Raw genomic sequence first — 50824 nt, forward strand, 5'->3', positions numbered from 1 at the left:
GTGGCCAGCAGCGGCACCACCTGCGGGTGGGCCAGCGCGACCTGGTAGGTCGCCTGCGCGATGCGGTGCAGCTCGGCGCGCCATTCGGGCCCCTCGGCGAAGGGACCCACGGCAGTGGCCGCCGCGTCACCGCCGCCGACGACGACGGTGGCGGGGGCGGCCAGGTACTCCTCCAGCTCAATGAAGAGGGCCTCGACCAGTCCGTCCAGGAGTGCGTCCTTGCTGGGGGCGTACCGGTACAGGGCCATGGCCTCCACGCCGAGCTCGGCTCCCACCCTGCGCATGCTCAGCGCCGAGAGCCCTTCGCGGTCGACCAGCTCAAGGGCAGTGGCCAGGACGCGCTCCCGGCTCAGCTGACCGTAACGGCCGCGATCCCCGGGCCGCCGCTCGTTCTCCGTCCGGCCCCGCCGGTTCTCCTTCCGCCTCTTCACGATGTCTGCCTCCAGTCGCCGGGGCGAGCCGCCTCGGCCTCTCCCTTGACCGTAGGCCCAAAAGGGATGAAAGTGTATGTATACGACGTAAATATATGGCGTCAGTTCATTTCATAAGGATACCGGCGCCCATTCGGTCCGGCCCGCCCCTTGGCCGGGCAGCGGAGGCCTCCCCTTCGCCCCACCGCGCTCAAGGAGAGAACTCATGCCCGCCCCTTCAACGGTTCTGGTCACCGGCGGTGCCGGATTCATCGGCAGCCACACCTGCGTCGAGCTCCTCGACCACGGCTACGAGGTCATCGTGGTCGACAACTACTCCACCAGCTCGCCCCTGGCTTGCCTGCGCATTCAACGAGTCGCCGGCCGCGCGCTGGGAGGCGTGTACGCGGTCGATCTGCGTGACCGGCGGGCGCTCTCGACCGTGTTCCACGAGCACCCTGTGGATGCCGTGGTGCACCTCGCCGGAAAGCGGTCCGTCGACGAGTCCGTGCGGGCACCCATCGAGTACTACGACGTGAACGTCGGCGCCACCACATCCCTGTTGAACGTCATGCAGGGCCACGGTGTGCACCAGTTGGTCTTCTGTTCGTCCTGCTCCATCTACGGCGAGGCCCACAACGGGCCGCACCCCGAGAGCGACCCGGCACGCCCGGCGAACCCTGCCGCGGCGTCGAAGTGGGTCTGCGAGCAGATGCTCGCCGACGTGTGCCGGATCCGCCCGGAGTTCACCGTGCTGGCGCTGCGCTATTTCAATCCGGTAGGCGCGCACCCCAGCGGCCTGCTCGGCGAGGACCCCCGCGGCGAGCCTGCCAATCTGATGTCCCGGCTGGCCCGGGTGGCAGCCGGGAGGCACGGGCGCCTCAGGATCTTCGGCGGCGATTACGACACCGCCGACGGCACCGGAGTCCGCGACTACATCCACGTCATGGACCTCGCCGAGGCCCACCGGAGCGCACTGGCCCATCTCGCCGACCGGACGGGGATGCGCGTCTTCAACCTCGGCAGCGGAACGGGCACCTCCGTCCTCGAGCTCCTGGACGCGTTCGGCGAGGCGTGTGGCAGGTCCGTCCCGTACGAGGTCGTGGACCGCCGCCCCGGCGACGTGACCGAACTCGTCGCCGACGCGAGCGCGGCGGCGCGGGAGTGGGGATGGCGTCCGACCAGGGATCTTGCCGCGATGTGCCGCGATGCGTGGCGCTTCCAGCAGTTCAATCCGTCCGGATACACGACCGGTACCCCTTGACTAAATGCCTGTAAGGGTAAATCGTATGTATACGACGTAAACGTACATAGCAGACATACAGCAACACACCGCGCCATCCATACCGATTCGATCCCGGAGAGATCATGACCACGAACCCGACTCAGTTCCCCGCCACCGCCCAGACCCAGCTCCCCGCCATCGCCCCGGCGCCGACGCCCGCCGCGCACCCCGCCCGGCGAGCCACCGACACCCACCCGATGCGACGCGCCGAGGACAGGCTGCCGCCGCGGGCGTCCGTGAGCCTGGTGGTTCCGGCGCGCAACGAGGCACGCAACATCCCCTGGGTCTTCGAGCAGATTCCGGACTGCGTGGACGAGGTCATCCTGGTCGACGGCGACTCCAGTGACGCCACGGTCTCCATGGCGACCCTCTGCCTGCCCACGGTCCGCAGCGTCGAGCAGAGCGGCCCGGGCAAGGGAAACGCCCTGCGCACCGGATTCCTCGCGGCGACCGGCGACTACGTGGTGATGATGGATGCCGACGGCAGCATGTCGCCCGGCGAGATCCCGCACTACCTGCACTTCCTCGAGAACGGCTACGACTTCGTCAAGGGCTCCCGGTTCGTCGCGGGCGGCGGCTCCCTGGACATCACCCGCTTCAGGCGACTGGGCAACCAGGTGCTGCTGGCAGCGGTCAACAAGCTCTACGACGCCTCGCTGACCGACCTGTGCTACGGGTTCTGCGCCTTCCGGCGCAGCTTCCTGGACCAGCTGGACCTGCACGCCGCCGGCTTCGAGATCGAGGCCGAGATGATCGTGCACGCGCTGCGTTGCGGACTGCGGATCGCCGAGGTCCCGAGCCTCGAACTGCCCCGCCGCAGTGGTCGTTCCAACCTGCACGCCATCTCCGACGGCCGCCGGGTGCTGCGCACCCTGCTCTCCGAGCGACCCGGCGCACAGTCCGCGCCGGCAGGACGGAGCACATAATGAGCGCCACCGGCCGACTCTTCCTCGCTCCCCACGCCACAGTCTCCGTCCCCGTGGCCCCGCCCTATTCCCCGGTCAGGGTCGTCGACATCGATCTGGCCGAGCCGGGAGAGTTCCATCCGCCCGGCAGCCGTGAGCAGATCCGTCCCGAGGGCAGGGTTCTGGCCCTGGTACGGCTGCACGGCCACCCGCTGGGGATGGTCTCCGCGACCGGCACCAGCCCCGCCGAACTGTGGCGGTCCCTGGCCAATGCGGCCCACCGGGAGCTCACCACCGCCGTCGCCGGGCACTTGGCAGCCGACCGGCCGAGCACTCCGCCCGAGGTCTCCTCCCGGCCGTGGCACGAACCGGCCGTCCTCCCCTGCCAGGCCGCCGGGCTGCGCGTCCTCGACGAGGCCCCCTTCATCAGCGTCATCGTCGCCACCCACGACCGGCCCCAGTTGCTGCGACAGTGCCTCGACTCGCTCCTGCTGATGGAGTACCCGCGGTTCGAGGTGATCGTGGTGGACAACGCCCCGACGGACGCGTCCGCCGAGCACCTGGTCAAGGAGGCCTACGGCCAACGGGTCCGCTACGTCCGGGAGCCCGTGGCCGGTCTCGCCCGCGCACACAACCGGGGGCTGGCCCTGGCGCACGGCAGGATCGCCGCGTTCACGGACGACGACACGCTCGTCGACGCCCGCTGGCTGACCGAGCTTGCCGCAGCCTTCGCCCGGGACCGCCGGATCGGCTGTGTCACCGGCCTCATCGTGCCCGCCGAACTGAGGACCGGAGCCCAGGCCGCGCTGGAGCGGCACGGTGGATTCGCCAAGGGCTACACCCCTCGCACCTGGTCGCTGCAGGACCCGCCGGCCGACCCGCTGTTCCCGTTCACTGCCGGACGCTTCGGCTCCGGGACCAACATGGCCTTCCGTGCGGACATGCTTCGCGCCCTCGGCGGCTTCGACCCGGCCACCGGCACCGGTACCCCGGCGCACGGCGGCGACGACCTGCTCGCCTTCTTCCGGGTCCTGGTCGGCGGCCGCACCCTCGCCTATCAGCCGGGCGCGATCGTCTGGCATCGCCACCGCCGTACCGAGAACGCCCTGAAGGCACAGGCCTTCGGGTACGGCGCCGGACTCGGGGCCTATCTGACCGGAGCGCTCGCCCACGAGCCCCGGATGGTGCCCGCCCTGCTGCGCAGGCTCCCCGGCGGCATCCGGTACGCGACGACCAGGGCACGCGGCCGGACGGAACCGGGCGACGGATGGTCCCGGCAGCTCGCCCTCCTGGAGATGCGAGGCCTGCTGTACGGGCCGCTGGGCTATCTGCGCAGCCGCTGGCTCGGGCGCGCGGCCGCGACGGCGGCGACGGAGACTGAGAAGTAGCCGTGTACGCATCACGTGCCCTCAGGGCATCCGAGCCGGCGGGAACGGCGACCACGCCCCCCGCCACCGCCGGGAGGCCGTCATGAGCACCTCACCGAGCCTGTCTGTCGTCATCTGCGCCTACACCCTCGACCGGTGGGAGGACATCCGCGCCGCGATCGGCTCGGTTCGTGCCCAGGAGCGCGCGGCGGACGAGATCGTGCTGGTGATCGACCACTGCGAGGAACTCTACGAGCAGGCCACGGCCTCGCTGCCCGGCGTCCGGGTGGTGCCCAACCGCGAGCGCAAGGGCCTCTCCGGTGCACGTAACACCGGGGTGGCGGCGGCCCTGGGCGACGTGGTGGCCTTCCTCGACGACGACGCGGCCGCCGATCCGGACTGGACCGACCGCATGCTGGAACGCTACGAGGACCCCCGGGTCGTGGGCGTCGGCGGCCTCGTCCGGCCGTGGTGGGTCACACGCCGACCGCAGTGGTTCCCGCCGGAATTCGACTGGGTGGTCGGCTGCTCGTACCGGGGCCTGCCCGTGCGGACCGCCCCGGTGAGGAACTTCATCGGCGCCAACATGTCCTTCCGCAGGGCCGAGGTGGTCTCGGCCGGCGGCTTCCGCACCGACCTCGGACGGGTCGGAACCCGGCCCCTGGGCTGCGAGGAGACGGAGCTGTGTCTGCGGATCGCGGCTCGCCGTCCCGACGCCGTGCTGCTGTACGAGCCTGGTGCCGCGGTACGTCACCGGGTCCCCGGGACGCGTACCACCTGGGCGTACTTCAGGTCACGCTGCTATGCGGAAGGGCTCTCCAAGGCACTGGTCGCCCGGCACAGTGGCAGCAGGGCAGCCCTGTCCAGCGAGCGCACCTATCTGAGATCGACCGTCCCCCGGGCCTTCGCCCGGGCCCTGCGGCCGGGCCGTCCCGACGCCCTGCGCACCCTCGCGGCGCTGTCCGCGGGTGTCTGCGCCACCGTCGCCGGCTATGCCGTCGGCCGGATCCACTCCCTGTCGTCCGGCTCCGCTGCGCACCGCCCGCCGCCGCCCCTGGGCGGATCGAGCACCGACGGCGCACCGGCTCCTGTCGGCAGGAGCCGTCCGTGAACCCCGTTCCTGTCTTCCTCTACCACTCGGTGGCTCTCGACCCGCCGTCGTGGATCGCGCCGCTCACGGTGAGCCCCCGTACCCTCGCCGGACATCTCGACCTGATCGCCGACAGCGGCCTCGACGTGATCCCGCTGCGGCGGCTCGTAGCGGCATTGCACGGCGGCCCCCCGCTGCCGGCCCGGTCCGCCGTGCTGACCTTCGACGACGGATACATCGACTTCTACTCGACGGTGGCTCCGCTGCTCGCCGATCGGGGACTGCCCGCCACCCTGTACATCACCACGGGCGCGCTGCACGCGCCGGGCCGGCCGGCCGACGGCAGTCTGTTCCCGCCCGCGCCGATGCTGAGCTGGGGCCAGGTCGAGGAACTGGACGAGCTCGGCATCGAGATCGGCGGTCACACCAGGACGCATCCGCAGCTCGACACGCTGCCCGGGCCCCGGCTGAGGGACGAGGTGGTCGGCTGCAAGCGCCAACTGGAGGATGCCCTCGGTCATCCGGTCACCGCGTTCGCGTATCCGCACGGTTACTCGAGCCCCGCGGTGTGCCGCCTGGTGCAGGAGGCCGGCTGGACATCGGCCGCCGCCGTCCGCAATGCCTTCAGCTCGTACAGGGACGACCCACTGAGGATCGCCCGGCTGATGGTGCACGCCGACACCGGCCGGGAACGTTTCAGGCGGTGGACCGAAGGGTCCGAGGCCCGAGTGGCGCCGTTCCCCGAGGGACTCCGGACCAGGGGATGGCGCGCGTACCGCCGCCTCCGGGCAGGGCTGAACCGGCCGTTCCAGGCGCTCCCGGCAGCCTGACGGGGCCTGCCGGGCCCCGCTCCGGCGCTCAGTGCTGCCAGACGCGCACCCAGTCCACGTGCATCTGCGCCGAAACGACCGAGGGGGGCGGCGGTTTGGGAACCCCGACGGCGAGATTGACCAGCACCTCCATGGGGACGTGCGGGATCCGGTCCGCAGCGGTCACCCGGAATCTCTTGACACCGTCCACGTACCAGGTCAACTCGTCGCGCTCCCAGAGGAGTCCGAACACGTGGTAGCCGTCGGGGAAGTCGACCGGCCCGTAGGTTCCCCGCTCCCGCTGCTCGCCCGCCCGGTTCAGCCAGTGCACATACATGTTGGTCTCGTCGGTGTTTCCGAGGAACTCCATGATGTCCAGCTCGGGAGGCGTCCGCCGGGACGCGGGCATCATCCAGAAGGCCGGGAACATGCCCGCCTCCGAGGGGATCCGGATCGCCGCTGCGAAGTAGCCGTAGGTAAAGGTCCGCCGGGGACGGCCCTCCCAGTGGTCACGCCCGGTGGAGATCATGCCGGATCTCCACGGGTAGGTCTTGCCGTCGCTCCCCCGGGTGTTGCGGCGCTCGGCGCTGAGGGTCAGTGCGCCTTGGCCCACCGACACCTGGCTCGGGAGATACCACTCCAACTCGTCGTTCCCGCTGTTGGTGCACCCGCCCTTGTTCCAGTCGTAGCAGGTGACCCAGCGATCGGTGTTGAGTTTCGAGCCGTTGAATTCGTCATGGAAGACCAGCCGCCACGAGCCCGCGGCAGGCGGGCGCGGGGGCGTGCTGTCACTGCCGCAGGCCGTGGACAGCATCAGCAGGCCCGCAGCCACCGCCCGCCAGGCCCTGTGTGCCGCCACGGGTTTCACCGGATTCCGGCCGCGACCGCGGCGGCAGTCCGCCGGGCGGCGAACCCGGTACCGCAGACGAAGCGCAGGACCGGCCCGAAGGTGGGTGCCGCGGCCAGTCCGGTGAAGTAGAGGCCGGGCACCGAGGACTCGAAGCCGGCCGACAGCCGTGGTGCACCGCCGAACGTTCGTACCGCCTGACGAAGTGTGGGCTCCAGGAACCCGAGCCGGTCCACGTCCACCCGGTAACCCGTGGCCATCAGGAGATGGTCGGCGCGCAGCAGCTCGATTCCGCCGCCCGGGTCCGCCAACTCCAGGCGCACCGTCCCGTCCTCGGGCACCGCGGAGTGCACCGTGCGCCCGCACAGCACCGGGAAGCGGCCGTCCACGCGCTCCCGCAACCACCACGCACCGGACGGCCCCAGCACGGTGTGCAGCAGTCGGATCCGCACCGATGTCGGCAGGTGGCGGTAGGCGGCGGCGCCACGGCTGACGGCCAGCAGCGACCAGCCGGGGCCGAGCGCGGAGCCGGGTTTGCGCAGCCGGACGGACCGGGAACGGGCGGCGGGCCGGTCCGTTTGCGGAGGGTCACCGAAGACGACGGCCGGGGCACGGGCGACCACGGTGGGGCGGGCACCCGCCTCGTACAGCAGTGCGGCGCTCTCCAGCGCCGACTGCCCCGCACCCAGCACGGCCACCCGCTGTCCCGCGAAGCCGGTCAGATCCCGGTGCTCGCAGGTGTGGGAGGTCAGGCCCGCCGCGGTGAGACGGCGCAGCTGAAGCGGTTCATGGGCGAACGGGACCAGTCCCGTGGAAACCACCACGGCTGAGGCAAGGAACTCCTCCCCGGAGTCCAAAGTGATGCCGAACCCGCCGTCGACGGCCTGCACACCGTGCACCATCGACCGCTCCAGTTCGGGCACGCGGCGCTCCTGGAACCATCGCCCGTAGCCGATGAATTCCTCGATCGGGACCGGATACAGGTCGCCCACCGGCTCCCTGCCCTGGGCAGCACGGAAATCTGCGAGCCCGTACCCGGGCTCCGGCGCGGAAATCGACGATGCCGCCGGTACGGACTTGAGATACATGCCCTTGGGCATATGGGTGTGCCAGCCCTCCATCGGCTCGCCGAAAATTCTCCGGGGCACTCGTGCCGCGCTCAGCCGGGCGGCGGTGGCCAGCCCGTACGGGCCGGCGCCGATGACGACGACCGGAGCCCGCTCCCGGGGAGCCCCGGTCGCTTCCGTGGCCGCCCGGTGGTGCCGGGCGGCCGAGCGGGAATTCGAGGGCATTCCTGTACCTCTCGTTCGCGGAAGGTTCACTCGTTCGGCTCAGCGGCTCCCGCGGTGGACCGTCGGCGCGCGGACCGCAGCACGCCGTGTCGCGGCATCAGTGCCAGGACAGAGGTGAGGACTGCGAGCGCCAGCAGAGCCCGCGTGAACGTGAACGTGTGGCTGAGGAAGAACGCCTCCGCCACAAGCACCGCCAGCGACAGGCTGAGCACCACGCTCAGCACGGCGGGCTCCAGGACCGCGGCCCAGCCGGGGCCTCGGCGCGCCGCCGATCGCAGCGGCCATACAGCCGCCAGTCCCGGGCAGACAATCAGGAAGACGGCCGTGACGACCACCCGCAACGGATTCCCCGCCGGCAGTGCGGTGGCCGCGAGGGCCAGCCAGCCGGACGCGGCGATCCCCCAACGCAGTGCTGTCATCGGCGGATCGTCTCCCTCGGAGCCACGTACCGGTAAACCACCGCGTCATCGTTGTGGTAGACGCGAACGAAGCCCGGCGCCCTCGACAGCGCCGACTCCACTCGTTTCACGGTGTCGGCGGGCAGGTCCCCGGTGAGATAGACGTCCTTCGTCTGCGCCTGGCTGAGGATGATGTACGCGGGCTGCCTCGCGGTGGCCCCGTAGACGAACCCCGTCACGCCGTCCAGCGGGTCTTGTACCAGCCTCCGTTCGTCCGCAATGTCCTGCTGGGCCAGGAGCACCCGTTCGTGCTGGTCGTAGTGCATGAAGAGGCCGGGCACGGCGGAGGTGAGCGTCACGATCTTCGAACCCTCCGGAGCGTGGGACGTCACATAGCGGGCGGCGGCGACCTCTTGGAGCGTGAACTGGTTCACCGCCTCCTTGCCGTAGTAGCCGAAGACCAGGCCGCCGAGCATGGCCAGCAGAATCGGGTAGACGGTGAGCATCCGACGCCGCGGCTGAGTACCCCGGTGGAGCAGAAGGGCGGCGATCATGAACGCGGAGGCGGGCAGCGCGAACAGGTAGGCCCGGAAGATCATCTCCCCGCCGTACGGGTTCGCGAGCAGGACCGGCACGGGGGCGAGCACGAGGAGTGGGAGGCCGGTGCGGCGTGTCCACGGGCGGCGTACGAAGGCGATCACAGCCAGCAGGAAGACGGCACCGGACAGGCCACGGTCGACCCAGGACAGCAGGATCTGCCCCGGAGCGGCGGAGCCCCAGGTGGCCAGGGACGAGGCGATGTTGGCGTCGGGCTGGGAGAGGGCGTCCACGATGCTGCCGAAGTGTGTGGAGATGTACGGCCGTGCCACGGTGGCGTCCCAGGCGGCCGTGAACACGACCGCCCCCGCCAGGACCGGCAGCACCACCCGCCGGTTGCGGCGTGGCAGCGACAGCAGCACCAGCGCGCTGATCAGCATCAGCGGGGTGAGCGGGTGTGAGGACACGAGGGCGGCCACGATCACCAGCACCAGGAGCAGCAGTCCCGGTGGCCAGGCTCCCCGTCGGCGTCGGCTCGGACGAGGGAGCGCGGAGGACGGCAGCTGCCGCAGGATCAGGGCGATCACCGTCGCGAACAGCAGGAAGTCGAAGGCCTGCGGCGCGAAGTAGTCCTGCCCCACCCAGGAACAGGAGTAGAAGATCCAGGCCGCACCCCAGATGAGCCTGCGGTCACGGGCGACCGCCCGGTACATGAGCAGCAGCGGACCGAGCAGCAGGGCGTTGACGAACGCCGGGGCCCAGGCCGCGTAACCGATGGCGGACTCAAGACCGGTGGCTCGCAGGAACAGCGCGTTGAGCTGGAAGAAGCCCGGCCACTCGTTGTAGATGTCGAGTGTGCCGGCGTTCGGCACATCGCCGCCGTGCCGCAGCATCGCGTCGATGACCGCCACATGCTTCCAGGCCCAGGAATAGCGCAGGGTCGGATAGAGCAGGGTGGGGGTGGCATGGATGACCGCGATCAGCCCCAGGACGTAGGCCGCGTACCAGCTGTTGCCGGTCCGCCGGTCGCCGAGCGCGAGACAGAAACCCAGGGTGAGCAGGGCCAGTGCGACCCAGAAGAGTACCGGCAGCACCTGCAGCAGGCCGAGGTCGCGCATCCGGTCGAGGTCGACATGGCGCAGCGACAGCAGCCACAGGGCGAGCGCGATCGGCAGCACCGCCCGGATCACCCAGCGGCGGGTGGCGGCTCGCCGTGCACGGGATTCGCCGGTCGTGGAGGTGCTGGCCGGCGCCTCTTCGCCTTCCTTGGGCGGCGTGGAGGCGCCCGTCAGCGTCGGGTGCGTGGGGTGCGTCGGGTGCTCGCTCATCGGGACGCCTCCTCGAGGACGGGCGCGACGGTTTCGGTCACCCACCAGCGGCTCCGCCCGAACTGCGGCGACTTCCGCACATTGCCCGCCACATGCCACAGCCACGTCAGCAGCGGCAGTACCGCCGGGTCGCCGCCGCCGTCAGGATCCACGCCGGCGGCCCTGAGCAGTGCGCGGTCAGCGGCCGGCAGCCCACCGGCACGGACGGCATCGGCAACGAGCCTTCCCAGCGGGCGGCCGCTGCGCGCCGCCCGGACCGCCAGTACGAACATGCAGGCGTCGATCTCCGACGGGCCGTCCATCCGCGCGTTGCCCCAGTCGTACACCCCGGTGACCCGGGCGCGCTCCTCGCTCAGCAGCACATTGCCCGGGTGGAAGTCCCCATGCGTCCAGGCCTGTGTCATGACGCCTTTGGCAAGGCCCTCGTGCAGGCGCCGGCGCAGCGCCTCAAGTCCCGCCGCTCCCGCACCCGCCCGACACCATCCGATCTCCGTGGAAAGGATCTCCAGCTGCGGTTCGGCCCATTCGCCGGACCGTTCGGCGGCCGGCTGCACAACTCCGGTCGCACGCCGCAGTTCCGCCAGAAATGAGAGGGCAGCGGTGACCGTTCGGTGCAGATCCTGCGGCCGGCCCCGGACCAGGCGCTCGGCGGGTACGCCCGCGAGCCTCCCCTGGGCGAGCATCCGGCCGGGCCCGACGGGCAGATAGCCGACGGCCTGTGGCAGCAGCTGCCGCCAGGGGTCGAGCCGGTCGTCCGCGGCCAGCTCCCGCAGAACGTCCCATTCACGGGCGAGGGCGGCGGCCGCCCGTTCGTTCCTGGGGTGCTTGACCACGACGGTCAGGCTTCCCCGCCGCAACCCGAACACCAGCAGATTGGTCTGGGGCCAGGTGGGGCGTCGGACCACAGTGACCTCGCGGGGATGCATCCCGCGCACCAGGCGTTGCGCCCGCAGACGGTCGGTCAATGTGCCGAGAACACGCGGAGTGCGCAGTGGTAGGAGCCCGAGCAGGGGATCCCACAGCGCACGGGCGCTCCGGTGACGCGGAGTATTCGGAGAATGCACGGAGTCCGCGAACTGCTCGGCCGGAGGTCCCGGCACCGTCCCAGGCGCTGTCGTGAAGGTCGGGACACGGTTCACGATCAAACCTCCGGGGGTGGCTGCCCACAGGCGCGACCCGTGCCGCGCACAACCTGCCTATCCGATAGGGCCAGTTGGCGGTGCTCCTCTCCACAGCCCGGTGGTGCACCGGCCGCTCGGCTGCCGACGGCCGGTCTTCGGACAGATCTCACTCACCATAAGGCCAGTCATCCACAATAAGCGACATATGGCATTAATTCTGACATCATCCCTGATGAGGGCCATGCCGGTCAGCGGTAACGGTCCGTCACAAGAACAGCGATGTGCAGATCCACGTCCTGCGAAGTGAGAGGTCACGAGTGATGGGCGCGAGGCCCTTCCCGGCCAGCGGACCGGGGCGTACGCGGTGCGGGGCTGTCGCGCCTGCGGCCGTCGCGACGACGCGGCCATCCGAAACACCCTGCATCAACGAACTCGCCGGCTCCACACAGGACGACGCCGGATGAACGCCGGACCACCCCTCGACCGTGCGATGCCCGCTCTCCTCACCAAGATCGGCAGATATCCCCTGCACCACGGCGGCGTCGGCGTGGTGCGCACCATCGGGCGGCTGGGTGTCCCGGTCCACGCCGTCGTCGAGGACAGGTTCACTCCGGTGGCGCTCTCACGCCATGTCACCCGCAGGTTCGTCTGGCCGACGACCGGCCTGGAGGAACCGCGGCTGCTGGTCGAGGCCTTGTTGTCGATCGGCCGGGCGATCGGCTCGCGCTGCATGCCCGTACCGACCGACGACGAAGCAGCCATCCTGCTGGCCGAGCACTCCGACCAACTGGCGGAGTGCTTTCTGCTCCCGGCGGTGCCCTCCGGTCTGCCGCGGCGGCTGGCCGACAAGGCGAGCCTGCACAGGATGTGCGAGGAGCTCGGCGTGCCCTCCCCGCTCACCCGGGCGCCGGCAGACCGCGACGAACTGGTGGTGGCAGGCCGTGAGCTGGGCTTTCCGCTGGTGCTCAAGAACCTCGAAGCCTGGAGCAGGCTGCGCCACCCGGCAGTGAGCGGCACCACCGTGATCCGCGACGAGCGGGAGCTACTGGCCCGGTATCCGACAGGCGCGCTGCCCCCGGTCCTGATGCAGGAGTACATCCCGAGAGAGCACGCGGAGGACTGGATCACCCACCTCTACTGCGGTGCAGGCGGCACACCGCGCGTCGTCTTCACCGGTCTGAAGCTGCGCTCATGGCCGCCGTACGCGGGGGTGACCACCAGGGCGGTCGCGCTGCGCAATTCCTGTCTGGCGGAGCTGGCCGCGGGGCTGTGCCGCCGGATCAGCTACAGCGGGCCGGCCGACCTCGACTGGCGCTACGACCGTCGCGACGGGCGTTACAAGCTGGTGGATTTCAACCCGCGCGCCGGTGCGCAGTTCCGGCTGTTCCAGAACGCCGACGGAATCGACGTGGTACGGGCGATGCACCTGGACCTGACGGGCCGTGACGTGCCGGACAGCCCGCAGGACGAAAACCGGGATTTCGTCGCCGGCCAACTCGATCTGCCGTCGGCGGCGGTCTGGCTGCGGGATGAGCACAGGCTGCCGCCCGGTCTGCTTTCGCGGCGGCGTACGGAACGGGCCTGGCTCTGCCGGGACGATCCGTTGCCCGCCGCGGCCGACGCGATCCGGTTCGCAGGCGTTGTGGCCCACCGCCTCGGCCACTCCCTGCACGCCCGGGGCGATGGACACCCAGCGGCGCCCCTCACCTGAAGCGGATGCCAGGCACGGCCCGGATCCGGCGCGCCCTGGCGCGAGCGCAGTGGGTCGCGGGAGTTGCCGTCTGCTCGACCGCAGTGAGCCGTCCGATCGCCATCGACTCTGCAACGACATACTGTGACAAATGATCCTTTGTGAGCCAATCGGACGGAGGGTCCGTGGAAGATGCCTTCCCTCGCGCTGATGTGTGGGGGTCCCGGCTGCGCGGCCTCCTCCCCCTTCGTCCCCGGGGCCTGCTCACCCGGCCCGCCGACCTGCTGACGGCCCGCCATCTGGCGAACCAGCTGCGCGCTGACCGCGCCGGCTTCCGCGACCTGCACCGGCTGCAGAGGACGGTCTCCGATCTTCTGGTGTTCGAGCTGGAGGACGAGAATCGGCCGCTGGTGGTCAAGCATCCCCGCAGCAGTCGAGCTGCCGCGTCACTCGCCCGGGGGTGCGATGCCGTGCGGGATCTGACTTTCGACGACCGTCTGGACGAGTGGCGGCGGCTGCTGCCTCCGGTGGAAGTGTGCCGGCTCGGCGGGCGGCTTCCCCTGGTGGCGGAAGGCCGGCTGCCGGGTGTCGAAGGCGACGAGCTGCTGCGGCGCTCTCCGCACCTCACTCGGCAAGTAACGGCCTCCGCGCTCCGGGCGGTCCGCGAGCTGCACCGGGCGACCGGCAGGCTGGAGTGCGTCACGTCCCGCATCGGGCACTGGGTCGACCCCCAGCTGGCCATCCTGGCCGACGAGATCCCGTGGTGCCGCCGGGGCCGCGGCGCAGCCGCCACGGAAGCACTGAGGGAGCGCCTCCGCAGCGGTCTGACCGGGCACACCTTGACGGTTGCGTGGACCCATGGGGACTTCCACCCGGGAAACATCCTGTTGAACGGGGAGCACGGGACGCTCACAGGGGTGATCGACTGGGCGAACGCCCGTCCGGAGGGCCCTTGCGCCATCGATGCCTACACCTTCGTCCTGACCCTCCGGCACCAGCGCGGCGGACGGGAGTTGGGGCAGATCGTGGCTGATGTCGTGCGGCGCGGCTCCCTGCTGCCCGAGGACCGCCGCCTCCTCGCCGAAGCAGATGTTCCGCCCACGGACGAAGGTCCCGAGGAAGACGTGCTGCCACTGCTGACCTGGCTGTGGCATGTGGCGGGAAACGCGGAGAAGTCGGCGCGCTACGGACGCAGCCATCATTGGGTCGCGGGCAATGTGGTGCCGGTGCTCAAGGAGGTGGCGCGACGGTAGCGGCCGACTCCCGGCGACCCGAGCGCGGCCTCGTGCAAGCGTCGCGTCGAAGAGGCCGTGCGCCTCTTGTCCGTCTAACCTCGGTGAAGAGGCCAGGGTCTCCGCCCTGTCCCGGGCTTCCAGGGCCTGTCTTTCGGATGAGCCCGGCAAGATCCGGAAGACAGGCCCTAGTCCCGTCCCCTCACGCCCGGCAGGAGGAGTCATGAACTCAGCCGTCGCGCACCCGGTGGCCACAGCGTCGGGCCCGGTGCGGGTGACCAGTCCCGCCCCACGGGCGGTCTGGCGACAGCTGGCCTCTGCGGACGGGAACGCCCTGGCCAGCCAGACTCCGACGTGGCTCGATTGCATCTGTGCGACGGGACCCTACGAGGACGCCAGCCGACTGTACGAATTCGAGGGTGGGCGCCGACTCGTCGTACCACTGGCCCGGCGGCGAGGGTGGCCGGCGAGGCTGGTCGGCGAGGACTCCTGGCCGTCCGACTGGGGTATCGGCGGGCCGTTGGTCTCCCCCGGGACGCCCGACGAGACGGAGGCCCGCGTCGTCTTCGACGACCTCGCGCGGCGCCCGGCGCTCCTGGTCGGCGTCAGGTTCGGGCCCGGCGCCGACCCGGTGTGGGCGCGGGCGGCGCCGCAGAGCTTCCGGGCGGAGGAACACATGACGCAGGTGCTGGACCTGGACGGCGGCTTCGGCACCGTCTGGGACCAGCGCTTCCGCGGGCGTGTCCGACGGGCGGTGCGCCGAGCCGAGCGGTCCGCGATCAAGGTGGAGGTCGACCGCACGGGCCGGCTGGTGCCGGCCTTCTACGACCTGTACGAACAGTCGATGGTGCGCTGGGCCAGGCAGCAGCACGAGCCGCTGGCGCTCGCCCGCTGGCGCCAGACCCGGAGCTTCCCGCGGCGGCGGCTGGAGGCTGTTGCCGATCGGTTCGGTGAATCGTGCGCGATCTACCTGGCATGGTGCGCCGGCGAGCCCGCCGCGGCGATTGTCGTCCTCCGTCACGGCCACCACGCGAAGTACTGGCGTGGTGCGATGAACCGGGATCTGGCCCACCCGGTCCGGGCGAACTTCCTGCTCCACCGCCTCGCCGTCGAGGACGCGTGCGAGGCGGGCTCCAGGTACTACCACCTGGGGGACTCCCGACCGGGGTCCTCGCTGGCCCACTTCAAGGACGGCTTCGGGGCCGAAAGTCGCTCGACCCCTGCCTTCCGCCGCGAGCGGCTTCCGGTCTCGGCCGCCGATCGCCGGCTGCGGAGCGCCGTCAAGCGCCTGATCCACTTCGAGGACGCTTAGGGGCCCAGGGAGCGGGTGTCGCGCAGCGTGCAGGGCCGGCCCCCCTGGGTGGCAGAGTACCCGTCCTCGATCTAGCCTGAGGGGAACGACGATTGTTGGAAAGCCACGCTATCCCTGGCCGCCTGATGGAGTCTCCGGTAACGCAGTTCCCCTGTGCGGATCACCCGTCGCCTCCTCGTCCGGGCTGCGCACAGGCTGGAGTCACCTTGCGCCGTCGGCCGGACCGGATGCCCGACGACCGGCGGGCACGGTGAGCCCCGTGCGGCAGTCCAAGGACCACCTGCTGCGCACCGGCCACGTGCTGACGTTCAACTCACTGCTGACAGCGGCTCTCGGGGCGGCGTACTGGGCGTTGGCAGCTCGCTGGTACGACCCCGGTGCGGTGGGCCGCAACTACTCGGCAGTGTCCGCGATGATGCTGCTGGCCGGGGTGGGCCAGCTCAACCTGACCAATGTGCTGCTCCGGTTCGTGCCCACCGCGGGGGACCGCACCCGGCTGCTGGTCTCCAGGGCCTATCTGGGCGCTTGTGTCTTCTCCGTGTTCCTTGCAGGGATGTTTCTCTTCCTGGTGCCCTGGATCTCTCCGGGGCTGCGGTTCCTGCGCGAGCCGCTGCTCGGTGGATGCTTCGTCCTGGCGACTGCGGCATACGCGGTCTTCGTCATCCAGGACGGTGTGCTGACCGGCCTGCGACGTCCGGACTGGGTGGTGTGGGAGAACGCCGTGTTCGCGGTCGGGAAGATCGTGTTCGTCGGCGTGCTGGCCGCCGTCCTGAAGTCGACCGGAATCCTGCTCTCCTGGGCCCTCGCCGTGGTCCTCGCCGTAATCCTCACCAACAGCTTCCTGTATGCAAGGGCCTTCCCCCGGCACGCCCGCACCCCGCCGGACGAGCGGGCCGACACGGCAAGACCGACGCCGAAATACATTGCGGCGGACTACGTGGCAGCGCTCTTCTGGCTCGGCGCGACCGCCATGCTCCCGATCATCGTTCTCAACCGGTGCGGACCCGACCAGGCCGCCTACTTCTCGCTGGCCTGGCTCGCCGGGTTCACGCTGTACCAACTGAACGCGAGCATGGGCGAGTCGCTCATCGTCGAGGCGGCGAACGACCCCGCTCAGCTGCTCAAGCACTGTCGGCGGGTACTGCGACACGCCGGGATGCTGCAGATTGTGGGAGTACTGGTGCTCTGTGCGGCCGCGCCACTCGTGCTGCGCGTGTTCGGCACCGACTACGCCCAGAACGGGGCGGGTCTGCTCCGTCTGGTGGCTCTGTCGGCACTTCCCAACCTGGTCGTCATTACGGCCATGAGCGCTTGCCGGGCCCAGCGCCGGATGCGCATGCTGATCGGAATCCTGGCCGTCGTCTGCTCGCTGGCCACCGGGCTGAGCTGGGTGCTGCTGCCGCCCCTGGGCATTGCGGGGGTTGGGGCCGGGTGGCTCATCGCCCAAAGTGTGGTGGCCGCGTGGCTGTGGTGGCGGAAGCCGCTCTGGCTGCCAGTAGGGAGCCGGTCGGCATCGCCGGCGGACGGGGGCCTGGTCGGACCCAAGTAGCTGCGCGCTCAGCTCCGCCGGTTGCCGAGACGGGCCTCGGCGGCCCTGCGGATCCGGCCCAGCTGATCCTCGAGCGGGGTGAGCGGCAAGCGCTCGAGCCGGTACTCGGCGAGGTGTTGTACGCGTCCGCCGAGGTTGGCCTTGAATCGCTCCAGCGACGCAACCCCGCCCGATTCCCCCATCTCGTAGTAGCGGCAGCCTGCATCACAGGCCTCCTTGATGGAGCGGAGCTGAAGGAACTGGTTGGCGCGCAGCGGACCCGCCGTCCGCTTGTCGCTCGAGCCGCGCCAGTAGATGCAGATGGATCCGTGCAGCAGCAGGATCGTGGCGGCCACCGGTTCCCCGTCAAGTCTGGCCACGAGAATGCGGCAGGTGCCTGGGAGGGAAGCTGCTACCGCCTGGAATTTGGCCAGCGGCTCCGCACGCTTTCCACGGCTGCGGACGACAGCCGGGGGCAGGTGCCGTTCCCGCGCGCGCCGGTCGAGCCATCGCAGGTAGAGGTCGTAGAAGGCGGCCACCAGCTCGGGCGAGTGGCCGCTTTCGATGACCAGGCCGCCCTGCTCGGCCTTGCGTTCCGCGGAGCGCAGCCACCTTCGTGACTTCCCGGACCATCGCTGCGACCAGAGGGCGTCCATGCCGCCGTCGAGATCCAGTACATGGATCGTCCGGGGCACGGTGACGACCCCCGGTGCCCCACCCGGCCACGCGGGGGCAGCGGCGAATGCAGGCCGGACGCTGGTGCGCAGTGCTCGGTCGGAGGCGAGGTCGGCGAGGACCATGTCGACTTCGTGGGGGCGGACTCCTCCGGACGCCAGAATGCCGCCCGTTCCCCAATACGGGGGGAAGGAGGACTGCAAGGAGAGCGCACGGAGCCGTCCCGGTCGGCGAACCATCGGCAGGACGAGCTCCCGTCCTTCGGCCGTTCGGTAGAGCCGGCTCGCGTCCTGCCAGCCACCGACGCTGCAGATGCAGTCCAGCCACTGCGGCAAGTGGAATGCCATGGCTCCGGGGTCGGTGGCGAGCACCTGCGCCCAGGTCTCACGGGGCACGGGGCTCACGGCCCGTATCACGCCATCACCGGTGTGGATGTCCCACTCCCGGGGCTCGTGTTCGGGTGCCTGGTGGTGGCTCACGGATGGCCTCCTCACGACCCCGCCCAGGCGGATGGACACCACGGCCCAGTGTTCCGGCGAGCGGAACAGGAGGAGTCGGAGTGTTGACTCAAGTCTCCCGCTTCCACGATTCATTGTCCGAACACCCGCAGAGCCACGCAACGTGACGCATGCGTTGGCGCAGTAGCGGCACCCAGGACACGGGCAGGTGGTGGTCGACGACGACCACCACGACCCGCGGCCCGGCCGAAAGCCATCCACCCCGGCCCTCTCGGACGAGCGTGGGCCTTCGGTATCCACTATCGTGAAATACAAGGTGAAAAGGTCATATTCTGGCAGAATGAGCCAATAGGGGTTGACCCGTGGGCCAATTGGACGGAACTCAGGCTTCCACGCGCATGGTGCGCCTCCACCAGGGGATCCCGTCGCTTCGGCTGATGCGGCAGGCGCGTCGCATACTCGACGACGCGATCGATCTGGTCCGCCTGAAGCTCGATGCCCTGCCCGACGGCGTCTACCAGCCGGTCCCGGGCCTACCGGTGCGGAAGGCGAAGCGAGCGGTCGGCAGCCGGTCGCGATGGGTGGCGATGGAGCCGGTCATCGAGCGGCTGGGCGTGAAGAGCGCGATGGATGTCGGCTCAAATGTCGGCTATTTCCCGATAATGCTCGCCAGCCGTGGGGTACCCTCGGTCGCGCTCGAATCGGTCCCGAAATACGTTCGGACCACGACGACAGCCGTGCGACGAAACCAGCTGGACAACGTGGCGGTGATGGAGCTCGAGCTTCGACCCGACACACTCGGCCTGCTGCCGGCAACCGACTGCACCCTCGTGCTGTCCCTCTGGCATCACCTGGTGCGAAACCAGGGCCTCGACACCGCCACAGACCTGCTTCGGGAGCTCTGGGCCCGGACCGGCAAGGTGATGTTCTTCGACAGCGGCGAGGACGAGATGCCCGAGTCGTTCGGTCTTCCTCGCATGGTGCCGACGCCGGACGCTTGGCTCAGTGAGTACCTGCAGGAGACCTGCGCCGGGGGGCGAATCGAACACCTCGGCCGCCATCGCGCCTTCGACGCCGCCGGCCTTCCGACGGACCGGGCGCTCTTTGCGGTGATACGGGAACAGCAGTAGGGGCCCCGCTCGTCTCCTCGGTCACCACAGGCCAGGCCCTCGCCCCTGCAACCGCTGAGCCCCCGGGGTCAGGTACTTGACCCCGGGGGCTCAACTTCGCCAGGCCTTGGACGGTCAGTGCTGCCAGACCCTCACATAGTCGGTCATCATGTCGGCCGGGGTCGCGATCGGACCACCGTGCTCGGTGCTGACGCCGTTGTTCAGGATCAGGTACATCGGCGACGAGGTGATGCCGGTCGTGATCTGGCCGACCTGCTTGCCGTCGTAGTAGTACGTGACGGATCCGGGCTTCCACTCGGCTCCGTACGTGTGCCATCCGGTGAAGTCACCGGGGGCACAGCCGCCCGGGCCGCCCGACGGAGAGTGGAAGTGCCAGCAGGCCTTGCCGCCGCCGAGGCCCTCCATGATGTCCATTTCGCCGTCTTCCGGCCAGTTCTGTCCGTCCGTCCAGAAGGCGGGCCAGTTGGAAATCTGCCCGCCGGACCCCGGGGTGTAGATCCTGGCCTCGAAGGCGCCGTAGGTGAACTGGGCCTTGCCGTTGCTCTCGACCAGGCCGGAGCGGTAGGCGTAGGTCTTACCGTCGGACGCGGTGGTCGCCTGCTTCTCGGCCTTGAGGTGCAGCGAGCCGCCGCTGACGCTCACCTGGGACGGGGCGTAGGCACCCAGCTCGCCGGAGTTGACCGGCTTCGTGGTGCAGGTGGGGCAGCCCAGCCAGTTCGGGTTCCACTTCGAACCGTCGAGGCTGGTGCCGTTGAACTCGTCCGCGAACACCGGGCGCCAGGTGCCCGGGATACCCGATGGCGCGGCGCCGCTCGTCGACGTCGTCTGGCTGGGGGACGGCGCCGCCGAAGTCGACGTGCTGGGGCTTGCCACCGGCGTAGAGGTCGAGGTAGGGGCCGGGCTGGGCGACGCGGTGGCCGAAGGCGTCGAACCGGGCGCCGGGGCGGCCGTGCCGCCGGAGAACGTCTTCACCGGGGACAGGTTGTGCCACGTGTTGTTGTACTTGTACGCGACGAAGGCGGTGTACGTGCCGGCGGGGAAGGTGCGACTGCCGGAGGTGAAGGTCGTCTGCGAGGGGCTCAGCGTAGGCGCAGTCGCCCCGGGGAAGTCGTAGTTGGAGCCCCCTGCGGACCGTACGGCGACGGTAAGGGCCTGCACCTTGATCGTACGAGCGGAATGGACCTTCGCGGTGGCCTTCAGCTGACCGCCGGATGCCGCCGAGAGGGACAGCGAGTCGACGACCACCCCGGTCGACGGCTGCGACTGGCCGGCCCATGCGGCGCTGCCCGCGGCAACGATGCCGAAGGAAAGCGCGAGGGCGGAAACCTTCGTCCGGGTGGTCAGTTTTCGGCGGTGCTTTGAATTTCTGAGCATGAAATGGGTGACCTTTCGCCCCCCGACGGCAATAGGCCTGCCATTGCAACTGCGCAAGAGCGGGCTGAACGGTTATGGACTCTGCGCGAGCAGAATCCGGCACGCAACTGCCGTCCTTGTCCTGACACCCATATCGAGCGTTCTACACACCCTCAGGAGTTATGGCGCGCCACCGAGTTGACGATTCCCAGCGCCTTTTATGTGATATCCGCCATAGCGAATTACATTTCCCGCAAATCGGACGAACGGGGCAGGCGAACTCGCCCTTTGATATCGAAAGCGATGGATCACGACGCCGCCGCGAACCGGTGGCGCGCCCTCGCGAAAGCTGATCGCGGAGAAGTGGCCCGACTGCGGGCCTATGGGGCGCTCCGGACCTCCGGTCGCCGCTTGCCCATAGCGGACATATGATCAAAAAAGTGATGAATAGGCCGATATTTCTGAACAGGATGACGGTGCAGCGCCCCGTGTCCGATGGTGGTGAGGAGGCGGTTCTCATTGACCCGGGTCCAGCGCCTGATGGCCGGATACGTCGTACTCGTGATCCCGCCCACCGTCGTCTATCTGACGATGCCCAGCCGACACGACGTCAGCTGGGCCGTGATCGGTCTCCTGAGCGTCTGCGCCATTCTCGTGGGGATCCGGATCAACCGTCCGGCCCACCGTTGGCCATGGCTGGTGCTGGCCGCCGCCAACTTCACCTTCACCGCGGGCGACACGACGTACAACGTGCTCAACACCTTCTTCCACCAGCAGAATCCATTTCCCTCGCTCGCCGACGTCTTCTATCTGGCGACCTATCCGCTCTTCGCCATCGGGCTGTTCGGATTCATTCGGTACCGCACCACAGGGCGTGACCTCGCGAGCCTGCTGGACGCGTTGATCCTCACGTCCGGGCTGGCGCTGCTCTCCTGGGTCTTCCTCATCACGCCCAACGCCCAGGCCGCCGACATGACATGGATTCAACGAGCGATCTCGATCGCCTATCCACTCGGTGACGTACTGATGCTGGCGATGCTCGCGCGGCTGCTCACGCCCGGCGTTCTGCGGGGCCCGGCGATCCAGCTCCTCACCGTCGGCACGATCGGCATCCTCGTCTCCGACGTGCTGTACGGACTGCTGCAGCTCGAAGGGGCTTGGCAGGTCGGCACCCCGATGGACCTGGGCTGGGTGGTCTTCTTCACCGCATGGGGGCTGGCGGCACTGCATCCGTCCATGGTGAAACTGACGGAACGGATGCCCGAGCGGCAGCCCGGGATCCACGCCCGGCGGCTCGCCGTGCTCGCCCTGGCCTCGTTGATCGCCCCCGCGATGCTCCTGTACGAATCCCTGCGCGGGAACATCCACGACGCGGCTGTCATCGCGGTGTTCTCCGCCGTTCTCTTCCTGCTTGTACTCGGCCGGCTGTCGGGCCTGGTGGCAGTTCACCTGAAGGCCGTGAACCGCGAACGGGGCCTGCGCGTGGCGGCCGCAACCCTGGTGGCCGCGGCCAGCGTGAAGGAGATCGCAAATTCGATCCAACAAGCGGCGGAACTGCTCTTCGGAACGGGGACCCGCCACGACGCCGTGCTGCTGACCACCGATCCCGGCGAGACCAGGCTCCACACCGTACGCACCAAGTCGCGCGCCTGGAACTGGCACATCAGCTGGACGGACGAGACAGCCAACGCGTGGCTGCCCCGATTTCTCGCCCGTGAGACACAGGTCGTAAGCGTCGACGACCTCGGAGCGTCCGCGGCCACCGAGTTGGGGGAGGATCTGCCGAACGCGCTGCTGTGTCCGCTGTCCCTCAGGGACCGTCCGTCCGGTGACGCGCTGGTCGGCGCTCTCGTCATCACGGGTACGGAGCACAGCCTGGCGGAACGGTGGGGCGCGTTCGAGACCCTGGCCTCGCAGGCCGCGCTGGCGGTGGAACGCGTGGCCCTCGGCCAGGAGGTCAACCGCCGCAACAGCGAGGCGTACTTCCGCACCCTCGTGCACAACGCCTCGGACGTGATCCTGATCCTCGACGACGACAACACCGTCAAATACGCGAGCCCGTCCGCCGAAGGGATGTTCAGCCGCACCCCTCTGAAGGGGGTAGGGCTCACCGAACTCGTCGCGCCACAGGACAGCGACCGTGCGATGCGCTCCCTGGCGCGGATGCGCGCCGAGGACGACCAGGACAGCCGCGACGACTGGCAGGTCGTCAAGCACGGCGGCGGGCGCATCGATGTGGAGGCCAGATGCAGCAATCTGCGGCACGACCAGACCGTCCACGGACTGGTTCTCACGCTGCGGGACGTCACCGAGCAGCGGCAGTTGGAGCGCGAACTGACGCACCGTGCCTTTCACGACTCGCTCACCGGTCTGCCCAACCGGGTGCTCCTGCTGGAGCGGATCGACCGCGCGCTGCTGCGCGGACGCCGCGATTCCACCGTCACCTGCGTACTGTTCGTCGACCTCGACGACTTCAAAGTGGTCAACGACACCAGGGGCCACTCGGTCGGGGACGAACTCCTCATCGCCGTGGCACGGCGGTTGTCCGGGACGCTGCGCGCCAGTGACACGGCGGCACGTCTGGGAGGCGACGAGTTCGCGGTACTCATGGAGGGCGGCAAGGACCCTGCGGTCGCGGAAGTGCTCGCCGCACAGATCATCCAGAGCCTCACCCAGCCGTTCCGGCTCTCGGGCGGAATGATCAGCCTCTCGGCCAGCGTCGGCATAGCCACCGCACGCGACAGCGCCAATGCGGAAGACCTCCTGGGCCACGCCGACCTGGCCCTGTACGCGGCGAAGACGGCCGGGAAGCGGCAGTGGCGCCGCTACCAGGCGCGGTTGCACACCGGAATGCTGGAGCGGCACGAACTCCAGGCAAGCCTCGAGAGCGCGATCGCCGCCGAGTCGTTCCATGTGCGCTATCAGCCGATCGTGGAGATCGCCAGCGGCGATGTCGCCGGCTTCGAAGCGCTGGTCCGCTGGCCGCACGACCAGCGTGGCCTGGTGCCCCCGGGTCAGTTCATCGCACTCGCCGAGGAGACCGGGCACATCATGCCGCTCGGCGCCTGGGTACTGGAGCACGCCGCCGCCCACGTCGCCCACTGGCAACAGGTGGTGCCACGGCCGGACGCGCTGAACATCAACGTGAATGTCTCCGCCCGCCAGTTCCGCGACCCGGGCTTCCTCGACCAGGTGCGCCGCGTCCTCGACACGTCCGGCCTGGCGCCCGGTTCGCTGGTGCTGGAGCTGACGGAGACCGTCCTGATGCACCGCGACGATCAGATCCGTTCGGTGATGAGAACGCTGAAAGACCTCGGCGTGGGAATGGCGATCGACGACTTCGGCACCGGCTTCTCTTCGCTCAGTTATCTGCGGGAATTCCCGATCGACATACTCAAGGTCGACAAGTCATTCATCGATGACGTCGGTGTCGATGACCAACAAGTCGCTCTGGTCGAGGGTATTGTGCGCATCGCCGACACACTCGGCCTTCAGGTCATTGCCGAAGGCATCGAAGAGGTGGAGCAGCGCGACCGGCTGGCAGCAATGGGCTGCCGGTTCGGACAGGGATACCTCTTCGCCCGACCGATGACAGCGGACCAGGGGGAACAACTCCTGCGAAGCGCTCGGGAACACCGTGCACCCCGCCTGATCAACGGCACCGCCAAGAATTCGCCGACGCGCCGCCGCCACAGCACGGCCCGCGTGGGCCAGCCGTCGTCGTCCGCAGGAGGGGGCACGGTGGAGGTGAGTTCCGCGCGGACGTCACTGGAACCCGGCGGCGCGCGACGCGATCCACGCTGGGGAGAGCTCGAACACCTGCGGCAGTCCAGCCCCATGTGCGACGCGGTCATCGACGAGGTGCGCGGCCGGCACATTCGCTGCGGCGATCACTGGCTCATCGACTTCGCGTCGTGCAACTACCTGGGCTTCGACCTCGAACCCGAGATCATGGAGGCGGTCGAACCACAGATTCAGCGTTGGGGCACCCACCCCAGCTGGTCGCGGCTGATCGGCAGCCCCCGTCTCTATCCGGAGATCGAGGAACGGCTCACCGAACTGCTCGACGCGCCGGACACCCTGCTGCTGCCGACCATCACCCTCATCCACGCTTCCGTGATCCCGGTGCTAGCCGGGGAGGGACACGTTTTCGTCGAAGCACGAGCACACCGCACGGTCTACGACGGGTGTCTGGTCGCCCGCGGACAGGGCGCGAAAGTGAAGCGGTTCCACGCCGACCGGCCCGACGAACTCGATGCTCTGCTGCGCGCCGTGCCGGCCGATTCCACCCGGCTGGTGTGCCTGGACGGCGTCGACAGCATGACCGGGAACGTGCCCAACCTGTTGGAGCTGGCGGGCGTCTGCCGGGCGCGGGACGCAGTGCTGTACATCGACGACGCGCACGGCTTCGGGATCGTCGGCGAACGCCGCGCCGACGAGTCCTCCCCGTACGGCTCACGGGGCAACTGCGTCGTCCGTCATCTCGGCGAGACGTACGACGGCATCGTGCTGGTGGGCGGATTCTCCAAGGCGTACTCCTCCCTGCTGGCGTTCCTGGCGCTTCCGACCTGGCTGAAGAATCACCTCAAGGTGGCAGCCGCGCCCTACCTCTACTCCGGCCCCTCGCCTACGGCCTCCCTCGCCACCGCGCTCGCCGGCCTCGACCTCAACGACCAACGCGGCGACGCCATCCGCGCCGATCTGTACCGCAAGACGATGCGCGTACTGGACCATTTGAGCGCCCTGGGCGTCTGGACGCCCAACGCCAGCGGGCTGCCCATCATCGAGATCCCCCTCGCCGACGGCGCGGACATGGACGCGGCCGCGACGTTCCTCTGGGACCGAGGGATCTACGTCACGCTGGCGGCCTATCCGCTGGTCCCGCGCGACAAGGTGGGTATCCGCATCCAGGTCACGGCCAAGAACACCGATGACGACATCGGCCGGCTCAACCAGACGCTTTCGGCTTTCGCCGAGCGGTTCGAACTGCGGCTGCGGCGCTGAACGCCTGGCTCTGAAGCCTCAGCGGTTGTGGCCGCCCGTCTTCGCGTCCGCGTGAGCGTCCGGATCCGCGTCAGCGTCAGCGCCCGCCGGATGGTGCGGCTGACCAAGGTCGAGGAGGGCCAGGAGTTACCGCCGCGCGCCGACGACCCGGGCACGGACGGCCGTCGGTACGCGTCGGGCTACATCGGCCTCCAGGTCCACGGGACGACGGATGTGATCTCGTACCGCAATATCCGGGTCAAGGAGCTGTAGTACGAAACCGGGGCCCGGCGCGGCGCGCTCAGGCGTCGTCGTGCCGGGCCCTGCTCGGCTGGACCCGCTTCGGCTCGCCCGGCATCTTCGGATACTCCGGCGGATACGGAAGATCACCGAGGCCGTGTTCCGCCTCGTCCCGGCGGGCCAGCTCCAGCAGGCTCTCCAGGCTGAAGCGGCGGTCGTCCATGTCCGAGTGGACATCGCCCAGCTCGGCGTACCGGGTGGTCATCGTCTTGATGTCGAAGTCCTGCGGCACGGCGTCGTCGATCTCGTCCCAGCGCAGTGGCGCGGAGACCGGGGCGTGCGGGCGGGGACGTACGGAGTAGGCGGAGGCGATGGTGCGGTCCCGGGCCGTCTGGTTGTAGTCGACGAAGATCCGCTTGCCGCGCTCCTCCTTCCACCACTTGATGGTGACCCGGTCCGGCATGCGGCGCTCCAGCTGCCGGCCGACGGCGATCGCGGCGCGCCGGACCTGGGTGAAGGTCCAGCGCGGTTCGATCGGTACGAAGACATGGATCCCGCGTCCGCCGGATGTCTTGGGCCAGCCGCGCAGCCCTGCCTCGTCCAGCACTGCCCGCAGTTCGTGCGCGGCGTGCACCGCGTCCGCGTAGTCCGTACCGGGCTGCGGGTCGAGGTCGATGCGCAGCTCGTCGGGGTGGTCGGTGTCGTCGCGGCGTACGGGCCAGGGGTGGAAGGTGACGGCTCCGAGGTTGGCGGCCCACAGCACGGCGGCGGGTTCCGTCGGGCACATCTCGTCCGCGGACCGGCCGCTGGGGAAGGTGATGTGGGCGGTCGGAATCCAGTCGGGGAGGTACTTGGGGGCGCGTTTTTGGAAGAAGGACTCGCCAGTCACTCCGTCGGGGTAGCGCTCCAGGGTGGTGGGCCGGTTCCGCAGGGCACGGGTGATGCCGTCGCCGACAGCGAGGTAGTACCGGACCATGTCCAGCTTGGTGTAGCCGCGGTCGGGGAAGTAGACCTTGTCCGGATTGGACACGCGTACGGTTCGCTCGCCCACTTCCAGTTCCATCGCTCCGGCCATGCCCGTCAGCGTAGGCCGTGCCGAGATTCATCGCATATTGGACAATCGGCGTATGGATCTGCCCGTGATGCCACCCGTGAAGCCCATGCTGGCCAAGCCCGTGAAGAAGATCCCGCCGGGTATGCAGTACGAGGCCAAATGGGACGGCTTCCGGGCGATCGTCCACCGGGACGGCGACGAGCTGGTGATCGGCTCCAGGACCGGCAAGCCGCTCACCCGCTACTTCCCCGAGCTGGCCGCCGATCTGCTGGCCAATCTCCCCGCGCGCTGTGTCGTCGACGGCGAGATCGTGATCGCCCACGAGGGACGGCTGGACTTCGACCGGCTCACCGAGCGCATCCACCCGGCCGAGTCCAGGGTGAAGCTGCTCGCCGAGCAGACCCCCGCGAGCTTTGTCGCCTTCGATCTGCTCGCCATCGGTGACGAGGCTCTGCTGGACGCACCGCTCTCGGTCCGGCGCACCACGCTGGCCGCCGCACTGGAGAACGCCGCTCCGCCCGTGCACCTTGCGCCCGCCACCACCGACGCCGCGCGGGCGCAGGAGTGGTTCGAGCGGTACGAGGGCGCCGGGCTCGACGGGATCATCGCCAAGCCGCTCGACCTGCCGTACCGGCCCGACGCCCGGCTGATGTTCAAGATCAAGCACGAACGCACGGCGGACACGGTCGTGGCCGGCTACCGCTTCCACAAGAGCGGCCCCATCGTCGGCTCACTCCTCCTCGGGCTGTACGACGACTCGGGCGCGCTCCAGCACGTCGGCGTCTGCGCCGCCTTCTCGATGAAGCGCCGCGAGGAGCTGATCGAGGAGCTCGAGCCGCTGCTGATGGACCCTCCGGACGGCCACCCCTGGGCGGCCTGGGCCGAGGAGAGTGCCCATGAGAGCGCCCGGCTCCCCGGAGCGCTGAGCCGCTGGACGGGCAAGAAGGACCTGTCGTGGGTGGCTCTGCGGCCGGAGCGGGTGATCGAGGTCGCGTACGACCACATGGAGGGCGACAGATTCCGGCACACGGCGCAGTTCCGCCGCTGGCGGCCGGACCGCGCCGCCACAGACTGCACCTACGCGCAGCTGGAGGAGCCGGTCCGGTACGACCTGGCCGAGGTGTTTTCCACCCCCGGGGAGTGAGCACGGGCCCCCCACTCCCCCGTCGTCGCTTTTGCGGCGAACGATGATCGATTGGGGTGCCTGGTCCGCCTTCGCGTAAGGTATGTCGGCGGTGCTGCCGGAGGCGGCCGGCCGGGCGGGTCGCGCAGTGGGGTCGGCTCCTGATCGCGAGTCGCGGGCGGGGAGTTGACGGGATCTCAGCACCTGTGCGGGCGTCGACTCACTCCCGCGCAACGGGAATCAACGGGTGATCCGAAACGGTTGCCCCACAGAGACATCCCCGCCGTCGAATCCGGAAGCGTGTCCGGTACGTATGAAGGGGTGAGCCGCCGACCTCCGGCGCTCGACAGAGAAGAAGAAGGACTACACGTGACCGCGTCGCCCCTCATTCCGGTACCGATCCCCGATCGCGTCGCCGCGCTGATCGGTTCCTGCATGCCGATCGACATTCTGCAGGCGGAGATCGACGCCGAGTGCGCCGCACGCGAGGTGACCCGGTTCCGTGCTCCGCTGTGCACCGAGGACCGGGCGGACCGTGAGCACGCCCTGTCCACGCTGGCCATGGCCAACAAGATCCTGGCCGCCTACAACCCGCGACTGATCATCAAGCCCTCGCGCGCTCACTGACCCGGGACCCGCTCGGCCCCGGCCCGGGAGCCCTGGTCACTCCACGAAGACTCCGTCCACATAGACCCATGCGCCGTTCTGGCGCTCGAAGCGGCTGCGCTCGTGCAGCGCCCCGCGCTTTCCGTGGTGCCGGTAGCGGGCTCGGAAGGTGACGGTGCCGGACGAGTGGAAGGCACTGCCGTCCGTGGTGTCCAGGATCTCCAGCCGCGTCCAGTGCATTCCCGGGTCGAGTTCGAGGTGCCGCGGTCTGGTGGAGGGGTGCCAGGTACGCAGCAGATACGCCTCGTTCCCGACGACGAAGGCGCTGTAGCGGGAACGCATCAGCAGTTCGGCCGTGGGGGCGGCCGACTCTCCCGAGTGGAAGCGGCCGCAGCACTCGCCATAGGCGGCGGGCAGCCCACACGGGCAGGGCGAGGTGTCGGAGAGGGCGGGGGCCTTGCCGCCGGAGCGGGAACTGCGTCGAGACATGTTTCCATTTTCCAGCCATTGAACGAATGGGCCCACGCATGGCTTCCGGGTCATGCGCGATCTCCGTATGCTCCTGCGCCGAACGCGATAGTTACCGTCGGTAAGGGGGAGGGGTCCGGTGGGCAGCACACGACGCACCTTCATGGCAGGAGCGGGGGCCGCCGCAGTCGGCGGCACGGCGGCTCTCGCCGCGACAGGCACCGCGGCGGCAGCCGGGCGCACAACGGGGGACGGCACCCGGGCCGCCCCGTCGGTCGCCGTGCTCGGCGGCGGGGTGGCCGGCCTCACCGCCGCCCACGAGCTGGCCGAACGCGGATTCCAGGTCACGGTCTACGAGCGCCGGGCGCTGGGCGGCAAGGCCCGCAGCATGGACGTCCCGAACAGCGCGAAGGGCGGCCGCAGGCCACTGCCCGCGGAACACGGCTTCCGCTTCATCCCTGGCATCTACCACAATCTGCCGGACACGATGAGGCGCATTCCCTTCCCCGGAAACGCCAACGGGGTCTGGGACAACCTGGTGGCGCCGCCCGAGATGTCGTTCGCGCGCACCGGCCGCGAGGACTTACGGATCCCACTCCCCTGGCCCGGTCACCAGCCCGCAGACCTGACACTCGACGAGATCCGCCGTGCGCTCACCGGAATGCTGCAAACGGTCCGGGGCATCCCGGCCCACGAGACGGCGTACTTCGTCAACCGGGGGCTGGTCTTCCTCACCAGCTGCGCCGAGCGGCGCGACGAGGCCTGGGAGAGAACACCCTGGTGGGAATTCATCCGGGCCGAGCAAATGAGCTACGACTACCAGCGCATCCTGGCCGTCGGCCTCACCCGGAACATCGTCGCCACCAAGGCCGAGGAGGCGAGCACCCGTACGGTCGCCACGCTCCTTGAGGCCTTCGTCTTCAACGCGCTGGGCCGGGGCGCCGACGGACCGCTCGACCGGATACTCAACGCCCCCACCAACGAGGCCTGGATCGACCCCTGGGTGGACCATCTGAAGAAGCTCGGCGTGGACTTCCGGGTCGGCTGGACGGTACGGGAAGTGAAGCACGCCACCGGCAAGGTGGCGGCCGCGGTGATCGAGGACCCTCAGGGGGTGCGCCGCTCGGTGACCGCAGATCACTACATCTCCGCGATGCCGGTGGAGCACGCACGGCGGACCTGGGGAGCGGATCTGCGTGCGGCAGACCCCCAGCTGGGTCGCTGCGACAAGCTGGAGACGGACTGGATGACGGGCATCCAGTTCTATCTGGCGGAGAAGGCGCCGCTGCTGCACGGCCACCTCAACTGCATCGACTCCCCCTGGTCCCTGACGGCCATTCAGCAGGCCGGGCACTGGCCGTCCCGGAACTTCCCCGTCGACTACGGCGACGGAGTGGCGGTGGACTGTCTGTCGGTGGACATCTCCGAGTGGGACAGGCCCGGGATTCTGTACGGGAAGACGGCCAAGCAGTGCACCCGTACCGAGGTCGCGCGAGAGGTGTGGGCGCAGCTGAAGGCCGCCGTCAACGACACCGGCCGCACGGTACTCAAGGACAGCGCGCTGCACTCCTGGTTCCTGGACCCGGGTGTGGACGGCCTCGGCACGCCCGACCCGACCAATGAGGACGAGCTGCTGATCCACCCGGTCGGCACGTTCCACAACCGTCCGCAGGCCGCCACCCGGATCCCCAACTTCTTCCTGGCGGGGGACTATGTGGCCGTGGCCATCGACCTGGCGACGATGGAGGGGGCGAACGCGTCAGCCCGCGCGGCGGTCAACGCCCTGCTGGACAGGGCAGGTTCGACCGCCGCACGGTGCACCGTGCAGAAGCTCTTCAGCGCGCCGGAGATCGAGCTGATGAAGCGCCATGACCGTGCGCGGTACCGGCTGGGGCTGCGGAACGCGTTCGACCTGGGGTGAGGGGTCAGGCGGAGCCCGGGTACGGGGCATGGCCGCCGCCCGCGAACCTGCGGGCCCGGTCGAGGAGCTCGGCCGGAACTGCGCTCAGCGCGTCGGCGGAGTGCTCGGCCAGTACCTGGGCGATCGGCCGGGCGAAATAGCGTTGCGCCTCCCAGGAGCCCCGCCACTCGGACCACAGGGCGAGCATCCGGGCGGGGTATTGCCTGCCGAGACGTTCGATGAACGCTCCCACGGCCGACTGGAGGCTGGGGTCCGAAGGATGTGCCTCCAGCGCCGCCAGCGCGGCCCGCACCATCAACTCGATACTCGCTGTGTCCGGCCCCTGGGGCGAGCTGAGCACCCGCAACACGACCGGGGCCGGAAGCCGGGCGGCGTCGGTGACCAGTTGGCCGAACACCAGCCGGATCACACGCCTCGCCGTCTCGGAGTCAAGGCCGCTCCACGGCTCCATGAACGTGGCGCAGTGCTCGTACAGCGCGGCGAGTTCATGGTCCGGCGCGCCGAGGCTGCTCGCCAGCCACAGCGCGGTCACGCCATTGGCGACCGAGTTCGCTGTGCCCTCAGGCGTACCGACGAACGTCGTGACCGCGGGCGCCACCCAGTGGAAGAGAGGGTCGACCGCGTGCAGCACGACGCCGTCGTTGGTGCCACCCGACACCGCCATCTTGTGCCGGATCTGGTCCGGATAGGGCCGGACCCAGCTGACCCTCCTCATGCGGTCCTCGCTGCCGGGCGGTCGGCCGTACAGCCAGTAGGCGTCCACCGGCTCCGGGGAGTCGAGAAGATCCTGGGCCGGCCGGATGTCGAGCTCCCGCTCGTCTCCGTGCCAGGTGCGGCGGATGCTGAGGGCCAGCGCGAAGTCCGTCCACTCCGGTTCGGTGAAGGCCGCCCGCCACAGCAGCACGTGCCGGTGCCAGATCCCCGCGGGATCCTCCTCGCTGGGGAACACCTCGCTCGCCTTGACCCCGCCGGTGACGAGGAGGGTGAGCATCAGCAGGTTCGCACCGTACATCCCATGGCGCGACGACGTGGCGCGTACGGCCGGCCGGTACTCGGCGAACCGGTGCTCCGTGCGGTTGCGGTGGTCCGCCATCACGGTGACGAGGAGCTCGCCGAGCCGCTGCCTGTCCTCGTGGGCGATCCGCCGGATCCGGGCGCCGACGAAACGGAGCATCTGGCGCGACGACAGCGGCGCGTACGACAGCAGTACGTACAGCAGATCGTCGTCGACGCATGCCCTGCCGACGGAAAGTGCCGGGCGCTGGTCGAGCAGCCCGTCGAGGAGCTGTACGGCAAGACGGGCCGCGAGGTATTCGCCGAAGGTGGCGTGCAGGAATTCGTAGGTCGCGAGCCGCTGCTCGTCGCGGATCGCCTGGGCCCGCTGGACGAAGAAGAACCGGCCGAGCGCGATCTCCCCCTGGTCCAGGGGCGCCCGGAATCCGTCCCGCGCGGGCTCGGTGCGGCCGAGCAGGGCGGTGAGGTCCTGCTCCACCTCGACGGTGGTGATCCACTGGCGGCGGCGGTTGAGCATGCCGAAGGAGATCAGGGAGAGCCGTTGGAGCTCCTGCTCGGCTCGCCGCGTCAGCTCCCGGCCCGTCCCTGCCGGGGTGGACTTGCCCACCTCTCGCACGGCGAAGGACGCGAGCAGTTCCTCGTACAACTCTGCCTCGCCGAGCGGTTCGTCGCCCTCGCCCACGCGCTGGAGGGCATTTTCGGCGGCGTCGTACAGGGCGAGCATCATCAGCAGCAGCGGCTGGGAGGCGAGCACCTGGTGACGTACGGCCACGTCGGCGGGCAGCGGTCGCAGGCCACGTTCGCCGAGGTAGGGCCCGTTGAGGCGGTTCCACAGCTCGAGCCAGCGCTCGATCTGCTGCTGGTGGAAGGGTTCGAGCCGCAGCGCCACCGAGCCTTCCGGATACCGCGCACGGTCCGCGACGGTGGTGCGGCTGGTCACCAGGGCGAACACCGGCCGCCCCTGGTCCGCTTCGCGCTCCTGGAAGCGGGCGACCCGCACCAGGAAGTCGGACTGGCTGACTCCGGTGGCCTGGAGGAGCTCGTCGAAGCCGTCGAAGAGCAGGACGGGCACGGCCCCGTCCGCGGCGCGCACCAGCTCCGGCCAGGACACCCGCTCGCCGGTCGCGGCGCGGACGGAGTGCTCGATCTGGTCCTGGATGTCGGCGTCGGCGGGCACTTCGCGCAGCACGATCCGTACCGGCAGATAGCCGGCCGCGGGCAGCCGGGCCGCGAGGATCTTGGTCAGTACGGACTTCCCGGCGCCGGGCTGGCCGAGGACGACCAGCGGCGCGGTCGTCGATGCGACCGAGGTGAGGACGCCCGACAGATACTCGGTGAGGTCGGACCGTACCGCCTCGTCCTCCCACCAGACTTCTTCAGCCGGGCCATGAGCGCCTTCGGACACGGCTCTGACACGGAAGTCGGGGTCGACGTAGCCCTCGCTGAGGGTGGGCAGCCGCGGACCGGTGGGAGCCTGGCCCTCGGAGAGGATCGGCCGGACCAGTGCGGCCTGATAGCCGGTCGCCAGGGCCGCGGCGGCGTGATCGAACGGGCGCAGGGCGCTCAGCCCGGCGAGGAGGGTCTCGATACCGCTGAGCGCGTGGCGGATGGAGACCCGGGTGGCCTGGTGCTCGATCTGTCCGGACCAGAAGCCGAACTCAGGTATCTCATGCGCCAGTTGGGCGTACAGCTCTTGGTAGCGGTCGCGAGCGAGGGGCCACAGCGGCGTGCCGAGGAGGGCACTCTGGGCATCGTCACGCTGGGTCTCGCCCAGCCTGTCCCAGACCGCCAGCCCGAAGACGAAGCGCATCAGTCGTGCGGTGAGCTCCATGTACCAACGCTCGAGCTCTGCGATGACCTGCTCGTACGGCATGTGCGGGGCGGGCAACGGCGCCCCGATACCGAGCAGCTCCCGAAGGAAGCTCTGTCCGTCGTCCTCTCCTCCCGCGATGCCGATCTGCTCGCTCCGCGTGAACTCCAAATCCTCCAGCCGGAACGGCAGTTCCAGCTCACCCAGCGCCTCGAAGTACGCGGTCACCGCCAGCACCGCATGCGCCGCCGCCAGCCGCTCCGTACGCGTCGCGCGATCCGCCGAGTCCAGACTTCCCCTCAGCCGCGACGTCAGATCACGCCCGAGCCGCAAGATCCGCCCCTGCGCGTCGAACACGTTCAGCACCGTGTCGCTGACCCCGCCCGTGGCCAGCGACAGGGCCCCGCCGAGCGCCCGGTCCGCCGCCGCCAGCGCAGCGCTGTCCCCCGTAAGAATCCTCACCGCGTCGCTGTAGCTGAGCAGTTGTCGTCCCCGCACCGATCCCCCTGGCCCCTCTTCCGCCCTGTCCGCGTCCGGTCTATCACGGAAACGGGGGCGGCCCGGTGTGCCCGGGAGAGCCGGGCACACCGGTGCGGACGCGCGGGTCCGGATTGGAGCGAAGAAGTCCTTACGGACCTGTGACGGCCCGGCGTGCGACCGCGATCAGCGGGGTTCCGAGTCGTAGCGTCGCCAGTATGCGTGTACTTGTCACAGGAGGCGCGGGCTTCATCGGCTCGCAGGTCGTCACGGCGCTCGCCGCCCGCGGCCATGACCCGGTCGTGCTCGACGCCCTGCTCCCGGCGGCCCATCCGGAACCCCCGCCGCTGCCGGACGCCGAGTGGATCCTCGGGGACGTACGGGACCGGACGCTGCTGGTGCGGGCGCTGCGCGGCGTGGACGCGGTCTGCCATCAGGCCGCGATGGTCGGGCTCGGCAAGGACTTTGCGGACGCACCCGAGTACGTCGGTTGCAATGACCTTGGCACGGCGGTGCTCCTTGCGGCGATGGCCGAGGCGGGCGTCCCCGATCTGGTGCTCGCCGGCTCCATGGTCGTCTACGGCGAGGGCCGCTACGACTGCCTGTTGCACGGCCGGGTGCGGCCGGGCCCGCGCGCCGCCGCCGACCTCGCGTCCGGGCGCTTCGAGCCGCTGTGCCCCGAGTGCGGCGCGGAGTTGGTGCCGGGCATGGTGGCCGAGGACGCGCCGACGGACCCGCGCACTGTGTACGCGACGACGAAACTGGCCCAGGAGCACCTGGCCGCGGCGTGGGCCAGAGCGACGGACGGCCGGGCGGTGGCCCTGCGCTATCACAATGTGTACGGTCCTGGGATGCCGCGCGACACCCCGTACGCGGGTGTGGCCTCCTTCTTCCGTTCCGCGCTGCAAAGGGGTGAGCCGCCGCGAGTCTTCGAGGACGGGCGGCAGCGGCGGGACTTCGTGCACGTACGGGATGTCGCGGACGCGAACGCGACCGCGCTGGAAGCGGTGCGCGGCCGCGAGCCGGGCGTGCTCACCGCGTACAACACGGGCAGCGGGACACCGCACACGGTGGGCGAGATGGCGGACGCGCTCGCCTCGGCCCACGGCGGTCCGGCGCCGGTGGTCACCGGGGAGTTCCGTCTTGGCGATGTCCGGCACATCACGGCGGATTCGCGGCGGCTGCGGGCGGAGCTGGGCTGGGAGGCGCGGGTCGGCTTCACCGAGGGCATGGCCGAGTTCGCGGCGAGCGAGCTGCGGGGCGCGGCGTCATGAGGGTGGATGTGGTTCTGCCCTGTCTGGACGAGGCCGAGGCGCTGCCGTGGGTGCTGGAGCGGATCCCGCCGGGCTGGCGCGCGATCGTCGTGGACAACGGCTCGACGGACGGCTCGGCCGTGATCGCCCGCGGCCTTGGCGCGAGCGTGGTGCACGAGGAGCGGCGCGGCTTCGGGGCGGCCTGCCATGCGGGGCTGCTCGCGGCGGAGGCGGAATATGTGTGCTTCTGCGACTGTGACGCCTCGCTGGACCCGGGGCTGCTGACCGGATTCGTACACCAACTGGCGGACGGCGACAGCGACTTGGTACTGGGACGGCGGCGCCCGCAGGGCCGTGGCGCCTGGCCACCGCACGCCCGCGCGGGGAATCTGGCGCTGGCCCGGATGCTGGGCCGGCGCACGGGCCTGCGGCTGCGTGACCTGGGACCGCTGCGTGCGGCGCGGCGCGAGGAGCTGCTGGCCCTGGACCTGACGGACCGGCGCAGCGGCTACCCGCTCCAGATGGTGGTCCGTGCGGCGGACGCGGGCTGGCGGGTGACGGAGGTGGACGTCCCGTATCTGCCGAGATCGGGAAAGTCGAAGGTGACGGGCACATGGCGGGGCACCTGGCAGGCGGTCAGGGACATGCGGACGGTGCTGTCCGAGCGCCCGATGAGCGCGGTTGCGGGTGCGGCGCAATGACGGCACGACACGACCCCGGCACGCTGGTCGTCATCGCCAAGGCCCCCGTCGCCGGGCGGGTCAAGACACGGCTCTGTCCCGCCTACTCGCCCACGGAGGCCGCCCGGCTCGCCGAGGCCGCGCTCCGGGACACCCTGGACGTCGTGCTCGACACTCCCCTACGGCGCCGGGTTCTCGTGCTCGACGGTGTGCCCGGCGACTGGCTGCCGGGCGGGCTCGAGGTCGTGCCGCAGTGTGCCGGCGGGCTCGATGCGCGGCTGGCCCATGCCTTCGGGCTCTGTACGGGGCCGACGCTGCTGGTCGGGATGGACACTCCGCAGATCACGGCTGAACTCCTCGCCAAAGGACTGGAGTTGGCGGCCGGAGAAGCCTCCTTCGGACCGGCCGTCGACGGCGGGTTCTGGGCGCTCGGGATGGCCGAGCCCGATCCCGCGCTGTTGCGGGGAGTGCCGATGTCCGTGCCCGAGACCGGGGCCGTGCAGCGGCACCGGCTGGACCGGGCCGGGCTGAGGGTGCACGAGCTGCCGCTCCTGCGTGATGTCGACACCGCGGCGGACGCCCGCCTGGTCGCGGCCGAGGCGCCGGGCACCAGGTTCGCCATGGCGCTGGCCGCGCTCGCCGGGGCAGGGGTGCGATGACCGCGCCCGCCTGGCAGGCCGATCCGTACACCGACGCACTGCGCACCGGCCGCGGCCCGCTGTTTCTGCGCCGCGGCGACGGCTGGCTGCTGCCCCTGGAGGTCGAGCGCTGGTGTGCCGCGCCGGACGCCGCCGATCTGACCGTGCTCGGGCGCTGCCGGGGCGCGGTGCTCGACATCGGTTGCGGTCCCGGCAGGCTCGTCGCCGCGCTCGCCGCGCTGGGCAGGCCGACGCTCGGCATCGATGTGAGCCCCGAAGCGGTGGCCCGCACCCTGCGCACGGGCGGCAGCGCGCTGCATCGTTCGGTCTTCGATCCGCTTCCCCGTGAGGGGAGTTGGGGCACCGCTCTGCTCATCGACGGCAACATAGGCATCGGCGGCGACCCGCACGCCCTGCTCGCCCGCGTCGCACGCCTGGTCGCCGAGGACGGCGTGCTGCTCGCCGAGACGGCCCCGCTCGACGTGGACGAGCGCGTGCAGGTGCGCGTCTTCGACGGCGGACGCGCGCAGGGCTCGGCCTTCCCCTGGGCCCGCGTCGGCACTCCCGCGCTGCTCGACTACGCGCGATCCACGGGCTGGGAGGTCCCGGAGGCCGAGCGCTGGACGGTGGCCGGGCGCACCTTCGTCGCGCTGCGCCGGCCCTGATCCGCAAGACGTGCCCGGAAGGTGCTCGGGCCGCGCCGCCGCGGCGTGGTGAAGACGGGCGGCTGACCGGCCGGTACCGGCTGCGCCTCCTGGTCGACGTCGCCCTGCCACAGCAGCACCCCGCGCCGCCGCTCCCAGCGGGCGGCCCGTTCGGCCCGCATCAGCGGGTCGACGGCCCAGAAGAGATTGAAGACCGCGGCCAGCGGTTCGAACGCGGCGAGCACCGTGGCCACCACGATCCAGAAGCCGAACATCGTGCCGTAGAACTTCAGCAGCGTGCGTCGGCCCTGCGCAGGAGCGGACAGCACGGTGGCGGAATCCGCGATCGGGACGGCCGCGCGGAACAGCGGAAGGTCGCCTTCCTTCAGCAGCCTGGTCGTGGAGAGCAGGCCCCACACGATCCCCCACCCCAGCATCGCGAGGGGGAACCACCAGCCCGGAAGTCTGACGGGTCCGTTCACGGCGATGCCCACCGCCAGGGCGATCAGCCCGGTCAGCACGCACACCGAGGCGTACGCCAACTGCTTGTGGACGAATCTGACCATGGCCGCGTCCCCCGTGCTCGACCCGCCTGCCCGACCTGCCCGACTGTCCGCCGGAAACGGGCACTCATCTGCCACTATGCCCGCGGCCCGGCGGAGATCGACCTCCCCGCCGAGCCGTTCGCCAAAAGTTCAGCGGCGCGGCACTCTGCGCCACAGCCTGCGCGCAAGAAGCAGCACGGCGGTGAGCACGGCCACGGCCGCCAGGACGAGCAGCCAGTTGCGCAGGTAGTCCAGCGGCAGCGCCGACGGGTTCGTCGGCCGCCCGGGTCGCAGCAGCACCGGCAGGGCGACCATCGTCAGACAGCCGGCCACCACCAGCGCGCCGCGCACCGCACCCCGGGCGGGGACGGCCGCGAGCAGCAGGCCGATGCCGAGCACCAGCGGCGCGATGATCCCGTCGTGCAGGACGATCGCGCCCGCCAGCCACAGCGCCACGTCCTTGATCTGGCCGCCGGTCGCCAGCAGAGTCGCGCCGACGGCCATGAGGACGATGCCCAGTGCGCCCGTCGCGATCCGCATCACATGACCTCCATCCTGGTGACCCATTTGGTCTGCAGCACGCCAGGGCGGTTCGGGGCGATGATGCGCGCCGGGAAGCCGTGGTCGATCGAGAGCACCTGGCCGTTGAGGCGCAGGGCGAGCAGGGTGAGGGGATCGTCGGCGTAGTCGCTGCCCATCTCCATCACGCGGTACGCGCCACGCTTCTCCAGCGACACCACCCGTACCGCCGCGCCGGGCCGCGCTCCGGTCCGCTCCAGCAGGTCCCGTACGCGTACGCCGGTCCAGTCGGCCGACTTGCTCCAGCCCTCCACGCAGGCGATCGGCAGGGTCACCGTGTGCTGGGGCAGCGCGGTGAGCTCGTCGAGGGTGAGTTGGTACGAGTGTCTGCCGAGCACCGTCAGCCGCCAGTGGACGGTGCTCACGCCCGCAAGGCCGGCAGCGGCCGCCGTGCGGTTGACGGGCAGTTGCTGCGGCCCGTGGTCGGGATGGCGCGGCGCGAGCAGGTCGAAGCGCTTCAACGGAGTGAACGACTGGCCGACGGTCGTCAGCGTGACCGCGCCGACCGCGGCCGCGACGCCGGTGAGCAGGGAGCGCCGGTCCGGTCCGTCCGCCGCCGGGAGTTCGAGCGTGCCGGGCGAACGACTGCTCCAATGCGCCCTGATCTCGGGGTACTTGACCGCGATGTGCAGGACGACCGCGCCGACGAGCAGCCAGGCGACGGCGAAGTGCACCGGGACGAAGGAGAACGGCCACGGATACCACTGCACGGTGTTGAGCAGACCGCTGAAGAGCTGGAAGACGGCGGCGGCGACGAGCACCGCCACGGAGAGCCGCTCCATCGCATGCCGCACGGACCGCAGCGGCGGCCACACGAAGAGCCGGGGATACACCGTCCACAGCTTCGCGAGCAGCAGCGGGATCGCCGCGATCCCGCTCGCCACATGCAGGCCCTGTGTGAGTCGGTAGCCCCACGTGGGACGGCTCGGCAGTACGTCCGCCAGCCAGCCCGGCGGATGCTGCAGATAGTGGCTGATCAGGCCGGTGACAAAACAGACGGCGATCGCGACGCCCAGCCAGCGGCCGAGCGAGGTGGCCGTGCGGGCGTCGTGCAGCCGGCCCGAGAATGTGGGCGGGGCGAGGGAGGGCAGCCGGGGCAGTCGAGGCGACCGGGGCCCTCTTATTGCCTTGGGCACTCTGATCGGTCGCGGTGGTCGGAACTTCATGTCCCCATCACACCTCCGCAAGGGTCCCCGCGGACGGTTGTGACACCTTACGGAATGCGGACGTCAGGGGGCGGCGCGCGGCCCGTCCCGGCTCCGGCTGCCACGCTGGGCCTGTGATCAACCCGCGTACGCTCGCCGCCGGCGCCCTGCTGGCGGCCCTCACCGCCGTGCTCGCCCTGACCATCCGCAAGGACGGCTACTTCACCGATCCCGCGGGGCTCACCTGGTGGTACGCCGCCTGCTGGGCGCTGTTCGCGGCGGCCGCCCTCGCCGTGCGCAAGGCCCCGGTGCGCCAGGCCGTGCTCCTGATCGTCGCGGGCAGTGTTGCCGTCGCGGCGACCGGGCTGCTCGCTCCCCCGCGCACCAGCACCGACTCGTACCGCTACGCCTGGGACGGCAGGGTGCAGGCGGCCGGGATCTCGCCGTACGACCACGCCCCCGCCGATCCGGCGCTCGTCGGGCTGCGCGACGGCTGGCTGTTCCCCACCGGGACAGGCTGCACGGGTCCGGACCGGGCGCCCGTCCCCGGCCCCGCGGGCGAGGCGCACTGCACCCGGATCAACCGGCCGCAGGTGCACACCATCTACCCGCCGGTGGCGGAGGGATACTTTCTGCTCGTCCACACACTCTCACCGGACGGCGGGCGCCACAAGGCGCTGCAGACGGGCGGCGCGCTGCTGTCCCTCGCCACCACCGCGGCGCTGCTGCTCGTCCTGCGCAGACGAGGCGATCCGCGCCGTGCGGCGTACTGGGCGTGGTGTCCGCTCGTGCCCATCGAGGCCGTGAACAACGCGCACGCCGATGTGCTCGGCGCGCTGCTCGCGGTCGTGGGCCTGGGGGTGCTGGTGCGGCGGCGCATCGCGGGCGGAGCACTGCTCGGCGCGGCGATCGTCACCAAGCTGCTGCCCGCCGTCGTGCTGCCGGGCGCACTGTCCGGCGTGCGGCGGGTGCGCGATGCCGCGGCCGTGCTCCTGCCGGCGGCAGCCGTGGTGGCGCTGAGCTATCTGCCGTACGTCCTCGCCTCCGACAGCTCGGTCCTCGGTTTCCTCGGCGGCTATATGGAGGAGGAGGGTTACGACGACCCCTCGGCCGGCAACCGCTTCGCGCTGCTGCGGCTGGTGCTCCCGGACGGCTGGGCGCCGGGCGCCGCGGTCCTCGTCCTGCTGGCCGTCACCGTCCGCGTCATATGGCGCGGCGATCCCGAACACCCGTGGAGCGGCGCGCTGTTGGTGACCGGTACGGCACTCCTGCTGCTGACTCCGGGCTACTCCTGGTACGCCCTGCTGCTGGTCGCCCTGGTGGCGCTCGACGGGCGGTGGGAGTGGCTGGCGGTCGCGGTCGCGGGAGCCGCGAAGTACGTCGGGGTGTACATGGGCGTCAAGCCGGACGGGCTGGGCACCACGGTGTACGCGGTCGCAGCCGGCGTGGTGCTCGCCGGCTGCGTACTGCGCCGCGGTCAGGCCCGGCAGCCCAGGGGCGCGCCGAGCGGGCTCGGCAGTCTCATCGGGCGCTCCTGAGGTACTGGGCCTTGATGTCATCGGCCAGAGCGCCCGGTCGAGGAACATTTCCCGGAAGCCGGTGCTGTCCCGTCGGTGCCTGGCTCGACGATTGCGTGTGGGTCACGCGGACACGGGCGGCCTCTCCTGGCTGACTGCGTCGAGTAGCAGTTTCGCGGCCACCGTCGCCCCGTCGCTGCGGATTGTGCCGGCCACGGCCCTCGCTCGTGCGCAGGTCTCGGGCGTCAGGACCGTTGTGAGCGCGGCGGACAGGGATTCGAAGGTCGGCGTCGGACCGTCGTGAGCCGAGCCGATGCCCAGCTCGGCCACTCGGGCGGCCCAGTAAGGCTGGTCCGCGATCTGGGGTACCACCACCTGAGGCGTACCGGCCCGGCCCGTGGTCGTCGTGGTGCCTGCGCCGCCGTGGTGCACGACGGCGGCCACCCGGCGGAACAGTGCCTGCTGGTTGACCTCGCCGACGACGAAGCAGTCGTCGGCGTCGTCGATGGGGGCCAGGTCCGCCCAGCCGCGGGCGAGGAGTACGCGGCGGCCGTGCGCGCGGCTCGCTTCAATGGCCACCCGGGCGATGTCCTTCGGGGCGTGCGCGGCCATGCTGCCGAAGCCCACGTACACCGGTGGTGCGCCGGCGTCCAGGAACGCCTCCAACTCTTCCGGGAGGGGACGTTCGTCGGGCAGGATCCATGCCCCGGTCTGCACGATGTCGAGGTCCGTCATGCCCTGCGACGGACACAGCGTCGCGTCTGCCGCCAGCCACGGCTGGTCGGTGAAGACGTAGTCGCGGACGGTGTCCACCGGCGGCAGGCCGATCGCCGCCCGATGGCTGTTGAGCGCCTTGCCGTACAACGCGTTCACCCTCTGGGCGTCCTGCTCCCACAGCACCCGGTTGTCTGTCTCGTCCTGCGCGGATTGTTTGCCCGGCCGCGCCCCAGGACGGAAGTGCCGCGACGCAGTCCGAAGATATGGAAGCACGCGTACACGTAGCGGATGCCCAGCTTCTCGGCCACGTCCCGTGCGCCGGCCGGCATCAGGCCGGTTGCCAGCAGCGCGTCACATCCCTCGGCCGCCGCGGTGAGCGTGTCGAACCGCGCGGCGACCAGCTCGGGAGCGAGCCGGAAAGCGTCTTGCTCTGTCGGTGGCTTCGGGCCGGCGACCACCGAGCGCACCGTCGGGCCGAGCGGAACCAGCGGCACGCCGACACGCGCCAGGAGCGCGGCGAACTCCTCGTCCGGTGGCGCGCACACCCGCACCTGGGCGCCGAGTTCCCGCAACCCCACCGCCAGTCCCGCCAGCGGTTCGACATCTCCGCGCGATCCCCACGTCGTCAACAACACTCGCACTTCGCGACTCCCATTTCCGCAGGTTCTGGCTTTCGGTCGCCGATTCTGCGGTACCACCCGGGTCTTGCCGCAAGCCCCCCGGTGCGCTATAAGTTGAGAGTGGCAAGGAGTGGGATCTCCTTGCCTTTGTCTTTTGGTCGTCCACTGTGGACGGACAGCCCTCTCGCGAAGCGGCGCCCGCCACATGCGGTCATCCAGGCGCTTGAGGTTCTTGGGCGCGCCGCGATGACTGATCCACCTGAGCCAGGAAGCGCTCGGCCCGTCGATTCATGCGTTTCCTGTATCGACGGCGCACCTTGTGGCGCCGCTGCAACAGTGTCACCACCGATCCGATGGCGAATTCCTCGGCATCGGCAGCGAAATCTTCAAGCACGCGCATGAATGGGATCCCTGTCGTCCCCATGATCTCGCGCTCCCTCCTGACGAATGGCTCGAGGGACTGCCACACTTTCACGATGCGCAGATGAAGGAGCGCTATGACCTCCTCGTCAATGATTCCAATCAGGCGAAGGACAGCGAAGTTCTGATAGTAGTACGCGATATTGTAGGCTGCCTTCTTTGCATCGTCGGGGAGTCCCGAAAAGCCTAATTGAGCATCATGCTCGACAGGCAATATTTCGGTCACGAAGCGATACTGCTCATGGAACTCCGAAGATCTGAACGCCGTAAGCAGGTCGACGTACACGGGAAGATAGTTCGCTCGTCGCATGAGCACGGTTTGATAAAACGCCAGGTATGTGGAACTGGCCAGCGCCACCACAGAAAGGATTATGGCGAGAGCATTGAGATCCATTTTCGTTACCCGCCTGCGTAGTACATCAGGTCACTTTCGTATCTGCGCAGCCCCATCCGCTCACACAATAAGAGCGACGGCACATTGTCACTGTCGACGTAGCCCATCACCGTGTCCACACCCGAAGCCTGCGCCAGATGCCGGAACATGACGCTGTAGAGCGCCGCACCCAGGCCCAGGCCGCGTTCGGCCGGGAGGACCCCCGCTGCGTACCCTTCCCCCAGATGCTCGGCATCATGGACCTTGCACCAAGCGAAGCCCAGAACCCTGACTCCTTTGACCGCCAGGAAAAAACTCCCGGCATCAAACCAGGGCTCGACCTTACGGGCGTCCAGATCTGCCTGGCTGAGCAGGCCCTGCTCGGGATGGTCGGCGAAAGCCGCGGCGTTGACTGCCAGCCACTCGGCATCGTCTGCCCCGGGTTCAAAGGTGCGCACCATGACGCCCGGTGGGAACTGCGGCTCCCGCAGCTTCAGATCGGAGACCGCGCAGCGCAGTTGGAGCAGTTCGCGGTGCAGGGTCAAGCCCAAGAGGTCGGCCAGGCGCTGAGCCCCGGTGTGACCGCCGTGCGCCCACATCCGCATCCTGCCACCGCACTCGTCAAGCAGTGCCCGACCGAGCCGCAACCCGTGCCCGCGGCGCCGGTAGTGAGGGTGCACGACCATTTCCGCGCTCGGAAGTGTTGCAGGTCCGGCGTGCTCCAGCTGCCCGTAGCCGGCAAGGTCGGTGCCCTCATACAGCAGCAGGTGCGTGACTGCCCGTGGCACGCTTCCCCGCAGCGTGAGCCGGGCCTGCTCAGACATGGCGTGCCTGCCGTCGGCGAGCGCCGCTCTGTGCAGCAAACGCAGCACGGCGAACGTGTGGGAGGGGGCGAGATGTCCGTGCATGTAAAGGGGATGCACGGGCGGCACTTGCGGCTCCGACACGGCTACTCCTCGAAGAGTCCGACTCGCGACAGTCAGCTGCCCTGACGGGGATGTGATCATTGACCACACCCCAGCGGGCAGCTTTGCCGAAAAAGATGGCGTCTGCGAAAGCGAATCCCGGTGTCTCTACCCGGTCGCACGACAGACGCGCGAATGATGTTCACCCTCCCCCTCGTTGCGCCCTCAAGACTTCAACAAGCGCAAGCGCCGCAGGATGCCTTTTGCGGTTTCGCGACCTACGAGTGGTAGCGCGAGAAATGACGCGCGCCCCCGTGGGTAATCCGGTACCACCGGCCCACGCCGCTGCATGCGTCCTTCTCCCCCTCGGCGCATCACACCCCCCAGCCTCACCACAGCACAACGTGGACGGTTGCGCCTTTCGCCAGGGGCGCATGGGGATCACGGGGACGACGCCGGTGAACCGGCCGCATACGAAAACGTCGGTTCCCAGGACCCCATCAGGTCCTGGGAACCGACGTCACGCGGCGTCTCGAATCAACCAACCACCGAGTCAGGGCAATTGGCGCCCCATCTTCGCCGACTGCCGATTGTGCTCCTTGGTGTCCCACCACTCTTCCAACAGGGTGTGGACCAGATACACAAGTTGCCCGAGTCGATCAGGGTCGGGGGTGGGGGAGGTAAAAACATCCACCATGGACTTGTCGTCCCACGGCAGTGTGAACACCCAACGCTCGTCCTGGTGACCTTGACGCACCGCAGTGAGCCGGTATGTCAATGTCACGCTACGGTCCGCGTGATGATCGACCGACAGATCCGAGATGTTGAACGTGATCTGCCCGTCACCTGTGGTGTATGAGCGAGCCAAAGCACGCTCAGCCGGTGTCTGTGCCGGCATGCACTCCACCCGCCCTTTCACCTCATCCAGTCGGGAACACGTTCCCGTGCATGGCGACTAACACTTCGCAGCAGCGACAGTGTTGACCTTGTACGCGGTGAGGAGGTCATACCTTCCAGCGGGGGTGCCGATGATGGTGCGGAACTTCTCGACGCTGGGACACTGGTTGGTGTAGGTCGAGAAGCCACCGCGACCATTGGGCTTCCCGGACCAGATGGCAGCGCTTATCTTCCTGTCCATCGTACGGTCCCAGCCATGACGCGCCTTGATGTGCTTCCAGCCCCACGTCGCGGTGCCGCAGCGCAGTGTGTACTTGCCCGGCCCGCGGTAGTACGTCCGAACGACGTAATTGCGGCTGTGACTCCTGCACGTGGCGTCGATGCTGTCGGCGGCGACCCCAGCGGCCGAAGGGGTCGCGGCGGTCGCGGAACCGGCCGTCGGGATTACCAGAGCAGATGTGGCGACGGCAGTGACTAACGCTGCCTTGATGGTGCGGGATGCGTTGAGACGCATGAGTCTCCCCCTTTGAAGTATTCCCCGTGGTCGGCGGGGCACGGTGTGCCAGACCTCGTCGCCGAGGCCGTGGAGATCACCACACCACCACGCCTTCCGGTACGTGGTCAAGCACGTTGCGCTCGGTGTCTCCCAAGCCGATCGAGGGGAACCTCATGGCCAACTCGGCTGTCTTTACGGCCCGTTGGGCACCACCCTACGCTCCGTGCCCATGACCACACCCGGCATACGTTTACGAAGAGCAGCCGCGCTCGCCACCGCGGGCGCGCTGCTCACCACCGGCCTGCTGGCCGCCACCCCCGCGGCCGCGGCCGACACCTCCGTCACCGAAGCGGCAAAGGTGGTGCCCGTCCAGACCACAGGACCCGCCGACAAGCGCTTCAACATCATCGTCCTCGGCGACGGCTACACCGCCGAGGAGATGCCGGCCTTCCGCGCCGACGTCGACAAGCATCTCAATGTGCTCTGGTCCACCGAGCCCTTCGCCTCGTACCGTTCCTACGTCAACGTCTGGGCGGTGGAGGTCCCTTCGGCCGAGTCCGGCGTGGACTGCGACCCGGGACTGGACTCACCGCGCCGTGACACCGCCCTGGGCATGGGTTTCTGGGGCGGCTGCGAGGTTAACAGCGTGCAGCGGCTGCTCACCGTCGACAGCGCCTCGGCGACCGCTCTCGCCGATCTCGTCCCCGGCTCCACGAACGCCAACCGGCAGATCGTGGCGCTCGCCAACAGCGACACGTACGGCGGCGCGGGCGGCACCTTCGCCACGGCGTCCGGCGGCAATGCGCTCTCCTCGCTCATCACTCCGCACGAAATCGGCCACTCGCTGGGCAAACTCCAGGACGAGTACGACTACTACGTGCGGGGCGCCGCAGGAGGCGCGTACGAGGGCGGTGAGCCCTCCTCCGCCCACCACACCCTGCTCACCGAGGAGCAGATGAAGCAGCAGCGGGCCAAGTGGTGGCGCTGGCTGGGTGAGAGGAGCGAGTCGGGCGGGGTCATCGGCGCCTTCGAGGGCGGGATGTACAGCACCAAGGGGGTCTGGCGGCCCAGCAAGCACTCGATCATGAAGACCCTCGGCTACGCCTTCGACCAGGTCGGGCGTGAGGTCATGGTCCAGAAGATCTCCGCCAAGGTGAGTCTCGTGCAGGACCACACCCCCAACACCGCTGCGATCGGCGACGACCGCACCGTGTGGGTGGACACCCTGCATCCGGTGGGCGGTGAGCTCGATCTCGTATGGCGGCTCGACGGCCGTCAGTTGCGCGTCGCCGACAATGCCCGCACGCTGGATCTGCGCCGGCTCCAACTCTCCCCCGGTACACACTCGCTGACGGCGACCGCCACCGATCCCACGCCGTTCGTGCGTGACCCCGCGATCCGTGCGTCGGCCGCACTGACGCGCACCGTCTCCTGGAGTGTGGACACGGCCCTCACGACCCCCCGGGAGCCGGTCCGGGCCGCGTTCACCAGTCACACCGACACCAGGGCCCCGCTGGGCGCCGCGTCGGTCGTGTACGCCGACACCACCCACCCCGTCGACCGGACCCTGGCGGTCCGCTGGACGCTCGACGGACGGCCGGTGGCAAACCCCGGCAACGACCGCGATCTCGATCTGGGCGCGCTGCGGCTGCGTCCCGGCGCCCACGCCCTGGCGGCCCGGATCGCGGGCTCCGGGCCCACGCTGACCTGGACGGTCGACGCGACACCGGCAACGGGTGCCTACGCGCTGTCGAAGCCGCTGCGCACGGTGGAACGGCCGGGCAGGCCGGTGGAGTACGTCTACGACGGGCCGTTCACGATGAAGCTGACGGCACGCGACGACCAGGGCGGCTCCGTGGTCTCGCAGTTCCGGGTCGACGGCGACGGCTGGCAGACGTACTACGGCTGGCCGACCGACGCGGACGCACCGTTCCGCTTCACCCCCGGCGGCACGGTCATCGACAACCTCGTCTACGGCAAGCTCGGCAGGACGCGCGCGGTGCCGTGGGACGACGCCACACCCGACTACGGGACCCACACGATCGAGTACCGGACGATCGACTCGGCCGGCAATGTCTCGGCGCCGAAGTCCTTCCTGGCGACGCTGCTCCCGCCGTCGGCCGCGACGGGCTGACCACGGCCACGCCGGAACCGGATCACCGCTCGCGGTCTGCGTCCCGCGCCCGGCCGGGCGCGGGCTCAGGCCGCGGGCGCGGAGCCCTCGGGCAGCAGGAAGTCCGCCTGCCCGGACTTGGCCCCCTCGATGAACGCCGCGATCTCGTTGGGGGCGTAGATCAGCGCGGGGCCGTCCGGGTCCGCGGACTGACGTACGGCGACCCTGCCGTCGGCAAGCTTCATGGTCTCGAAGCAGTTGCCGCCGTTGCCGCCGCTCCACGGCTTGCGCCAGCCCTCGTCGCCCAGCTCGGCGGCCGGCATGCCGTTGTAGATGTGGTCCATTCACAGCTCCTTGCGGAGACCTTTGAGGATCTCCTTCGTGCGTTGTGCAGTCGCGGCCTGAGCCGCCATGCGGTCCAGAACCTCCAGATGCGAGGCGACCTCGGGACGCGCGTCGAGATAGACGGCGCCGGTCAGATACTCGCTGTAGACCATGTCCGGGAGTTCGGGGACGGCGAACCGGAACAGCACGAACGGCCCATAGGTGCCGGGGTGGTGTCCGGTCGCGAACTCCGCGATCTGCAGGGTGACATGGGGCAGCTGGGCGCCTTCGAGCAGTTTGTCGATCTGTGCTCGCATGACGCCCGGGCCGCCGACGGGCCGGCGGAAGACCGTCTCGTCCATGATCACCCAGAACTTGGGTGCGTCGGGGCTGGTGAGCAGGGCCTGGCGTTCCATCCGCAGCGCCACATGGCGATCGATGTCGGCCGGGTCGGTCTGTCCGACGGCTCCGCCGAGCATGATCGCCCGGGCGTAGTCCTCGGTCTGGAGCAGGCCTGGCACAAAGTGCGGCTCATACGCACGGATGAGGCTGGCCGCGCCCTCCAGGCTGACGTACATGCTGAACCAGCCCGGCAGGACGTCGTGAAAGCGCTGCCACCAACCGGGCTTATTGGCCTCTTCAGCCAGCTCGATAAAACCGCGGGCCTCGTCGTCGGTGATCCCGTACGCATTCAGCAGCAGCTGAACATAAGGGATCTTCAGCGCGACCTCGGCGGTTTCCATCCGGCGGATGGTGCCTGCGGCCACGCGAAGCACCCGTGCCGCTTCTTCGCGTCTGAGTCCGGCGCGCTCCCGCAGATCCTGCAAGCGCTTGCCCAGAACTACCTGACCCACGGTGGGGGCGGACCGCGGTTCACTCACTTCGAGACCTCCCCACGTGCTGTTGCGAGCAGTGTGCCACGCCCCTGCCGCAATGAATACGACCACTCTGAATTTTGCAGAGTGGCCCTTGCCAAGGTGTCCATTGCGGCGGGACAGTGGTCGTTGTGAACCGTGACGCGCTCACTGCCCAGCTCGTGGACCCATGCTCGGGGGCCGACCACCACCGGTATGGCTTCGAGTTGCCTGCGCGCGCCGAATTCGTCGCCAGAGCCAGAATGCTCGCGCGCGAGCGGCTCCGCTCCTGGCGCATAGGCGGGGATCTGCACGACACCGCGATGCTCGTCGTCTCCGAGCTGGTCACCAACGCGGTCGTGCACACCGACGGCCACCTGGTGGCCTGTGAACTTCTCAACGGCGCCGAGCACTTGCGCATCACCGTAGAGGATCAGGGCTCCTCGCCCGCGGAGCCTCATGTGTGCCACGGCATCGAAGAGGAACGCGGACGCGGGCTGCTGCTGGTCGAGGCGGTGAGCAGCGCTTGGGGCGCGCACCACGCGAAGCACGGCTCGGGCCGCATCGTCTGGGCGGAGCTGCAGCGCTCGGACGCTGCGTACGGAGCGGAATGTCGAGCGGACTTTCCGTACGGGCCGGAGAGGCCGTGCTGAAGAAGGTGGCGGTGTTCCTCGCACGGAGCGGCCGCCACAGCGAGACCCGGATGACCCGGCTCGCCCTCCCGCCCTCGCTGTCGGCCGATCTGGGCTGCGACGCCGTGGGCGTGCCCGCACGATTCGGCATCCGGCTGCTCGGCCTGCTGCCTCGCAACGGCTGCGTCTTCGCCGACGCCGACTGGTGGTGGTGGATCGTGCCCGCGGGCTCCGACCACGAGCTGACCTGGCCGCTGCCGTCGCACTACGCCCGCGGGGCGTACGTACCGGCGACCAGGCCGCGGCTGATCCGCCGGCCCGACGACACCAGCCCCTACACAGCGCCGATCCCGCTCTATCTGATGGCCTGCCAGCTCACCGGAACCACTCCCCTGTGGCCGGCGGGCGTCGGCAGTGCCCGCGGCGCGTGAGCTGACCGGGTTCAGCCCGGGCACCCCCGACGAGGACCGGGCGGCTAGTCTTCCGAGCATGTCAGAAGCCAATTCGAGCCCTGAGCGGCAGGGGCTCACACCACGTCAGGCACGCCACATACGGATTGCTCTCTCCGCGGTCATCATGATCGCCGTGGGGGTCACTCTCGTACTGCGGCTCGGCAGCACACACTCGGTGCTGACCATGGGCTTCTACGGCTTCGCGCTGATCCTCTCCGGCAGCGCGCTGGTCCTCAGCCGGCAGGGGCGCACTCGGGTGGCCACCGCGGTGCTGGGTGTCTGTGTCGCGCTGGCCCTCGTGGCGGAATGGGCAATCGATTCGATGCGCTGAGGTTCGGCGGAACGTAAACGGGGAAGGGTCAGGCCCCCGCCCGGGGGATAGGCGGGGGCCTGGTCTTGGGGGTTGATCAGCTGCTGATCGGGGACACCGGTCAGTAGCGGTAGTGGTCGGACTTGTACGGGCCCTCGACCTCGACGCCGATGTAGGCGGCCTGCTCCGGGCGCAGTGTCGTCAGCTTCACGCCGAGCGAGTCGAGGTGGAGCCGGGCGACCTTCTC

General features: G+C 69.6%; 45 protein-coding genes and 1 pseudogene. 24 read left to right on the top strand and 22 right to left on the bottom strand.

Going from position 1 to position 50824, the window contains the following annotated elements:
* Nucleotides 1-431 (bottom strand): TetR/AcrR family transcriptional regulator (locus ACI2LP_RS31650; protein ID WP_404727975.1); only part of this gene is annotated, 431 nt, incomplete at its 3' end.
* 205 nt (nt 432-636) lie between these two features.
* Between ACI2LP_RS31650 and galE the strand changes: the two genes are divergently transcribed.
* The 5 genes from galE (at nt 637) to ACI2LP_RS31675 (ending at nt 5887) form a co-directional block, all read left to right on the top strand.
* Complete coding sequence (gene galE / locus ACI2LP_RS31655) at nt 637-1674, top strand: UDP-glucose 4-epimerase GalE (protein ID WP_404727976.1); 1038 nt, start codon at nt 637-639, stop codon at nt 1672-1674.
* A gap of 104 nt (nt 1675-1778) precedes the next feature.
* Complete coding sequence (locus tag ACI2LP_RS31660; RefSeq protein ID WP_404727977.1) at nt 1779-2621, top strand: glycosyltransferase family 2 protein; 843 nt, start codon at nt 1779-1781, stop codon at nt 2619-2621.
* A complete protein-coding gene (locus ACI2LP_RS31665; protein ID WP_404727978.1) occupies nt 2621-3988 on the top strand; it encodes a glycosyltransferase in 1368 nt (455 codons plus the stop codon). Before ACI2LP_RS31660 ends, ACI2LP_RS31665 begins: the two co-directional genes overlap by 1 nt.
* 82 nt (nt 3989-4070) lie before the next feature.
* Complete coding sequence (locus ACI2LP_RS31670) at nt 4071-5078, top strand: glycosyltransferase family 2 protein (RefSeq protein ID WP_404727979.1); 1008 nt, start codon at nt 4071-4073, stop codon at nt 5076-5078.
* Nucleotides 5075-5887 (top strand): polysaccharide deacetylase family protein, encoded by an 813-nt coding sequence (locus ACI2LP_RS31675; protein ID WP_404727980.1) that lies wholly within the window; start codon nt 5075-5077, stop codon nt 5885-5887. Before ACI2LP_RS31670 ends, ACI2LP_RS31675 begins: the two co-directional genes overlap by 4 nt.
* 28 nt (nt 5888-5915) lie before the next feature.
* Here ACI2LP_RS31675 and ACI2LP_RS31680 read toward each other — a convergent pair whose 3' ends face one another.
* From ACI2LP_RS31680 to ACI2LP_RS31700, 5 genes are read right to left on the bottom strand one after another with little or no spacing between them, the layout of a single operon-like run.
* Nucleotides 5916-6725: a family 16 glycosylhydrolase gene (locus ACI2LP_RS31680; protein WP_404727981.1), complete on the bottom strand. Its 810-nt coding sequence runs from the start codon at nt 6723-6725 to the stop codon at nt 5916-5918.
* 5 nt (nt 6726-6730) lie between these two features.
* Nucleotides 6731-8005 (bottom strand): NAD(P)-binding domain-containing protein, encoded by a 1275-nt coding sequence (locus ACI2LP_RS31685; protein WP_404727982.1) that lies wholly within the window; start codon nt 8003-8005, stop codon nt 6731-6733.
* Nucleotides 8006-8031: 26 nt separating this feature from the next.
* Nucleotides 8032-8424, bottom strand: a complete 393-nt coding sequence (locus tag ACI2LP_RS31690; protein ID WP_404727983.1) for a hypothetical protein — start codon at nt 8422-8424, stop codon at nt 8032-8034.
* Complete coding sequence (locus ACI2LP_RS31695; protein ID WP_404727984.1) at nt 8421-10268, bottom strand: glycosyltransferase; 1848 nt, start codon at nt 10266-10268, stop codon at nt 8421-8423. Before ACI2LP_RS31695 ends, ACI2LP_RS31690 begins: the two co-directional genes overlap by 4 nt.
* Entirely contained in the window at nt 10265-11233 is a 969-nt protein-coding gene (locus ACI2LP_RS31700) for a phosphotransferase family protein (protein ID WP_404727985.1), read from the bottom strand. The genes ACI2LP_RS31695 and ACI2LP_RS31700 overlap by 4 nt, the downstream gene beginning before the upstream one ends.
* Nucleotides 11234-11849: 616 nt before the next feature.
* Here ACI2LP_RS31700 and ACI2LP_RS31705 point away from each other — a divergent pair.
* The 4 genes from ACI2LP_RS31705 (at nt 11850) to ACI2LP_RS31720 (ending at nt 17172) form a co-directional block, all read left to right on the top strand.
* Complete coding sequence (locus ACI2LP_RS31705) at nt 11850-13100, top strand: ATP-grasp domain-containing protein (RefSeq protein ID WP_404727986.1); 1251 nt, start codon at nt 11850-11852, stop codon at nt 13098-13100.
* 164 nt (nt 13101-13264) lie between these two features.
* A complete protein-coding gene (locus ACI2LP_RS31710; protein WP_404727987.1) occupies nt 13265-14332 on the top strand; it encodes a phosphotransferase family protein in 1068 nt (355 codons plus the stop codon).
* Between the two features lie 202 nt (nt 14333-14534).
* Nucleotides 14535-15623: a GNAT family N-acetyltransferase gene (locus tag ACI2LP_RS31715; protein ID WP_404727988.1), complete on the top strand. Its 1089-nt coding sequence runs from the start codon at nt 14535-14537 to the stop codon at nt 15621-15623.
* Nucleotides 15624-15882: 259 nt separating this feature from the next.
* Nucleotides 15883-17172 (top strand): lipopolysaccharide biosynthesis protein, encoded by a 1290-nt coding sequence (locus ACI2LP_RS31720; protein WP_404727989.1) that lies wholly within the window; start codon nt 15883-15885, stop codon nt 17170-17172.
* A gap of 8 nt (nt 17173-17180) precedes the next feature.
* On the opposite strand, the gene ACI2LP_RS31725 is transcribed toward ACI2LP_RS31720, so the two are convergent.
* A complete protein-coding gene (locus ACI2LP_RS31725; RefSeq protein ID WP_404727990.1) occupies nt 17181-18305 on the bottom strand; it encodes a GNAT family N-acetyltransferase in 1125 nt (374 codons plus the stop codon).
* A 377-nt stretch (nt 18306-18682) separates the two neighbouring features.
* On the opposite strand from ACI2LP_RS31725, the gene ACI2LP_RS31730 reads away from it, so the two are divergent.
* Entirely contained in the window at nt 18683-19414 is a 732-nt protein-coding gene (locus ACI2LP_RS31730; RefSeq protein WP_404727991.1) for a hypothetical protein, read from the top strand.
* 114 nt (nt 19415-19528) lie between these two features.
* Here the strand turns inward: ACI2LP_RS31730 and ACI2LP_RS31735 are convergent, their stop codons facing one another.
* Nucleotides 19529-20788, bottom strand: coding sequence for a family 16 glycosylhydrolase (locus ACI2LP_RS31735; protein ID WP_404727992.1), 1260 nt, complete (start codon nt 20786-20788; stop codon nt 19529-19531).
* A gap of 498 nt (nt 20789-21286) precedes the next feature.
* Between ACI2LP_RS31735 and ACI2LP_RS31740 the strand changes: the two genes are divergently transcribed.
* Nucleotides 21287-25771: an aminotransferase class I/II-fold pyridoxal phosphate-dependent enzyme gene (locus ACI2LP_RS31740; RefSeq protein WP_404727993.1), complete on the top strand. Its 4485-nt coding sequence runs from the start codon at nt 21287-21289 to the stop codon at nt 25769-25771.
* 51 nt (nt 25772-25822) lie between these two features.
* Nucleotides 25823-26023, top strand: coding sequence for a hypothetical protein (locus ACI2LP_RS31745; RefSeq protein WP_404728019.1), 201 nt, complete (start codon nt 25823-25825; stop codon nt 26021-26023).
* A 28-nt stretch (nt 26024-26051) separates the two neighbouring features.
* Here ACI2LP_RS31745 and ligD read toward each other — a convergent pair whose 3' ends face one another.
* The gene (ligD, locus tag ACI2LP_RS31750; RefSeq protein ID WP_404727994.1) at nt 26052-27065 is read right to left on the bottom strand and encodes a non-homologous end-joining DNA ligase; all 1014 of its coding nucleotides are present in this window, start codon (nt 27063-27065) and stop codon (nt 26052-26054) included.
* A gap of 52 nt (nt 27066-27117) precedes the next feature.
* Here ligD and ACI2LP_RS31755 point away from each other — a divergent pair, with 52 nt between their 5' ends.
* Nucleotides 27118-28188 carry an ATP-dependent DNA ligase gene (locus tag ACI2LP_RS31755; RefSeq protein WP_404727995.1) on the top strand — a complete coding sequence of 357 codons (1071 nt, stop codon included), beginning with the start codon at nt 27118-27120 and terminating at the stop codon, nt 28186-28188.
* A 348-nt stretch (nt 28189-28536) separates the two neighbouring features.
* Nucleotides 28537-28794 carry a hypothetical protein gene (locus tag ACI2LP_RS31760; protein ID WP_404727996.1) on the top strand — a complete coding sequence of 86 codons (258 nt, stop codon included), beginning with the start codon at nt 28537-28539 and terminating at the stop codon, nt 28792-28794.
* A 36-nt stretch (nt 28795-28830) separates the two neighbouring features.
* On the opposite strand, the gene ACI2LP_RS31765 is transcribed toward ACI2LP_RS31760, so the two are convergent.
* On the bottom strand, nt 28831-29262 hold the full coding sequence (locus ACI2LP_RS31765) for a YchJ family protein (protein WP_404727997.1): 432 nt from the start codon (nt 29260-29262) through the stop codon (nt 28831-28833).
* A 142-nt stretch (nt 29263-29404) separates the two neighbouring features.
* On the opposite strand from ACI2LP_RS31765, the gene ACI2LP_RS31770 reads away from it, so the two are divergent.
* Nucleotides 29405-31162 carry an FAD-dependent oxidoreductase gene (locus ACI2LP_RS31770; RefSeq protein WP_404728015.1) on the top strand — a complete coding sequence of 586 codons (1758 nt, stop codon included), beginning with the start codon at nt 29405-29407 and terminating at the stop codon, nt 31160-31162.
* A 4-nt stretch (nt 31163-31166) separates the two neighbouring features.
* Here the strand turns inward: ACI2LP_RS31770 and ACI2LP_RS31775 are convergent, their stop codons facing one another.
* Nucleotides 31167-34484, bottom strand: coding sequence for an NACHT domain-containing protein (locus ACI2LP_RS31775; protein ID WP_404727998.1), 3318 nt, complete (start codon nt 34482-34484; stop codon nt 31167-31169).
* A 197-nt stretch (nt 34485-34681) separates the two neighbouring features.
* Between ACI2LP_RS31775 and ACI2LP_RS31780 the strand changes: the two genes are divergently transcribed.
* The 4 genes from ACI2LP_RS31780 to ACI2LP_RS31795 are packed head-to-tail and all read left to right on the top strand — an operon-like array spanning nt 34682 to nt 37699.
* Complete coding sequence (locus tag ACI2LP_RS31780; RefSeq protein ID WP_404727999.1) at nt 34682-35737, top strand: NAD-dependent epimerase/dehydratase family protein; 1056 nt, start codon at nt 34682-34684, stop codon at nt 35735-35737.
* Nucleotides 35734-36417: a glycosyltransferase family 2 protein gene (locus ACI2LP_RS31785; RefSeq protein ID WP_404728000.1), complete on the top strand. Its 684-nt coding sequence runs from the start codon at nt 35734-35736 to the stop codon at nt 36415-36417. The genes ACI2LP_RS31780 and ACI2LP_RS31785 overlap by 4 nt, the downstream gene beginning before the upstream one ends.
* Nucleotides 36414-37055 carry a DUF2064 domain-containing protein gene (locus tag ACI2LP_RS31790; protein WP_404728001.1) on the top strand — a complete coding sequence of 214 codons (642 nt, stop codon included), beginning with the start codon at nt 36414-36416 and terminating at the stop codon, nt 37053-37055. The genes ACI2LP_RS31785 and ACI2LP_RS31790 overlap by 4 nt, the downstream gene beginning before the upstream one ends.
* A complete protein-coding gene (locus ACI2LP_RS31795) occupies nt 37052-37699 on the top strand; it encodes a methyltransferase domain-containing protein (RefSeq protein ID WP_404728002.1) in 648 nt (215 codons plus the stop codon). The genes ACI2LP_RS31790 and ACI2LP_RS31795 overlap by 4 nt, the downstream gene beginning before the upstream one ends.
* Here ACI2LP_RS31795 and ACI2LP_RS31800 read toward each other — a convergent pair.
* The 3 genes from ACI2LP_RS31800 to ACI2LP_RS31810 form a co-directional block, all read right to left on the bottom strand.
* Nucleotides 37612-38244 (bottom strand): hypothetical protein, encoded by a 633-nt coding sequence (locus ACI2LP_RS31800; RefSeq protein ID WP_404728003.1) that lies wholly within the window; start codon nt 38242-38244, stop codon nt 37612-37614. The genes ACI2LP_RS31795 and ACI2LP_RS31800 overlap by 88 nt on opposite strands.
* 129 nt (nt 38245-38373) lie before the next feature.
* On the bottom strand, nt 38374-38763 hold the full coding sequence (locus ACI2LP_RS31805) for a hypothetical protein (protein ID WP_404728004.1): 390 nt from the start codon (nt 38761-38763) through the stop codon (nt 38374-38376).
* On the bottom strand, nt 38763-39968 hold the full coding sequence (locus ACI2LP_RS31810; protein ID WP_404728005.1) for a molybdopterin-dependent oxidoreductase: 1206 nt from the start codon (nt 39966-39968) through the stop codon (nt 38763-38765). The genes ACI2LP_RS31805 and ACI2LP_RS31810 overlap by 1 nt, the downstream gene beginning before the upstream one ends.
* Before the next feature lie 113 nt (nt 39969-40081).
* Between ACI2LP_RS31810 and ACI2LP_RS31815 the strand changes: the two genes are divergently transcribed.
* Entirely contained in the window at nt 40082-41485 is a 1404-nt protein-coding gene (locus tag ACI2LP_RS31815; protein ID WP_404728006.1) for a glycosyltransferase family 87 protein, read from the top strand.
* A 102-nt stretch (nt 41486-41587) separates the two neighbouring features.
* On the opposite strand, the pseudogene ACI2LP_RS31820 reads toward ACI2LP_RS31815, so the two are convergent.
* The 5 genes and pseudogenes from ACI2LP_RS31820 to ACI2LP_RS31840 all read right to left on the bottom strand — a co-directional run bounded on the left by ACI2LP_RS31820 (nt 41588) and on the right by ACI2LP_RS31840 (nt 45910).
* Nucleotides 41588-42822, bottom strand: a pseudogene (locus tag ACI2LP_RS31820) (glycosyltransferase).
* Nucleotides 42823-43012: 190 nt separating this feature from the next.
* Nucleotides 43013-43615, bottom strand: coding sequence for a hypothetical protein (locus ACI2LP_RS31825; RefSeq protein ID WP_404728007.1), 603 nt, complete (start codon nt 43613-43615; stop codon nt 43013-43015).
* 5 nt (nt 43616-43620) lie between these two features.
* Nucleotides 43621-44502 carry a mycothiol synthase gene (mshD, locus tag ACI2LP_RS31830; RefSeq protein ID WP_404728016.1) on the bottom strand — a complete coding sequence of 294 codons (882 nt, stop codon included), beginning with the start codon at nt 44500-44502 and terminating at the stop codon, nt 43621-43623.
* 550 nt (nt 44503-45052) lie between these two features.
* On the bottom strand, nt 45053-45397 hold the full coding sequence (locus tag ACI2LP_RS31835) for a hypothetical protein (protein WP_404728008.1): 345 nt from the start codon (nt 45395-45397) through the stop codon (nt 45053-45055).
* Between the two features lie 57 nt (nt 45398-45454).
* Nucleotides 45455-45910 (bottom strand): hypothetical protein, encoded by a 456-nt coding sequence (locus ACI2LP_RS31840; RefSeq protein ID WP_404728009.1) that lies wholly within the window; start codon nt 45908-45910, stop codon nt 45455-45457.
* A 211-nt stretch (nt 45911-46121) separates the two neighbouring features.
* Between ACI2LP_RS31840 and ACI2LP_RS31845 the strand changes: the two genes are divergently transcribed.
* The gene (locus tag ACI2LP_RS31845; RefSeq protein WP_404728010.1) at nt 46122-48026 is read left to right on the top strand and encodes a M64 family metallopeptidase; all 1905 of its coding nucleotides are present in this window, start codon (nt 46122-46124) and stop codon (nt 48024-48026) included.
* 65 nt (nt 48027-48091) lie between these two features.
* Here the strand turns inward: ACI2LP_RS31845 and ACI2LP_RS31850 are convergent, their stop codons facing one another.
* Nucleotides 48092-48349: a DUF397 domain-containing protein gene (locus ACI2LP_RS31850; protein ID WP_404728011.1), complete on the bottom strand. Its 258-nt coding sequence runs from the start codon at nt 48347-48349 to the stop codon at nt 48092-48094.
* Entirely contained in the window at nt 48350-49210 is an 861-nt protein-coding gene (locus ACI2LP_RS31855) for a helix-turn-helix domain-containing protein (protein ID WP_404728012.1), read from the bottom strand.
* 125 nt (nt 49211-49335) lie between these two features.
* On the opposite strand from ACI2LP_RS31855, the gene ACI2LP_RS31860 reads away from it, so the two are divergent.
* From ACI2LP_RS31860 to ACI2LP_RS31870, 3 genes are read left to right on the top strand one after another with little or no spacing between them, the layout of a single operon-like run.
* Nucleotides 49336-49836 (top strand): ATP-binding protein, encoded by a 501-nt coding sequence (locus tag ACI2LP_RS31860; protein ID WP_404728013.1) that lies wholly within the window; start codon nt 49336-49338, stop codon nt 49834-49836.
* 50 nt (nt 49837-49886) lie between these two features.
* Entirely contained in the window at nt 49887-50246 is a 360-nt protein-coding gene (locus tag ACI2LP_RS31865; protein ID WP_404728017.1) for a hypothetical protein, read from the top strand.
* Nucleotides 50247-50304: 58 nt separating this feature from the next.
* Nucleotides 50305-50598, top strand: a complete 294-nt coding sequence (locus tag ACI2LP_RS31870) for a hypothetical protein (protein ID WP_404728014.1) — start codon at nt 50305-50307, stop codon at nt 50596-50598.
* 100 nt (nt 50599-50698) lie between these two features.
* Here the strand turns inward: ACI2LP_RS31870 and ACI2LP_RS31875 are convergent.
* On the bottom strand, nt 50699-50824 hold a 126-nt coding region (locus ACI2LP_RS31875), incomplete at its 5' end, for an adenosylhomocysteinase (protein ID WP_404728018.1).

Source organism: Streptomyces sp. NPDC019890 (assembly GCF_044903445.1).
Classification (GTDB): domain Bacteria; phylum Actinomycetota; class Actinomycetes; order Streptomycetales; family Streptomycetaceae; genus Streptomyces.

Excerpts from the sequence above, each read along its gene's own strand:
- ACI2LP_RS31825 (WP_404728007.1), bottom strand. The coding sequence starts at position 43,615 with ATGGATCTCAATGCTCTCGCCATAATCCTTTCTGTGGTGGCGCTGGCC.
- ACI2LP_RS31845 (WP_404728010.1), top strand. The coding sequence starts at position 46,122 with ATGACCACACCCGGCATACGTTTACGAAGAGCAGCCGCGCTCGCCACC.
- ACI2LP_RS31850 (WP_404728011.1), bottom strand. The coding sequence starts at position 48,349 with ATGGACCACATCTACAACGGCATGCCGGCCGCCGAGCTGGGCGACGAG.
- ACI2LP_RS31795 (WP_404728002.1), top strand. The coding sequence starts at position 37,052 with ATGACCGCGCCCGCCTGGCAGGCCGATCCGTACACCGACGCACTGCGC.
- ACI2LP_RS31715 (WP_404727988.1), top strand. The coding sequence starts at position 14,535 with ATGAACTCAGCCGTCGCGCACCCGGTGGCCACAGCGTCGGGCCCGGTG.
- mshD (WP_404728016.1), bottom strand. The coding sequence starts at position 44,502 with ATGCACGGACATCTCGCCCCCTCCCACACGTTCGCCGTGCTGCGTTTG.
- ACI2LP_RS31785 (WP_404728000.1), top strand. The coding sequence starts at position 35,734 with ATGAGGGTGGATGTGGTTCTGCCCTGTCTGGACGAGGCCGAGGCGCTG.
- ACI2LP_RS31730 (WP_404727991.1), top strand. The coding sequence starts at position 18,683 with ATGGTGCGCCTCCACCAGGGGATCCCGTCGCTTCGGCTGATGCGGCAG.
- ACI2LP_RS31780 (WP_404727999.1), top strand. The coding sequence starts at position 34,682 with ATGCGTGTACTTGTCACAGGAGGCGCGGGCTTCATCGGCTCGCAGGTC.
- ACI2LP_RS31865 (WP_404728017.1), top strand. The coding sequence starts at position 49,887 with ATGACCCGGCTCGCCCTCCCGCCCTCGCTGTCGGCCGATCTGGGCTGC.
- ACI2LP_RS31835 (WP_404728008.1), bottom strand. The coding sequence starts at position 45,397 with ATGCCGGCACAGACACCGGCTGAGCGTGCTTTGGCTCGCTCATACACC.
- ACI2LP_RS31685 (WP_404727982.1), bottom strand. The coding sequence starts at position 8,005 with ATGCCCTCGAATTCCCGCTCGGCCGCCCGGCACCACCGGGCGGCCACG.
- ACI2LP_RS31790 (WP_404728001.1), top strand. The coding sequence starts at position 36,414 with ATGACGGCACGACACGACCCCGGCACGCTGGTCGTCATCGCCAAGGCC.
- ACI2LP_RS31665 (WP_404727978.1), top strand. The coding sequence starts at position 2,621 with ATGAGCGCCACCGGCCGACTCTTCCTCGCTCCCCACGCCACAGTCTCC.
- ACI2LP_RS31735 (WP_404727992.1), bottom strand. The coding sequence starts at position 20,788 with ATGCTCAGAAATTCAAAGCACCGCCGAAAACTGACCACCCGGACGAAG.
- ACI2LP_RS31870 (WP_404728014.1), top strand. The coding sequence starts at position 50,305 with ATGTCAGAAGCCAATTCGAGCCCTGAGCGGCAGGGGCTCACACCACGT.
- ACI2LP_RS31800 (WP_404728003.1), bottom strand. The coding sequence starts at position 38,244 with ATGGTCAGATTCGTCCACAAGCAGTTGGCGTACGCCTCGGTGTGCGTG.
- ACI2LP_RS31695 (WP_404727984.1), bottom strand. The coding sequence starts at position 10,268 with ATGAGCGAGCACCCGACGCACCCCACGCACCCGACGCTGACGGGCGCC.
- ACI2LP_RS31765 (WP_404727997.1), bottom strand. The coding sequence starts at position 29,262 with ATGTCTCGACGCAGTTCCCGCTCCGGCGGCAAGGCCCCCGCCCTCTCC.
- ACI2LP_RS31810 (WP_404728005.1), bottom strand. The coding sequence starts at position 39,968 with ATGAAGTTCCGACCACCGCGACCGATCAGAGTGCCCAAGGCAATAAGA.
- ACI2LP_RS31805 (WP_404728004.1), bottom strand. The coding sequence starts at position 38,763 with ATGCGGATCGCGACGGGCGCACTGGGCATCGTCCTCATGGCCGTCGGC.
- ACI2LP_RS31670 (WP_404727979.1), top strand. The coding sequence starts at position 4,071 with ATGAGCACCTCACCGAGCCTGTCTGTCGTCATCTGCGCCTACACCCTC.
- ACI2LP_RS31840 (WP_404728009.1), bottom strand. The coding sequence starts at position 45,910 with ATGCGTCTCAACGCATCCCGCACCATCAAGGCAGCGTTAGTCACTGCC.
- ACI2LP_RS31770 (WP_404728015.1), top strand. The coding sequence starts at position 29,405 with ATGGCAGGAGCGGGGGCCGCCGCAGTCGGCGGCACGGCGGCTCTCGCC.
- ligD (WP_404727994.1), bottom strand. The coding sequence starts at position 27,065 with ATGGCCGGAGCGATGGAACTGGAAGTGGGCGAGCGAACCGTACGCGTG.
- ACI2LP_RS31660 (WP_404727977.1), top strand. The coding sequence starts at position 1,779 with ATGACCACGAACCCGACTCAGTTCCCCGCCACCGCCCAGACCCAGCTC.
- galE (WP_404727976.1), top strand. The coding sequence starts at position 637 with ATGCCCGCCCCTTCAACGGTTCTGGTCACCGGCGGTGCCGGATTCATC.
- ACI2LP_RS31755 (WP_404727995.1), top strand. The coding sequence starts at position 27,118 with ATGGATCTGCCCGTGATGCCACCCGTGAAGCCCATGCTGGCCAAGCCC.
- ACI2LP_RS31690 (WP_404727983.1), bottom strand. The coding sequence starts at position 8,424 with ATGACAGCACTGCGTTGGGGGATCGCCGCGTCCGGCTGGCTGGCCCTC.
- ACI2LP_RS31705 (WP_404727986.1), top strand. The coding sequence starts at position 11,850 with ATGAACGCCGGACCACCCCTCGACCGTGCGATGCCCGCTCTCCTCACC.